General features: G+C 70.8%; 51 protein-coding genes and 2 tRNA genes (2 of these 53 only partly in view). 21 read left to right on the plus strand and 32 right to left on the minus strand.

The window, feature by feature from the left end; translation table 11 throughout:
- From obgE to rplU, 3 genes are all read right to left on the minus strand, one after another.
- Positions 1 to 352, minus strand: the 5' portion of a protein-coding gene (obgE, locus tag HQQ79_RS15845; protein WP_173035570.1) for a GTPase ObgE. It extends 1211 nt beyond the left edge of the window; only the first 352 of its 1563 coding nucleotides appear in the window; the start codon lies at positions 350 to 352; its stop codon lies beyond the left edge, outside the window.
- A gap of 104 nt (positions 353 to 456) precedes the next feature.
- The gene (gene rpmA / locus HQQ79_RS15850; RefSeq protein ID WP_017885976.1) at positions 457 to 708 is read right to left on the minus strand and encodes a 50S ribosomal protein L27; all 252 of its coding nucleotides are present in this window, start codon (positions 706 to 708) and stop codon (positions 457 to 459) included.
- Between the two features lie 12 nt (positions 709 to 720).
- Positions 721 to 1029, minus strand: a complete 309-nt coding sequence (rplU, locus tag HQQ79_RS15855) for a 50S ribosomal protein L21 (protein WP_027464715.1) — start codon at positions 1027 to 1029, stop codon at positions 721 to 723.
- A 179-nt stretch (positions 1030 to 1208) separates the two neighbouring features.
- On the opposite strand from rplU, the gene HQQ79_RS15860 reads away from it, so the two are divergent.
- Positions 1209 to 1481 carry a DUF4031 domain-containing protein gene (locus tag HQQ79_RS15860; protein WP_110859229.1) on the plus strand — a complete coding sequence of 91 codons (273 nt, stop codon included), beginning with the start codon at positions 1209 to 1211 and terminating at the stop codon, positions 1479 to 1481.
- Positions 1482 to 1678: 197 nt separating this feature from the next.
- Here HQQ79_RS15860 and HQQ79_RS15865 read toward each other — a convergent pair whose 3' ends face one another.
- Together HQQ79_RS15865 and HQQ79_RS15870 are read right to left on the minus strand one after the other, a co-directional pair.
- Positions 1679 to 2500, minus strand: coding sequence for a hypothetical protein (locus HQQ79_RS15865; protein WP_173035572.1), 822 nt, complete (start codon positions 2498 to 2500; stop codon positions 1679 to 1681).
- Position 2501: 1 nt separating this feature from the next.
- Entirely contained in the window at positions 2502 to 5516 is a 3015-nt protein-coding gene (locus HQQ79_RS15870; protein ID WP_173035574.1) for an Rne/Rng family ribonuclease, read from the minus strand.
- A gap of 347 nt (positions 5517 to 5863) precedes the next feature.
- Here HQQ79_RS15870 and HQQ79_RS15875 point away from each other — a divergent pair, with 347 nt between their 5' ends.
- Together HQQ79_RS15875 and HQQ79_RS15880 are read left to right on the plus strand one after the other, a co-directional pair.
- Positions 5864 to 6466: a vitamin K epoxide reductase family protein gene (locus HQQ79_RS15875; RefSeq protein WP_071245032.1), complete on the plus strand. Its 603-nt coding sequence runs from the start codon at positions 5864 to 5866 to the stop codon at positions 6464 to 6466.
- A 31-nt stretch (positions 6467 to 6497) separates the two neighbouring features.
- Positions 6498 to 7361, plus strand: coding sequence for a thioredoxin domain-containing protein (locus HQQ79_RS15880; RefSeq protein WP_173035576.1), 864 nt, complete (start codon positions 6498 to 6500; stop codon positions 7359 to 7361).
- Positions 7362 to 7430: 69 nt separating this feature from the next.
- On the opposite strand, the gene HQQ79_RS15885 is transcribed toward HQQ79_RS15880, so the two are convergent.
- From HQQ79_RS15885 to ileS, 5 genes are read right to left on the minus strand one after another with little or no spacing between them, the layout of a single operon-like run.
- A complete protein-coding gene (locus HQQ79_RS15885) occupies positions 7431 to 8279 on the minus strand; it encodes a thioredoxin domain-containing protein (protein ID WP_173035578.1) in 849 nt (282 codons plus the stop codon).
- A 14-nt stretch (positions 8280 to 8293) separates the two neighbouring features.
- A complete protein-coding gene (gene ndk, locus HQQ79_RS15890) occupies positions 8294 to 8713 on the minus strand; it encodes a nucleoside-diphosphate kinase (protein WP_017885984.1) in 420 nt (139 codons plus the stop codon).
- 35 nt (positions 8714 to 8748) lie between these two features.
- Complete coding sequence (locus HQQ79_RS15895) at positions 8749 to 9165, minus strand: DUF4233 domain-containing protein (RefSeq protein ID WP_173035580.1); 417 nt, start codon at positions 9163 to 9165, stop codon at positions 8749 to 8751.
- Entirely contained in the window at positions 9162 to 10655 is a 1494-nt protein-coding gene (locus tag HQQ79_RS15900) for a folylpolyglutamate synthase/dihydrofolate synthase family protein (protein ID WP_173035582.1), read from the minus strand. Before HQQ79_RS15900 ends, HQQ79_RS15895 begins: the two co-directional genes overlap by 4 nt.
- Positions 10652 to 13909, minus strand: coding sequence for an isoleucine--tRNA ligase (gene ileS / locus HQQ79_RS15905; protein WP_173035584.1), 3258 nt, complete (start codon positions 13907 to 13909; stop codon positions 10652 to 10654). The genes HQQ79_RS15900 and ileS overlap by 4 nt, the downstream gene beginning before the upstream one ends.
- 245 nt (positions 13910 to 14154) lie before the next feature.
- Between ileS and HQQ79_RS15910 the strand changes: the two genes are divergently transcribed.
- Positions 14155 to 15177, plus strand: a complete 1023-nt coding sequence (locus HQQ79_RS15910; protein ID WP_173035586.1) for a cation diffusion facilitator family transporter — start codon at positions 14155 to 14157, stop codon at positions 15175 to 15177.
- Between the two features lie 246 nt (positions 15178 to 15423).
- Here the strand turns inward: HQQ79_RS15910 and HQQ79_RS15915 are convergent, their stop codons facing one another.
- On the minus strand, positions 15424 to 16023 hold the full coding sequence (locus HQQ79_RS15915; protein ID WP_173035588.1) for a TetR family transcriptional regulator: 600 nt from the start codon (positions 16021 to 16023) through the stop codon (positions 15424 to 15426).
- A gap of 32 nt (positions 16024 to 16055) precedes the next feature.
- On the opposite strand from HQQ79_RS15915, the gene HQQ79_RS15920 reads away from it, so the two are divergent.
- From HQQ79_RS15920 to HQQ79_RS15935, 4 genes are read left to right on the plus strand one after another with little or no spacing between them, the layout of a single operon-like run.
- Positions 16056 to 17675 (plus strand): ABC transporter substrate-binding protein, encoded by a 1620-nt coding sequence (locus HQQ79_RS15920; RefSeq protein WP_027464706.1) that lies wholly within the window; start codon positions 16056 to 16058, stop codon positions 17673 to 17675.
- A gap of 5 nt (positions 17676 to 17680) precedes the next feature.
- Positions 17681 to 18676: an ABC transporter permease gene (locus HQQ79_RS15925; RefSeq protein ID WP_173035590.1), complete on the plus strand. Its 996-nt coding sequence runs from the start codon at positions 17681 to 17683 to the stop codon at positions 18674 to 18676.
- Entirely contained in the window at positions 18673 to 19572 is a 900-nt protein-coding gene (locus HQQ79_RS15930) for an ABC transporter permease (protein WP_173035592.1), read from the plus strand. Before HQQ79_RS15925 ends, HQQ79_RS15930 begins: the two co-directional genes overlap by 4 nt.
- Positions 19569 to 21269 (plus strand): ABC transporter ATP-binding protein, encoded by a 1701-nt coding sequence (locus tag HQQ79_RS15935; protein WP_173035594.1) that lies wholly within the window; start codon positions 19569 to 19571, stop codon positions 21267 to 21269. Before HQQ79_RS15930 ends, HQQ79_RS15935 begins: the two co-directional genes overlap by 4 nt.
- A gap of 150 nt (positions 21270 to 21419) precedes the next feature.
- Here the strand turns inward: HQQ79_RS15935 and proP are convergent, their stop codons facing one another.
- A complete protein-coding gene (gene proP, locus HQQ79_RS15940; RefSeq protein ID WP_232536609.1) occupies positions 21420 to 22985 on the minus strand; it encodes a glycine betaine/L-proline transporter ProP in 1566 nt (521 codons plus the stop codon).
- A 287-nt stretch (positions 22986 to 23272) separates the two neighbouring features.
- Here proP and valS point away from each other — a divergent pair, with 287 nt between their 5' ends.
- Both valS and HQQ79_RS15950 read left to right on the plus strand, forming a co-directional pair.
- Positions 23273 to 25867, plus strand: a complete 2595-nt coding sequence (gene valS, locus HQQ79_RS15945) for a valine--tRNA ligase (protein WP_254066332.1) — start codon at positions 23273 to 23275, stop codon at positions 25865 to 25867.
- Between the two features lie 64 nt (positions 25868 to 25931).
- Positions 25932 to 26183: a hypothetical protein gene (locus tag HQQ79_RS15950; protein WP_027464702.1), complete on the plus strand. Its 252-nt coding sequence runs from the start codon at positions 25932 to 25934 to the stop codon at positions 26181 to 26183.
- Between the two features lie 159 nt (positions 26184 to 26342).
- Here HQQ79_RS15950 and HQQ79_RS15955 read toward each other — a convergent pair whose 3' ends face one another.
- Entirely contained in the window at positions 26343 to 27182 is an 840-nt protein-coding gene (locus HQQ79_RS15955; RefSeq protein ID WP_027464701.1) for an alpha/beta fold hydrolase, read from the minus strand.
- 122 nt (positions 27183 to 27304) lie between these two features.
- On the opposite strand from HQQ79_RS15955, the gene HQQ79_RS15960 reads away from it, so the two are divergent.
- Entirely contained in the window at positions 27305 to 27886 is a 582-nt protein-coding gene (locus HQQ79_RS15960; protein ID WP_173035596.1) for a TetR/AcrR family transcriptional regulator, read from the plus strand.
- A 286-nt stretch (positions 27887 to 28172) separates the two neighbouring features.
- The gene (locus HQQ79_RS15965; RefSeq protein WP_173035598.1) at positions 28173 to 30197 is read left to right on the plus strand and encodes a M3 family metallopeptidase; all 2025 of its coding nucleotides are present in this window, start codon (positions 28173 to 28175) and stop codon (positions 30195 to 30197) included.
- Between the two features lie 259 nt (positions 30198 to 30456).
- Here the strand turns inward: HQQ79_RS15965 and clpX are convergent, their stop codons facing one another.
- Positions 30457 to 31737: an ATP-dependent Clp protease ATP-binding subunit ClpX gene (gene clpX, locus HQQ79_RS15970; RefSeq protein WP_017886000.1), complete on the minus strand. Its 1281-nt coding sequence runs from the start codon at positions 31735 to 31737 to the stop codon at positions 30457 to 30459.
- Between the two features lie 236 nt (positions 31738 to 31973).
- Here clpX and HQQ79_RS15975 point away from each other — a divergent pair, with 236 nt between their 5' ends.
- Together HQQ79_RS15975 and HQQ79_RS15980 are read left to right on the plus strand one after the other, a co-directional pair.
- The gene (locus tag HQQ79_RS15975) at positions 31974 to 32702 is read left to right on the plus strand and encodes a YcnI family protein (RefSeq protein WP_173035600.1); all 729 of its coding nucleotides are present in this window, start codon (positions 31974 to 31976) and stop codon (positions 32700 to 32702) included.
- Between the two features lie 50 nt (positions 32703 to 32752).
- On the plus strand, positions 32753 to 33361 hold the full coding sequence (locus HQQ79_RS15980) for a copper resistance CopC family protein (protein ID WP_173035602.1): 609 nt from the start codon (positions 32753 to 32755) through the stop codon (positions 33359 to 33361).
- 63 nt (positions 33362 to 33424) lie between these two features.
- On the opposite strand, the gene HQQ79_RS15985 is transcribed toward HQQ79_RS15980, so the two are convergent.
- The 5 genes from HQQ79_RS15985 to HQQ79_RS16005 form a co-directional block, all read right to left on the minus strand.
- A complete protein-coding gene (locus HQQ79_RS15985) occupies positions 33425 to 34084 on the minus strand; it encodes an ATP-dependent Clp protease proteolytic subunit (RefSeq protein WP_027464696.1) in 660 nt (219 codons plus the stop codon).
- Positions 34085 to 34110: 26 nt separating this feature from the next.
- Positions 34111 to 34740 (minus strand): ATP-dependent Clp protease proteolytic subunit, encoded by a 630-nt coding sequence (locus tag HQQ79_RS15990; RefSeq protein WP_035807635.1) that lies wholly within the window; start codon positions 34738 to 34740, stop codon positions 34111 to 34113.
- A 168-nt stretch (positions 34741 to 34908) separates the two neighbouring features.
- Positions 34909 to 36216 carry a trigger factor gene (tig, locus tag HQQ79_RS15995; RefSeq protein ID WP_027464695.1) on the minus strand — a complete coding sequence of 436 codons (1308 nt, stop codon included), beginning with the start codon at positions 36214 to 36216 and terminating at the stop codon, positions 34909 to 34911.
- A 53-nt stretch (positions 36217 to 36269) separates the two neighbouring features.
- A tRNA-Pro gene (locus HQQ79_RS16000) sits at positions 36270 to 36346 on the minus strand.
- 94 nt (positions 36347 to 36440) lie between these two features.
- A complete protein-coding gene (locus HQQ79_RS16005; RefSeq protein ID WP_111054863.1) occupies positions 36441 to 36716 on the minus strand; it encodes a hypothetical protein in 276 nt (91 codons plus the stop codon).
- A 54-nt stretch (positions 36717 to 36770) separates the two neighbouring features.
- Between HQQ79_RS16005 and HQQ79_RS16010 the strand changes: the two genes are divergently transcribed.
- Together HQQ79_RS16010 and HQQ79_RS16015 are read left to right on the plus strand one after the other, a co-directional pair.
- A tRNA-Gly gene (locus HQQ79_RS16010) sits at positions 36771 to 36844 on the plus strand.
- A 192-nt stretch (positions 36845 to 37036) separates the two neighbouring features.
- Positions 37037 to 37765, plus strand: a complete 729-nt coding sequence (locus tag HQQ79_RS16015; protein WP_367948116.1) for a DUF2511 domain-containing protein — start codon at positions 37037 to 37039, stop codon at positions 37763 to 37765.
- Positions 37766 to 37819: 54 nt separating this feature from the next.
- Here HQQ79_RS16015 and HQQ79_RS16020 read toward each other — a convergent pair whose 3' ends face one another.
- From HQQ79_RS16020 to HQQ79_RS16055, 8 genes are all read right to left on the minus strand, one after another.
- Positions 37820 to 38152 (minus strand): hypothetical protein, encoded by a 333-nt coding sequence (locus tag HQQ79_RS16020; protein ID WP_173035606.1) that lies wholly within the window; start codon positions 38150 to 38152, stop codon positions 37820 to 37822.
- A 348-nt stretch (positions 38153 to 38500) separates the two neighbouring features.
- Entirely contained in the window at positions 38501 to 38791 is a 291-nt protein-coding gene (locus HQQ79_RS16025; RefSeq protein WP_173035608.1) for a DUF1905 domain-containing protein, read from the minus strand.
- Between the two features lie 247 nt (positions 38792 to 39038).
- The gene (locus HQQ79_RS16030; protein ID WP_173035610.1) at positions 39039 to 40004 is read right to left on the minus strand and encodes an endo-beta-N-acetylglucosaminidase H; all 966 of its coding nucleotides are present in this window, start codon (positions 40002 to 40004) and stop codon (positions 39039 to 39041) included.
- 44 nt (positions 40005 to 40048) lie between these two features.
- On the minus strand, positions 40049 to 43075 hold the full coding sequence (locus HQQ79_RS16035) for a glycoside hydrolase family 38 C-terminal domain-containing protein (protein WP_173035612.1): 3027 nt from the start codon (positions 43073 to 43075) through the stop codon (positions 40049 to 40051).
- Positions 43076 to 43089: 14 nt separating this feature from the next.
- Positions 43090 to 44493, minus strand: coding sequence for a cellulase family glycosylhydrolase (locus tag HQQ79_RS16040; RefSeq protein WP_173035614.1), 1404 nt, complete (start codon positions 44491 to 44493; stop codon positions 43090 to 43092).
- A complete protein-coding gene (locus tag HQQ79_RS16045) occupies positions 44493 to 45470 on the minus strand; it encodes a carbohydrate ABC transporter permease (protein ID WP_196783367.1) in 978 nt (325 codons plus the stop codon). Before HQQ79_RS16045 ends, HQQ79_RS16040 begins: the two co-directional genes overlap by 1 nt.
- On the minus strand, positions 45467 to 46345 hold the full coding sequence (locus HQQ79_RS16050; protein ID WP_110859204.1) for a carbohydrate ABC transporter permease: 879 nt from the start codon (positions 46343 to 46345) through the stop codon (positions 45467 to 45469). Before HQQ79_RS16050 ends, HQQ79_RS16045 begins: the two co-directional genes overlap by 4 nt.
- 33 nt (positions 46346 to 46378) lie before the next feature.
- Positions 46379 to 47653, minus strand: a complete 1275-nt coding sequence (locus tag HQQ79_RS16055) for a sugar ABC transporter substrate-binding protein (RefSeq protein WP_173035616.1) — start codon at positions 47651 to 47653, stop codon at positions 46379 to 46381.
- A gap of 118 nt (positions 47654 to 47771) precedes the next feature.
- On the opposite strand from HQQ79_RS16055, the gene HQQ79_RS16060 reads away from it, so the two are divergent.
- The 4 genes from HQQ79_RS16060 to HQQ79_RS16075 all read left to right on the plus strand — a co-directional run bounded on the left by HQQ79_RS16060 (position 47772) and on the right by HQQ79_RS16075 (position 52193).
- On the plus strand, positions 47772 to 48803 hold the full coding sequence (locus tag HQQ79_RS16060; RefSeq protein WP_138802824.1) for a LacI family DNA-binding transcriptional regulator: 1032 nt from the start codon (positions 47772 to 47774) through the stop codon (positions 48801 to 48803).
- Between the two features lie 222 nt (positions 48804 to 49025).
- Complete coding sequence (locus HQQ79_RS16065) at positions 49026 to 50603, plus strand: sensor histidine kinase (protein WP_173035619.1); 1578 nt, start codon at positions 49026 to 49028, stop codon at positions 50601 to 50603.
- Positions 50604 to 50642: 39 nt separating this feature from the next.
- Positions 50643 to 51305 carry a response regulator transcription factor gene (locus HQQ79_RS16070; protein ID WP_027464682.1) on the plus strand — a complete coding sequence of 221 codons (663 nt, stop codon included), beginning with the start codon at positions 50643 to 50645 and terminating at the stop codon, positions 51303 to 51305.
- 30 nt (positions 51306 to 51335) lie between these two features.
- The gene (locus tag HQQ79_RS16075) at positions 51336 to 52193 is read left to right on the plus strand and encodes a DMT family transporter (protein WP_173035621.1); all 858 of its coding nucleotides are present in this window, start codon (positions 51336 to 51338) and stop codon (positions 52191 to 52193) included.
- Between the two features lie 67 nt (positions 52194 to 52260).
- Here the strand turns inward: HQQ79_RS16075 and HQQ79_RS16080 are convergent, their stop codons facing one another.
- The gene (locus HQQ79_RS16080; protein WP_017886018.1) at positions 52261 to 52413 is read right to left on the minus strand and encodes a hypothetical protein; all 153 of its coding nucleotides are present in this window, start codon (positions 52411 to 52413) and stop codon (positions 52261 to 52263) included.
- Between the two features lie 101 nt (positions 52414 to 52514).
- The gene (locus HQQ79_RS16085) at positions 52515 to 52844 is read right to left on the minus strand and encodes a hypothetical protein (protein WP_035807629.1); all 330 of its coding nucleotides are present in this window, start codon (positions 52842 to 52844) and stop codon (positions 52515 to 52517) included.
- 147 nt (positions 52845 to 52991) lie between these two features.
- On the opposite strand from HQQ79_RS16085, the gene HQQ79_RS16090 reads away from it, so the two are divergent.
- Entirely contained in the window at positions 52992 to 53573 is a 582-nt protein-coding gene (locus HQQ79_RS16090; RefSeq protein WP_173035623.1) for a hypothetical protein, read from the plus strand.
- 18 nt (positions 53574 to 53591) lie between these two features.
- Here HQQ79_RS16090 and HQQ79_RS16095 read toward each other — a convergent pair whose 3' ends face one another.
- The 3 genes in view from HQQ79_RS16095 to HQQ79_RS16105 are tightly spaced (each overlapping or abutting the next) and all read right to left on the minus strand, a layout consistent with a single transcriptional unit that may run on beyond the window.
- The gene (locus HQQ79_RS16095) at positions 53592 to 55253 is read right to left on the minus strand and encodes an ABC transporter ATP-binding protein (RefSeq protein WP_173035625.1); all 1662 of its coding nucleotides are present in this window, start codon (positions 55251 to 55253) and stop codon (positions 53592 to 53594) included.
- On the minus strand, positions 55250 to 55783 hold the full coding sequence (locus HQQ79_RS16100) for a GbsR/MarR family transcriptional regulator (RefSeq protein WP_231495614.1): 534 nt from the start codon (positions 55781 to 55783) through the stop codon (positions 55250 to 55252). Before HQQ79_RS16100 ends, HQQ79_RS16095 begins: the two co-directional genes overlap by 4 nt.
- Positions 55780 to 56560: the 3' portion of a serine hydrolase gene (locus HQQ79_RS16105; RefSeq protein WP_367948117.1), read on the minus strand. Its footprint extends 629 nt past the window's final position; the window shows 781 of its 1410 coding nt (coding positions 630–1410); its start codon lies beyond the right edge, outside the window; the stop codon is at positions 55780 to 55782. Before HQQ79_RS16105 ends, HQQ79_RS16100 begins: the two co-directional genes overlap by 4 nt.

Raw genomic sequence — 56560 nt, forward strand, 5'->3', positions numbered from 1 at the left:
CCACGACGACGCGCATGCCGGGCTCGGTGAGGTCGGCGATGACCTCGCCGGACTCGTCGTACACCACGGTGCCGACGGGCATCGGGAGTTCGAGGACCTCGCCGCTGACACCGCTGCGGTGGTCGCCCATGCCGGGCTGCCCGTTCTTCGACGAGCGGTGCGGGGAACGGTGGTAGCCGAGCAGCGTCGTCACCTGCGGGTCTGCGACGAGCACGATGTCGCCGCCGTCACCGCCGTTGCCGCCGTCGGGCCCGGCGAGGGGCTTGAACTTCTCACGGCGGACCGACACGCAGCCGTTGCCGCCGTGCCCCGCGCTGAGGTGCAGGGTCACGCGGTCGACGAAGGTCGCCATGGGTCCACTCCTGGTGTTTCGTTGTGCCGACGGGATCGTCGGCGGGAAAAGCGAAGGAGGGGCGGGCACTCGGCCCGCCCCTCCAGCTGCAGTCGTTCGAACGACTACGCGTTGACGATGTTGATGACCTTGCGGCCACCCTTGGTGCCGAACTCGACCGAACCGGACGAGAGGGCGAACAGCGTGTCGTCGCCACCGCGGCCGACGTTGGCGCCCGGGTGGAAGTGGGTCCCGCGCTGGCGGACGATGATCTCGCCGGCGTTGACGACCTCGCCACCGAAGCGCTTCACGCCGAGGCGCTGTGCGTTCGAGTCACGACCGTTGCGAGTGGAACTCGCACCCTTCTTGTGTGCCATGAGTTGACTCCCTTACGCGATCTTGGTGATCTTGACGCGGGTCAGCTCAGCGCGGAAACCCTGGCGCTTCTTGTACCCGGTCTTGTTCTTGAACTTCTGGATGATGACCTTGGGACCACGGAGGTCGTCGAGCACCTCGGCGGTGACGGTCACGTTCGCGAGCTCGGAAGCCGCCGACGTGATCTTGTCACCGTCCACGAGGAGCACGGGGGCGAGGTCGATGTTGCCCTTGTCGTCCGCCTTGGCACGGTCGATGGTCAGGATGGTGCCGACCTCGACCTTCTCCTGACGGCCGCCGGCGCGCACTACTGCGTAAACCACGTGGAAATCCTTACGTAACTCTGCTTGAGGGAAGTCTCGGGTGCCCACTTCTGCACGAGCGGCTCCCGGTAGGCCGGGCCCGATCGGCGACGCAGGCAGAACGGCCCGCTGACACCAGGGACCGAGAATACTCGATCACCCTGGGTCCGGTCAAACGGCGACACCCGTACGATTGCACGGTGACCGTGTTGATCGACCCACCGACGTGGCCCGCCCACGACACACTGTGGTCGCACCTCGTCAGTGATGAATCCTACGCGGAACTCCACGCGTTCGCTGCGCGGGCCGGTGTGCCGCGCCGTGCGTTCGACCACGATCACTACGACGTCCCGCTCGCGCGGTACGACGAACTGGTGGCCGCGGGCGCCTCGGCGGTGACCGGTCGCGAGCTCGTGCTGCGGTTGATCCGCAGTGGGCTGCGCGTGGCGCAGCGGGACAAGCGCGGCCTCTGACAGCGCGTCAGGGCAGCCGGGAGGCCCGGTGCCGGTCCGCCCCGCGCGGCACCTCGCACGGCGCGTCGCCGGCTCGCAGGGCCGCGGGCACGGTGCGAGGTTCCGTACCTCGTGCGACGCGGAGGCGGGCGCACCGAGTACGGAACCTCGCACGGGTCGGCGGGGGCCTCGCTACGTGCGAGGGGCCGCGGGCGGACTCAGCGGGGCGCTGGACCGCCCCAGGGGTTCGCCGGGGGCTGCTGCTGGGGCTGCTGCGGGATCGTCGACGGCGGCACCGCGTCGGCGGGTCGGACCGTGCCCGGCATGCCCGGGGTCGTCGACGGGCCTCGTCCGCGGCGCGGTCGACCGAGCCAGAGCCAGGCCGCCGTGGCGGTCGCCAGGAGCATCACCGTGAACGGCAGACCGTTCTGCAGCGGCCGCGTGACCACGTCGATGACGAGCTGGGAGGCGCCGGCGGTGGTCGCTCCGAGCGACCCGGTGAAGACCCCGACGAGCATCAGGGCCACCGTGCCAGCGGCGCCGGCGAGGACCACGCGGAGCAGGAGCCTCGGCAGCGGACTGCGACGGTCGATCGGCGTCAGGAACGCCAGGGCCAGGAAAGCCCCGACGTAGTACGGGAACGGCGCCACGAAGACCCCGGTCGTGAAGCTGCCGAGCAGGCTCGTGCCGGCGCCGTAGTGCCGGAACGGACTGACCACGAGCGAGGTGCCGAGCAGCCCGAAGAGCCCGGACACGAACTCGACGAGCACCAGCGCCACCACGGCGATGAGCGCACCGGCCGTGTTCGTCACCGAGGCCCCGGGCGCGAAGGCCCGACGCGGGTCTGCCGGGGCACGGGGCGGCCTCGGCGGGGCGTACGGCGCACCGGCACCGGGCTGACGCCCGTACTGCGGCACACCGCCCTGCTGCGGCGGCACGGGGCCACCGGGCTGCTGGGCACCCGGGCCGGGCGGTGCGGGCTGGGACCAGCCCGCACCGTAGTACCCACGCTGCTGCTGCGGGTCGCCCGGGTTCGTCACGTCAGTTCCCCAGGATCACTGCGCCGTCGGAGCCGTCGGCGTCGTCGGTCGGCTCCTCCGTCGGCGTGGCCGGAGCACTGATGCTCGGCGACGAGACCCGGCGGGAACGCGAGCGCCCCTGTCCGGGCTGCTTCGGCTCCGGGAGCGCCTGGAGCACCGAGTCGAGCAGGGACTCGGCGTCCGGGGCGACCGCGCGGGGCTCACGCTTGGGCGCCGCGGCGATCGGGATGTCCAGGATCGCGACGGTGTTGTCGGTCGGGGTCACGGTGGCGCTCGAGCTCACGCGACGGCGGGCCGGGGCCTTCGCCTTCGGTGCGGCAGCGGGCTCCGTGACGGCCGGAGCGTCGGCCTTCGGCGCGCGCGGATCGGCCTCGACGACCACGGCGGGCTCGGCGGTGGCCGAGGACTCCGGTGCGTCCGACTGCTCGGCAGCCTCGGTGGCCCCAGCCGGCACGGCAGCCTGCTGGTCACCGTTCTGCTGGTCGCCGTTCTGCTGGTCTCCCCCGCGGCTTCCACGGCCACGACGACGACGCTTCGAACCGGTCGGCTGTTCACCACCCGTGCTGTCCGTGCTGGTCGACGCGTCGGCCGACGACGGTGCCGTGGCCTCCGTCGCGGTCGCGGCAGCCGCTGCTGCCTCTTGCTCGTCGTGCGACAGGGTCGAGGCGGCGATCCGCGACAGCGCGTTCTTCACGTCGTCGGTGATCTGGTGCGCCTGGCTGGACGCGCCGTTCGACGACCCCGACGAACCGGAGTTCCCGTTGCCGTTGCCGCCGTTCCCGCCGTTGCCGGACCGGCCGTTCTCGTTGCCGTTCCCGCCACGGCCCTTGCGGCGACCCTTGCTCGGGCCCGGGTCGGCGTTGTTGTCGTTGATCTTGGCGTTGACCTCGTCGAGGGACTCGCGCAGGCCGACACCGATCTTCTTGCGGGTCATCTGCACGAGGCCGAGCGAGGTGATCTCGGCGACCTGGTGCTTCGTGCGGTCACGGCTCAGGCACTCCACCAGGCGGCGGAGCACGAGGTCGCGGTTCTCCTCGAGCACCATGTCGATGAAGTCGACGACGATGATGCCGCCGATGTCCCGCAGGCGGAGCTGCCGGACGATCTCCTCGGCGGCCTCGAGGTTGTTCTTCGTGACCGTCTCCTCGAGGTTGCCGCCGGAGCCGACGAACTTGCCCGTGTTGACGTCGACGACCGTCATGGCCTCAGTGCGGTCGATGACGAGCGAACCACCGGAGGGCAGCCACACCTTGCGGTCGAGCGCCTTGTCGATCTGCTCGTTGAGGCGGAACTCCTCGAAGGAGTCGGGGCCCTCGTACCGGACGACGCGGTCCTTGAGGTCCGGGGCGACGGCCGACAGGTACTCGTCGATGGTGCCGCCGGCGGCCTCGCCGTCGATGATCAGCTTCGTGAAGTCCTCGTTGAAGACGTCGCGGACGATCTTGATGAGCAGGTCGGGCTCGGAGTGCAGCATCACCGGGGCGTGGCCACCGGCGACCTTCTTCTGGATGGCCTCCCACTGGCTGGTCAGGCGCTGCACGTCGCGGGTGAGCTGCTCCTCGGTCGCACCCTCGGCAGCGGTGCGCACGATGACGCCCGCGTGCTCCGGCAGGACCTCCTTCAGGATCTTCTTCAGTCGGGCACGCTCGGTGTCCGGCAGCTTGCGCGAGATCCCGTTCATCGAGCCGTTCGGCACGTAGACCAGGTAGCGACCCGGCAGCGAGATCTGGCTGGTGAGGCGGGCACCCTTGTGGCCGACCGGGTCCTTCGTGACCTGCACGAGGACCTTGTCGCCCGGCTTGAGCGCTGCTTCGATGCGGCGACCGTGGTTGCCGGTCTCGACGGAGTTCCAGTCGACCTCACCGGCGTAGAGCACGGCGTTCCGGCCACGACCGATGTCGACGAACGCCGCCTCCATCGAGGGCAGGACGTTCTGCACCTTGCCGAGGTAGACGTTGCCGATGAGCGACACGTTCTCGGACTTGGTGATGTAGTGCTCGGCGAGGATGCCGTCCTCGAGCACGCCGATCTCGATCGTCGACGAGCTGGAGCGGACGATCATCTGGCGGTCGACGCTCTCGCGGCGGGCGAGGAACTCGTCCTCGCTGACCACCTGACGGCGGCGTCCGGCATCGCGGCCGTCACGACGGCGCTGCTTCTTCGCCTCGAGCCGGGTCGAGCCCTTGATGCGCTGCGGCTCGGTGATGAGCTCCGGCTCGCGGCGGCGCGGTTCCTGGTGGTCGCGCGGCTCGCGGGCCTCGCGGTCGGCGCTCGAACCACGGCGACGCGAGCGACGGCGCGAGCCGCCCTGGTCGTCGCGGTCGTCACGGTCGCGATCGCGGTCGAACCGGTCCTCGCGGTCGTAGCGGTCGTCCTCGTCACGGTCGCGGTCGCGGTCGCGGTCGCGGTCGCGGTCGCGGTCACGGTCACGGTCACGGTCGCGCTCGAACCGGGGCGCGCGCTGCGGCAGCTCCGGCAGCACCGGCGCGTGGAAGATCAGGCTGAGCGTGCTCGTGGCCTTCGGCACGAACGGCTCGTCAGCGGGTGCTGCGTCGTCGCTCGCCTCGGCCGTCGGTGCGGCATCGGCCGGACGGGAGGCGCGGTCCGCGTCCGCCCCGTCGGTCGCGGGCGCCGACTGGTCGCCCGTCACGACCGGCAGGTCACCGGTCAGCGTGCTCACGTCGTGCGGCTCGGCACCGCTGTCGGCGACGGCCTCGACCGCGACGGAGACCGCCCCGGTGTCGGTCGGCTCGACGGGCGACGCCGGCGAGGCCGGGGAGTCGGGCGAGTCCGGCGAATCGGGAGAGTCCGGCGAACCGGCCGACGCGACGCTGGCCGCGGGACGGGCGTCAGCGCCGCCCGTCAGCGCGAGGGTCTCGTCGGCGTGGGGTGCCTGCTCGGCGCTCCCACGGGCCTCCTGGCCGGACGACCGGGCGCGGCGACCGCCGAACAGGCGGCTCCGGCGCTTCGGCGCGTTCTCGTCGTTGGTCGTGTTGTCGTTGTTCTGCTCCACCATGGACTGGTGCACTCCTCGGCCCCACTCGCACCCTTTCAGGTGGCGGGAATTCTGTGTCGTGGCGGGCGGCGTCGACGCCCCCGCGCTCGCTGTCTCGTGATCGGTCCGCGTCAACTTCTCGTTGCGTCCGCGCCCGTTCCGGTCCGGGCACCCGGCCCGGTCCGGCTCGGCGTCGGAGTGACGCTGCCCGACCACAGTGCGCTCTCACCGCACCTGATCGTCCGGGTTCGGCCCGGTGGGGCGTCACTCGGAAAGCTCTCTTCGGTGTGCGGTTGGCCGCACGACCTCCAGGCATTATCGCATGCCGCACCCGGAAAGCACCGGAACCCGCATGCGATGATGACCGCGTGACCGCGTCTGCCCCTGCCCCCCGTCGTCCGATCGCGATGGCGGTCTTCCTGCTCGTCACCGGGATCGTCGGCCTGTTCGGCTCGTTCCGGCTCGTCCTCGACGAGTTCACGAAGTACCAGAACCCCAAGGCCGTCCTGAGCTGTGACGTGAACCCGTTCATCAACTGCTCCGACGTGATGGCCAGCTGGCAGGGGCACCTGTTCGGGTTCCCGAACCCGCTGCTCGGCGTCATGGGGTTCGTCGCCCCGATCGCCGTCGCGGTGCTGCTGCTCGCCGGGTTCCGGAACGGTTCGCGCTGGTTCTGGATCGTCTTCAACGCCGGTGTCTTCCTGGCATGGGTCTTCGTGACCTGGCTGTTCACGCAGACCGTCTTCGTCATCGGTGCCCTGTGCCCGTGGTGCATGCTCGTCTGGTCGATGACCATCCCGATGTTCTGGGTGTTCACGATCTGGAACACGGCGCAGGGCCGCTTCGGCGCCGGGGCGCAGCGCGTCGGGCGGTCGCTCCTGCCCTTCAGCTGGGCGTTCGCGCTGGCGAACTACCTGGTCATCATCGTCACGATCATCATCAAGTTCCCCGCGGTGCTCACCAGCTTCTGAGCCATCCCCGCTGCCCCTACGCTCGGGATCGATGAGCGAGAACGAGAGCAGCAGGGCGCGCCGGGACGCCGCACGTGACCGCGCGCGAGCGGCACGGGCGGCGGAGCAGTCGCGCCGACGCCGCCGCCGCACACTCGGCATCAGCGGGATCGTCGTCGGGAGCCTCGCGGTGGTCGCGGTCGTCGCCCTGGTGATCGCGAACTCCGTGCAGCCCGCCGGGCCGGGTCCGCGGAACGCGGCGAGCGACGGCGTCCTGCTCACCGGGGTGCACGGCAGGATCGTGCCCGTCGAGACCCGGGCGGTGCCCGATGGTGGGACCCCGACGCCGACCGAGCAGGACGGCTCCAAGGCCGCGATCACGATCTACGCGGACTACATGTGCCCGTACTGCAACCAGTTCGAGACGGCCCAGATGCCCCGGATCCGAAAGTGGGTCGAGGACGGCACCGCGACCCTCGAGCTGCATCCGCTCGGGCTGCTCGACCGCGTGTCGCTCGGATCGCGGTACTCCACCCGGTCGGCTGCGGCTGCCGCTTGTGTGGCGGACCACGACCCGGACGCGTTCCTGGCGTTCAACAGCTCGCTCTACGAACACCAGCCCTCGGAGAGCACGCGGGGACTCACGAACGACGAGCTGGCGTCCCTCGCGCGCCAGGCCGGGGCGACGGATCCGGCCGTGGCGCCGTGCATCACCCGGCAGGACTTCGCCGGGTGGGTCGCCGACGCCACGAACCGGGCGATGAACGACCCGGTGCCGAACTCGTCGCTCGACGGGATCACGAGCACGCCGACGATCATCGTCGACGGCGAGCAGTACAACGCGGACGGCGCGGCGTCCCTCGCCGACGTCGACGCGTTCGCGGCCTTCGTCCGGAAGCACAGCAGGGAGTCCTAGCCTTCCCCGCTCACGACGAACGGCCCCCGCTCCCGGATGGGAGCGAGGGCCGTCGGTCGTTCGGGAGTGCTACTTCGCCGCGGCGTCGATCGCGGTGATGACGGTGCTCAGGTCGTCCAGGCGCTTGCCGTCGACGACGATCGTCGGCGTGCCGAAGCCCTGCGTGCCCGCGAGCGCCTCGTTCGTGGTGACGGCCTGCGTGGACTTCGTCACCCAGCCCTTGAACTGCTCGGACGACAGGCACTCGGACAGGTCCGAACCGGTCGCGCCGCCCGCCTTGACGAGCTTCGCGATCTCGGAGTTCGTCAGGCCCTTGGTGCCCTCGGCCGGCTGGTTCTCGAAGAACTGCGTCTGCACGTCGAGGAACTTGTCCGGCGCGTAGTTCGCCACGCACATGGCGGCGTTCGCGGCACGGCTGGCGTAGCGGGAGCCCGCGTAGCTGCGGTCGAGGATCGACACCGGCTGGATCGCCAGGGTCGCGTCGCCCGACTTCACCTTGTCGAGGATCTGGTCGGAGTAGGCCGCCTCGAACTGCTTGCAGACCGGGCAGGCCCAGTCGACGTACTCGGTGACCGTCACGGCGCCGTCGCTGTTCGCCGTCGGGACCGGCGAGGCCGAACCCGTCGCGGAGACGGCCGGCGTGGTCACCGGGGTGACCTTGCCGTCCTGGCCGGTGAACTGGATCGCGCCGGTGGCCATGTTCTTCGGCCCCGCTGCGGACACCACGGGGGCGTTGTTCACGTTCACCACGACGATCGCGATGATCGCTGCGATCGCCACGATGCCCAGGCCGATGCCGCCCTGCAGGAACCACTTGTTGCGGCGCTTGCGGCGCTTCTCGGCGTCGGCGCGCTGGCGTGCGACCTCGCGGGCGTGCTGACGCCGCTCGTTCTTGCTGGGTCGGTCGTTGTTCGTCACGTCGTCCCCGTCGCTCAGGCGAACCAGAGCGCGAGCTCGCGCGCGGCCGACTCGGGGCTGTCCGAACCGTGGACCAGGTTCTGCTGCACCTTGAGGCCCCAGTCGCGGCCGAGGTCACCACGGATGGTGCCGGGCGCGGCGGAGGTCGGGTCGGTGGTGCCGGCGAGCGAGCGGAAGCCCGCGATCGCACCGTTGCCGGCGACGCGCACGGCGACGACGGGACCGGACTGCATGAACTCGACGAGCGGCTCGAAGAACGGCTTGCCCTGGTGCTCCTCGTAGTGCGCGTCGAGCAGGTCGCGCGGTGCGGTGAGCATCTTCAGGTCGACGAGCTCGTAGCCCTTCGCCTCGATCCGGCGGAGGATCTCACCGGTCAGCTGGCGGGCGACGCCGTCGGGCTTGACGAGGACGAGGGTCTCTTCGAAGTCGGACACGCAGTACTCCCTGTGTTCGGGGTCGAATGTGGTGGTCAGTCCTCGCCCATGGCCGCTCGGCGCGCGGCGTTCTGACGGTCCAGTTGACCGCCCTTGACGAAGCAGAAGACCCACAGCGCCAGGAACACCACGGCGACCGCGAACATGAACGGTTCGATGAACCCGGTGGCGAGGATGGCCGCCTGCAGCAGCCACCCGAACCATACACCGGCCCGGTTGCCCGTCAGACGTGAGGCAGCTGCGAGGACGATGATCGCGCCGATGCCGCCACCGAAGGCCGCGGCGGGCGGCAGCGTGCCCTTGCCGAAGACGACGAGCATGGGGAAGAAGAACATGATCGCCTCGAGCACCAGCGTGATCGAGAGCAGGCTCTCCTGCGCCCCGCGTTCGCGGCGCGGCTTCCGGGTGCGCGGTGCGCGGTCCGGCCGGGAGGCCCGTGGTGCGTCCGTCACTTCGCCTCGCCTTCGCGGTGCACGAGGTCCATGACCGCGCCCACCATCACGATGGAGCCAGCGACGAGCACGAGGGCGTCCTCGGCGTCCGCCTCGTCGGCCAGGCTGCGCGCTTCCTGCAGTGCGGAGGCCAGGGACGGCTCGACGACGACGCGGTCCTCGCCGACCTCGTCGACGACGACACGGGCGAACTCGTCCGCGTCGAGCGCTCGCTCCCCCGGCGGCTGCGTCACGACGAACGTCGCGACGGTGTCCTTGAGCGCGCGGACGAACCCGCGGGCGTCCTTGTCGCCGAGGATCCCGACGACGCCGACGACGTGCTCGGACGGGAACGCCACCGGCAGCGCCTCGGCCAGGGCCTTCGCACCGTGCGGGTTGTGCGCGGCGTCGACGACGACGGTCGGGTCGGTCGCGATGGGCTGCAGGCGACCGGGGCTGGTCGTGCCGGCGATGCCCTCGGACAGGACGTCCTCGTCGAGGGCCTGGGCCCCGCGGCCGAGGAACGACTCGACCGCCGCGATCGCCACGGCGGCGTTCTCGGCCTGGTGCCGGCCGAACAGCGGCAGGAACAGGTCGTCGTAGCGGCCGGCGATGCCCTGCACGGTGATGAGCTGTCCGCCCACGGCCGGGGTGACGTCGACGACACTGAAGCCGGTGCCCTCGACGGCCAGGGTGGACTCGGTGAGCTCGGCGGCGCGCTCGAGTTCGGCGAGGGCCTCGGGGACCTGTCGGCTCGACACCACGGCGGACGACGGCTTGACGATGCCCGACTTGGTGCGGGCGATCTCGGCCACGGTGGCACCGAGCTGCTTCGCGTGGTCGATCGCGATCGGCGTGAACACCGACACCTGGCTCTGCACGACGTTGGTGGAGTCCCACTCGCCGCCCATCCCGACCTCGATCACGGCGACGTCCACCGGCGCCTCGGCGAAGCACGCCAGGGCGAGCACGGTGAGCGCCTCGAAGAAGGTCAGCGGGAGTTCGCCCTTGTCGGCGAGCTCGCGGTCGGTGATCTCGAGCACCGGGGCGATGTCGTCCCAGTTCTCGACGAAGCGGTCCGCCGCGATCGGCTGGCCGTCGACCACGATGCGTTCCCGGATCGACACCAGGTGCGGGCTCGTCATCAGACCGGTGCGCAGACCGTGTGCCCGGACGATGCTCTCGATGGTGCGCGCGGTCGAGGTCTTGCCGTTCGTGCCCGTCACGTGGATCACCGGGTACGCCAGGTGCGGGTCGCCGAGCAGCTCGACGGCGCGGCGGGTGGCGGTCAGCCGGCGCTCGGGGGCCTGTTCGCCGATGCGGGCGTACAGGGCGGCCTCGACGCGGCGGACCTCGTCGTCGTCTCCGCCGTAGGGCACGGCGTCGGCTGGAGCGTCTCCGGAGGGGCCGACCGGGATCCGGATGCCGTCCTCGTCGCGACCGTCGAACTCGTCGTGTCCGACGAACTCCTCGTTCGCCTCGTGGTCGTCGTACTGGTCGTCGTCACTCATGCGCGTGCTACCTCCACGGATACCTTCGCACCGTCACCGACGTCGGTGGTGGTGTCGTCCGCCCCGAGGGGCTCGATCTCGACGCTCGTCGCCAGGGTCTCCCCCGCGATGAGCTCCTGGTGCGTGCGGACCGCGCCGTCGGCCGTGTCGTCCACCCGGAGGGTCAGGGCGATGCGGTCGCTGACGTCGAGGTCGGCGTCGCGGCGGGCCTGCTGGACGGCGCGGACGACGTCACGGGCGAGCCCCTCGGCCTCGAGCTCGGGCGTGGTCACGGTGTCGAGCACGACGAAGCCGCCCTCGTCGAGGAACGCCACGGCCACCGAGGCGTCGGCCACGGTGAGGTCGAGCGAGTACTCGCCCTCGATCAGGTCGACGCCGCCGACGGTCACGCCGGAGTCGGTCGCGGTCCAGTCGCCCTTCTTGGCGGCCGGGATCACCTGCTGCACCTGCTTGCCGATGCGGGGGCCGGCGACGCGGGCGTTCACGGTGAGCTTCCGCTCGATCCCGTACTGCGCCAGCGACTCCTCGGCCTGGGCTTCGAGCACCACGCGCTTGACGTTGAGCTCGTCGCGCAGGATGTCGGCGAACGGTTCGACCGCGGCCTGGTCCGGCACCACCAGGGTCAGGGTGGCCAGGGGCAGGCGGACGCGCTTGCCGGTGGCCTTGCGGAGCGCCAGGCCCTTCGAGGCGACGTCACGCACGCGGTCCATCGCGTCGACGAGGGCGTCGTCGGCGGGGAACTCCTCGGGGTCCGGGAAGTCCGTCAGGTGGACGCTGCGCCCGCCGGTCAGGCCCTTCCAGATCTCCTCGGTGACGAGCGGCGCGAGCGGGGCGGCGACCCGGGTCAGGGTCTCGAGCACGGTGTACAGCGTGTCGAACGCCGCACGGGTCTCGGCGCCGGCATCCGCGTCGGCCCCGGTCCAGAACTTGTCGCGCGAGCGGCGGACGTACCAGTTCGTCAGCACGTCGGCGAAGTCGCGGACGGCCTGGGCCGCGAGCGGGGTGTCGAGCGCGTCGAGGTGCGTCCGGACGTCGGTGACGAGGACCCGGGTCTTCGCGAGCAGGTACCGGTCGAGCACGTCGGTCGAGTCGGTCCGGCGCTGGGCCCGGTAGCCGTCGGGACCCGAGGCGTTCGCGTAGAGGGTGAAGAAGTAGTACGTCGACCACAGCGGCAGCATGAACTCGCGGACCCCCTGGCGGATGCCCTCTTCGGTGACGACGAGGTTGCCGCCGCGGATCACCGACGAGGACATCAGGAACCAGCGCATGGCGTCGGCGCCGTCGCGGTCGAAGACCTCGGAGACGTCCGGGTAGTTCCGGAGCGACTTCGACATCTTCTGGCCGTCCGAGCCGAGGACGATGCCGTGGCTGATGACGTTCTGGAACGCCGGCCGGTCGAACAGCGCGGTGGAGAGCACGTGCATGACGTAGAACCAGCCGCGCGTCTGCCCGATGTACTCGACGATGAAGTCGGCCGGGCTGTGCGACTCGAACCATTCGCGGTTCTCGAACGGGTAGTGCACCTGGGCGTACGGCATCGACCCGGAGTCGAACCACACGTCGAACACGTCGGTGATCCGGCGCATCGTCGAGTTGCCGGTGGGGTCGTCGGGGTTCGGCCGCGTCAGGTCGTCGATGAACGGCCGGTGCAGGTCCACTTCACCCTCGGCGTTCACCGGCAGGCGACCGAAGTCGCGCTCGATGTCGGCGAGCGAGCCGTACACGTCGGTGCGCGGGTACTCGGGGTCGTCGGACTGCCACACCGGGATCGGCGTGCCGAAGTAGCGGTTGCGCGAGACCGACCAGTCGATGGCGTTGCCCACCCACTTGCCGAACTGGCCGTCCTTGACGTTGTCCGGCACCCAGTTGATGTCCTGGTTGAGCTGACCCATGCGGTCGCGGAGCTCGGTGACGCGGACGAACCACGACGAGACGGCCTTGTAGATGAGGGGCTTCCGGCAGCGCCAGCAGTGCGGGTAGCTGTGCTCGTAGGACGCCTGGCGGAGCAGTCGCCCGGCGTCGCGGACGGCCTTCGTCAGCGGCTTGTTCGCGTCCGACCAGAGCATGCCGGCGACCTCGCCGAACTGCGACGTGAAGACGCCGCCCTCGTCGAGGGACAGCACCACGGGGATGCCGGCGGCGGCGCAGACCTCTTGGTCGTCGGCACCGTAGGCCGGGGCCTGGTGCACGATGCCGGTGCCCTCACCGGTCTCGACGTACTCGGCAACCAGGATGCGCCAGGCGTGCTCGTAGCCCTCGGCGTCGGTCAGGAAGTCGAACAGACGCTCGTACTCGACGCCGTCGAGCTCGGCGCCCGTCAGGGTGCGCGCGACGGCGGCGAGCGCCTCGTCACCCGAGGCGTAGCCGAGCTCCTTCGCGTGCGCGGCCACGGTGTCCGAAGCCAGCAGGTAGGAGACGGAACCGGCGTCGGCACCGTCAGCCGCGCCTCCAGGCCCTGCCGGGACGACCGCGTACGCGATGTCCGGGCCGACCGCGAGGGCGGCGTTCGTCGGGAGGGTCCAGGGGGTCGTCGTCCAGGCGAGCGCACGCACACCGGTCAGGTCGAGCGCGTCCGCGCGCGGGCCGTGCAGCGGGAACGAGACGGTGACGGACTGGTCCTGGCGCATCTTGTAGACGTCGTCGTCCATGCGCAGCTCGTGGTTGGACAGCGGCGTCTGGTCGTTCCAGCAGTACGGCAGGACCCGGAAGCCCTCGTACGCCAGGCCCTTGTCCCAGAGCTGCTTCCACGCCCAGAGCACGCTCTCCATGAAGGTGACGTCGAGGGTCTTGTAGTCGTCCTCGAAGTCGACCCAGCGCGCCTGGCGGGTGACGTACTCCTGCCACTCGTCGGTGTACTGCAGCACGGACTTCTTGGCGGCGGCGTTGAAGACGTCGATGCCCATGGCGTCGATCTCGTGCTTCTCGGTGATGCCGAGCTGCCGCATCGCCTCGAGCTCGGCGGGCAGGCCGTGGGTGTCCCAGCCGAAGCGGCGATGAACCTGCTTGCCGCGCATGGTCTGGTAGCGCGGGAAGACGTCCTTGGCGTACCCGGTCAGCAGGTGCCCGTAGTGCGGCAGGCCGTTGGCGAACGGCGGGCCGTCGTAGAAGGTCCACTCCGGGCAGCCCTGTCGCGCGTCGATGGACGCCTGGAACGTGTCGTCGCGCTTCCAGAAGGCGAGGATGCCCCGCTCGACGGCGGGGAAGCTCGGCGAGGGGACGACACCATCGGCATCGGCGTTCAACGGGTACGGCACCGGGACTCCTTGTGGGTTCGCTCGATCTCCACGAGGACGGAAAACAGGTTCCGCGGTACCACCTCGTTTGCCGCCCAACGTGCGCTGTGCGACCACTCTGTGTCGGGGGTGGTGACGGTCCCGAACCCGCCCGGTTCTACTGACGGAGGCGCTGGTGCGCTCCGCGTTCTTCCGGAAGCTCCCCGGTGATGGCCGGATCGACGCTCTTGGAACACGACTTTACCGGACGGGAGCATGCTTGAGTGATGCCCGCAGAAGAACGCCCCGAGTCACTCGTCACCGTCCTGATCGCGTTCGGGGCGAACCTGCTCGTCGCGATCGCGAAGACGATCGCCTCGCTCGTCTCGGGATCGGCCTCGATGGTGGCCGAGGCAGCGCACTCCTGGGCGGACACCGGCAACGAGGTGTTCCTGCTCGTCGCGGAACGACGGGGCGGCAAGAAGCGGGACACCGCGCACCCACTCGGGTACGGACGTGAGACGTACATCTGGTCGATGTTCGCCGCGTTCGGCCTGTTCACGGCCGGCGCGATCGTGTCGATCTACCACGGCATCTCGGAGTTCGGGGACACCGGGCCGGCCGAGGACGTCGTGCTCAACTACGTCGTGCTCGGGGTCGCGTTCCTGCTCGAGGGCACGAGCTTCCTGCAGGCCTACCGGCAGGCGCACGGTGCCGCGACCAAGCGCAAGGTTCCGGTGCTGCGGCACGTGCTGCAGTCGTCGAACCCGACGCTCCGTGCGGTGTTCGCCGAGGACGCGGCGGCGCTGATCGGCCTGGTCGTGGCGTTCCTCGGGGTGTTCCTGCACCAGGTCACCGGGCTGGCGGTCTTCGACGCGCTCGGCTCCATCGCGATCGGTGTGCTGCTCGGGGTCGTCGCGATCGTCCTGATCGACCGCAACCGCCGGTTCCTGCTCGGTCAGAGCACGTCCCCCGAACTCGAGAACGCGGTGCTCGTCGAGCTGTTGGGCCGGTCGCAGGTCGAGCGGGTCACCTACCTGCACCTGGAGTTCGTGGGGCCGTCGCGGGTGTACCTCGTCGCGGCCGTCGACCTGACGGGCAACGAGACCGAGGAGCACGTGGCGGTGCGGTTGCGCGACGTGGAGAAGTCGCTCGAGGACAGCCAGTACATCGAGGAGGCCGTCCTCACCCTGAGCTACCCGGGCGACGAGTCGCTGGTGCCGACCGACGGCGACGTGCCCGAGGTGGTCCGGGACGGCACGGCTTCGGACGTCGCGTCCGGTGGGGCGGGGACCCTGCGCACGGAGTGAGCGTCAGCGGGCGGGTGTCGGGCTGGTGTCGCAGGACGCCGGCGTGTCCGCCCGACGCCGCCACGTGCTCGAGACGCCGCCGAATCCGGCGGCGTCTCGCCGTCGAGGCGGCGTCCCGCGAAGACGACGGCGTGTTCTGTGAGCGACCGACCGGCGGACGGGAGGCGCGGTGCCAGACCGCCACGAGCCTCCAGACCGACGGTCGGTCACGACCACCGCCCCGGGCACGACCGCAGGACGATGGCGTCAGCGGGCGTCGAGGCCCGCGACCACCGGGGTGAGCGCCGCCGCGACGTACTCGATGAGCGCACGGCGACCGACCCCGTCGGTGACCCACACCCCGAACGCCGCGGCGGCGGCACCGAGCATCGCGCCGGACACCGTCTGCGGCCAGAGCGAGCGCGGCTGCTCCCCCGTGCGGCCCGCGACGAAGGCGGCGACGGCCTCGTGCTGCGCCGTCACCCGGACCGCGACGCCCGCCACCAGTTCGGGCCCGATGCCCATCACCTCGGCCTGCGCGACGGCCCACGGCACCCGCTCGGGGTCGTGGGCACGGGCTGCGGCGAGGAGCGCCTGCTCGACGGCCCGGACGACGCTCGGCTCGGTCGACGCGGCGAGGTACCCGGGCAGCCCGGCGACGGCGGCGTCGAGTTCGAGCCACATCACGTCGGCCTTCGCCGGGAAGTAGTTGAAGAACGTCGCGCGGCTGACCCCGGCGCGGGCGGCGATCTGGTCGACCGTGGTGCGTCCGTACCCCTGCTCGAGGAAGAGCTCGGCGGCGGCGTCCGCGAGCACCTCGGCGCTCGAGCGTCGGGGGCGGCCACCGCGGCGGATCGGTTCGTCCATGGGCCCCAGTAAACCGCTAGACTCGGTCAGCCATGATCTTGGACTCAGTACAGAAAACCCTCACCGCCGTCGCGGGCGCCTCGGCGGTCCTGCTCGTCCTGGCTGCCTGCAGCGGACCGGGCACGAGCACCGGGAGCAGCACCCCGGTCGCGGGCGGCACGCTCACCTACGCCTCCGGCGACGCCGAACCGACCTGCCTCGACCCGCACGTCGGCGGCAACTACCCGCAGGCGCTCCTGGCGACGCAGTACATCGAGGAGCTCGTCGGGCTCGAGGACGGCAAGCCCACGCCGGAACTCGCGACGAAGTGGACCACGAGCGACGACGGGAAGACCCTGGCGTTCACCCTGCGCGACGACGTCTCCTTCACCGACGGCACCCCGTTCGACGCCGCCGCGGTCGTGGCGAACATCGAGCACGTGCAGGACCCGGCCACCGCCTCGAGCACCGGCTACCTGGCGCTGCAGTCCATCACGAAGGCGACCGCCACGGACGAGCACACCGTCACGCTGACGCTGAGCCGCCCGGACAGCGCGCTGCTCGAGTCCTTCTCGCAGCCCTGGGTGGGCATGGAGTCCCCGAAGGCACTCGAGCGCGAGCAGGCGACGAACTGCGAGTCCCCCGTCGGCACCGGCCCGTTCCGGGTCACCGGCTGGAAGCACGGCGACCGCGTCACCCTGACGAAGAACACCGACTACTGGGGCGCGACGAAGCCGCGCCTGTCCGGCATCACGTGGCGGTTCCTGCCGGACTCGACCTCGCGCTACGCCGCGCTGCAGTCCGGCCAGGTCGACGTGATCGACAACGCCCAGCCCGACCAGCTCAAGGCCGCGTCGGCGAAGGGCGCGATCCGCGATCTCGACGCCCCACGCCCTGGTGCCTCGAACCGGCTCGAGCTGAACTCCGGTCACGGGGTGTTCCGCGACGAGGCGGTGCGCCAGGCCTTCATCGCGGGCGCCGAGATCGACCCCGGCCTGCAGTCGCTGTTCCTCGGCACCGCGAAGCGCTCGTACTCGGTGCTCTCGAGCGCCGAGCCGCTCGCGTACTCGGAGAAGAGCCGGTTCGACTACTCCCCCACCAAGGCGAAGCAGCTCCTCGACGACGCCGGGTGGAAGGTCGGGTCGGACGGCATCCGCGAGAAGGACGGCCAGCAGCTCACCGTGACGTTCCCCGTCTCGACGAACCAGTCGGTGCCGGCCGAGCGCAGCCTGTTCCAGCAGATCCAGGCGTCCGAGAAGGCCGTCGGGTTCAAGGTCGTCCTCGACGAACTCGACCTGTCCAGCTGGTACGCCGCCCTCGCCGCGAACGAGTACGACGTCGTCAGCGCCCCGTACACGAAGGTCGGCCCCGACGTCCTGCGCATCCTGTACGACAGCGCGAGCATCGAACCGGCACCGTCCGGCTACTTCGCGAACCTCGCCCAGCTCGACGACCCCGCGCTCGACCGGCTGCTCGAGCGGGCCGCCCGCACCTCGGACGCCGACGAGCGCGCCGACCTGTACGAGCAGGCCCAGAAGGCGATCCTGGCGAGCGACACCGTGCTCCCCCTGTACGACCAGCAGAACCACTTCCTGGTGCGCTCGGCCGTGCACGGCATCCGGACCACCCCGGTCTCGACGCCCTGGTTCGGCACCGCCTGGATCGACCGCTGACCCGGATGCGATGGGTCTGGTGGGCCGTCCGGCGGCTCGCCGGGGGCATCGGCGTGCTCTGGGCCGTCGCGACGATCGTCTTCGTCGCGATCCGGCTCATCCCCGGTGACCCGGCGCTCGCGATCCTCGGCGGACCGGGCTCGCAGGCCTCGGCCGAGGCCGTCGCCCAGGTCCGCCACGAGTACGGCCTCGACCAGCCGGTCCTGGTGCAGTACGCGGTGTTCCTCGGACGCCTGGCGACCGGGCAGCTCGGCGACTCGTACGCCTTCCGCACCCCGGTCGCGACGCTCCTCGCCCAGCAGCTGCCCGTCACGCTGACGCTCGCGGTCGCCGGTCTCGTCGTCGCCTGGGTGCTGGCGATCATCGCCGCCTGGGCCTCGACGCAGCGCGGCCGGATCGCCGCCGGGCTCACCAGCGCCCTGAGCGTCACCGCGAGCGTGATGCCGCACTTCTGGCTCGGCAGCGTGCTCATCGTGGTGTTCGCCACCTCCCTGGGATGGGTGCCGGCGGTCAGTGACGGCACCGCGCGCGGGTGGGTGCTCCCGGTGCTGACCGTGGCCGTGCCGGTCGCCGGGTACCTGGCCGAGACCGTGCGGGACGGCGTGGTCGACGCGCAGCGATCCGCCTTCGCACTCGCCGCCCGGGGCCGGGGTGAGACCCGCCTCGGACTGTTCGGGCGGCACCTGCTCCGGCACGCGGCCCTGCCCGGGATCGCGCTGTCCGCGTGGGCCTTCGGGTCGCTCGTCTCCGGAGCCGTGGTCGTCGAGTCCGTGTTCGCCCTGCCCGGCATCGGCCGTGCCCTGGTCACCGCCGTCACCCAGCGGGACATGCCGCTCGTCGCCGGCATCGCGATGGTGTCGGCCGCCGCGTACGTCGTCGTGCTGGCCGTGGCCGACCTGGTCGAACGTGCCGTCGACCCGCGCAGCACCGCACGGAACGCGGCCCTGCGCCCCAGTGGTGCGCGACGCCGTGGAGCCGGCCGTCCGGCGGGCGCGCGGTGAGCGGGATCGCCGACCCGGGCCTCCAGACCGGAGCACCCGGCCACCAGACCGCCGCCGGCACCGAGCGCGTCCGTGGGGGGACGCTCGGCGCCGGCGGCATCGCCGCGGGGGTGGTCGTCCTGGTCGCCGTCGTGGCGGCGGCGTGGCCCGCCCTGCTCGGCGGCGGGGACCCACTCGCGGTGCACCCCGCAGATGCCCTGACTGCGCCGAGCGGCGCGCACCCGTTCGGCACCGACGAGTCCGGCCGCGACGTCCTGGCACGGGTGGTCGCGGGGACCCGGGCATCGCTCGTCGTCGGCGTCGCCGCGACCCTGATCGGCGGCGGCGTGGGCGTCCTGCTCGGCGTCGTGGCCGGACTCGGTGCCGGGGCCGGACGACCCGGACGTCTGCTCGACGCCGTCATCGGCCGCGTCACCGAGGTCGCGTTCGCCCTGCCGCTGCTGCTCGTCGCCCTGGTCGTCATCGCCGTGACCGGTCCGGGTCCGGTGCCGGCGGTGCTCGCGGTCGGGTTCGCGACCGCTCCCGGCTACGCCCGGATCGTGCGTGGCCTGGTCCGGGCCGCCCGGAGTTCGCAGGTGGTCGAGACGGCGGTGCTGCTCGGCCGCTCCCCCGCCCGCACCGTGGTCCGGCACGTGCTGCCGACGGCGCTCTGGCCCGTCGTCGCCGTCGCCACGCTCGGGGTCGGGCAGGCGGTCGTGTGGGCCTCGGCGCTGAGCTACCTCGGCGTCGGTACGCCCCCGCCCGCGCCGGAGTGGGGCGCGATGCTCGCCGACGGTCGCACCTACCTGCAGACCGCGCCGTGGATGAGCACCTTCCCCGGACTCGCGATCGTGGTGCTCGCGACCGCCGTCACCGTGCTCGGCCGCGCGATCCGACGGACCGGGGCCGCGCGGTGAGCGCCGTCCTCGACGTCCGCGGGCTCACCGTCGCCATCGGCGGCACCCCGATCGTGCACGGTGTCGACCTGCGCGTCAACGCCGGCGAGTGCGTCGCCCTGGTCGGGGCGTCCGGTTCCGGCAAGACCGTCACCGCCCGAGCCGTGCTCGGCCTGTCCGCGCCCGGCGCCGCCGTGCACGCCGACGTGTTCGCGGTCGACGGCGTCGACGTCGGCGGGTACACGGACCGGCGGTGGCGCCGGCTGCGGGGATCGCGGGTCGGCTACGTCGGCCAGGAGGCCCTGGGCGCGTTGGACCCGCTGCGCCCCGTCGGGCGCGAGGTCGCCGACAGCCTCCGCCTGCACACCGAGATGCGTGCGGCCGAGCGCGTGGACGCCGTGCGCGACGCCCTGGCCGCGGTGGGCCTCGACCCGGACACCGCGACCGACGGCCGGCTCGCCGGAACACTGTCGGGTGGGATGCGACAGCGGGCCCTCATCGCCGCGGCGACCGTCGGGTCCCCCGCGCTGCTGGTCGCCGACGAACCGACGACGGCGCTCGACGCCGGGGTCGCCGTCACCGTGATGGAACAGCTGCGGGCGGCGCAGACCCGGGGTGCCGGACTGCTCGTCATCACGCACGACCTGGGGCTCGTCGCGGGGTGGGCCGACCGGGTCGCCGTCGTGCACGAGGGCCGCATCGTCGAGCAGGGCGCGGTCGCCGAGGTCTTCGCGGCCCCGACGCACCCCGCGACCCGGGCGCTGGTGCGCGCGGCCGGTGCTGCCGCGTCGCCGGGTGCCGCGTCGCCCGCTGCCGCGTCGCCCGCTGCCGTTCGGTGCGAGGTTCCGGATGCCGTGCGAGGCGTCGAGGCTCGCACGGGAGCCGGATCCTCGCACGGTTCGAAGCCGACCTCGCACGGTGCGAGGGGGGTGCTCGCGGCGCAGGGGCTCTCGCGGGAGTACGACGGGATGCTCGCGGTGGACGACGTGTCGTTCGGGCTCGTGCGCGGCCGGGTGCTCGGGGTGATCGGCGCCTCGGGCTCGGGCAAGACGACGCTGGCGCGGATGCTCCTCGGGCTCGAGACGCCCGACGCCGGCACGGTCACGCTCGACGACGAACCCTGGGTCCCGCTGCCCGAGCGCGAGCGACGCCCCCGACGGCACCGGGTCGCGGCCGTCGTGCAGGACCCCGGCGCGACGTTCGACGAACGTTGGAACGTCGAGCGGGTCCTCGCCGACGCGTTCTCGCGCGGTGACGAACGGCGGGCACGCGGTGCGCTCGGCGAACGGGTCGACGCGGCACTGCGGCAGGTCGACCTCGACCCCGTGCTGCGGTCCCGCTCCCCCCGCACCCTGTCCGGCGGGCAACGACAGCGGCTCGCGATCGCCCGTGCGCTGGCGACCGAGCCCGAGGTGATCGTGCTCGACGAACCGGTGACCGCCCTCGACGCCACGGTGCAGGACGCCGTGCTGCGGCTGCTCGAACGGCTCCGCGACGAGACCGGGGTGGCGATGGTGTTCGTGTCGCACGACCTGCGGGCGGTCCGGCGGATGGCCGACGACGTGCTCGTGGTGCACCGCGGCGCGGTCGTCGAGCACGGCCCCGCCGCCGAGGTCTTCGCGCGCCCGGCGCACCCCGTGACCGCGCGGCTGCTGCACGCCGCGGAGCGGCTGGCAGCAGGCCCCGCCGCGGGGACCGCAGCCGGCCTCACGGGCTGAGCGACACTCCACGCGCGCTCGCACCCGTGGACTGTCGCTGCGCGCGTGACGTCACCGACGGCCCTGGAACGGCCAGGAGGCCCGGGGCGCGTTCCGAGACGGAACGTGCCCCGGGCCTCCTGGCCGGGTTGCCGCGGGGCGGCCCCGTGGTCAGGAACCGGAGGGTTCCTTCTGCGCTGCGTCGGCCGAGATGATCGGGATCTCGCTCGTCGAGAAGTCCTTCGCCCAGTCGGACTGCGCGAGCTCCGACGTCGGGTCGTTGTAGTCCTCGATGACGCCGGCGATCTCGTCCTCGGAGCCGACCGTCGGGCCGGAGCCCATGAGCGGGCTCGCGGCGGTCTCCTTGGTGAAGTACACCGCGACCAGGCCGATCACGGCGGCGAGCATCAGGTAGAACGCGGGGATGTCCTCGGCCCAGCCGTACCCGGCGTCCTTCGCGGCGTTGATGAGCGCGGCGGTCGCGAGCGGGGTGGTCCCGCCGAAGAGCGACACCGACACGTTGAACGCGATCGCCAGGGCGCCGTAGCGGATGATCGTCGGGAACAGCGCGGGCAGCGTCGACGGCATGGTCGAGGTGAACGTGACCAGCACGACGCCGAGGATCAGCAGGCCGGCGAAGACGCCGACGCCGGTGCCGGTCTGGACCAGCTTGAGGGCCGGCCAGGACAGCAGGATGAAGCCGATGCAGCCGGCGGCGAGCACCGGACGGCGCCCGAACCTGTCGGACAACCGACCGCCGAAGGTGATGACGACCATCATGAGCAGCATCACGATGACGATGAGGATCAGGCCGAACGTGGCGTTCTGGCCGAGGTTCTGCTCGAGGTAGGTGGGCATGTAGGACAGCAGCATGTAGTCGGTCACGTTGAAGACCAGGACCAGGCCGATGCAGATGATGAGCGAGCGCCAGTTCTCGGCGAAGAGCTTGAGGAACGGGGTCTTCTGGCCCTCGCGCTCGGCGGCCTGCTCCTGCTGCTTCTGGAACGCCGGGGTCTCCTCGAGCTTGAGGCGCAGGTAGAGGCCGATCAGCCCGAGGGGGCCCGCGACGATGAACGGGATGCGCCAGCCCCAGCTGAGCAGGGCGTCCTCGGACAGGCCGAACTGCAGGCCGGTGACGATCGAGGCGCCGAGCACGTAGCCGGCGAGGGTGCCGAACTCGAGCCACGAGCCCATGAAGCCGCGGCGCTTGTCGGGCGAGTACTCGGCGATGAAGGTCGCGGCACCGCCGTACTCACCACCGGTCGAGAAGCCCTGCACGAAGCGGGCGACGAGCAGGAGGACCGGGGCCCAGAAGCCGATCGTGTCGTACGACGGGATCAGGCCGATCATGAGCGTGCCGGCGGCCATCAGGATCATCGTCAGCGCGAGGACCTTCTGGCGGCCGATCTTGTCGCCGATCGGGCCGAACACGGCACCACCGATCGGGCGCACGATGAACGCGGCGGCGAAGAAGCCGAACGTGGCGACGATGTTCGCGGCCGGGTCGCCCTGCGGCAGGAACACCTGCGAGATGGTGACCGTCAGGTACGCGAAGATGCCGAAGTCGAACCACTCCATCGCGTTGCCGAGCGCGGCAGCCGCGACGGCACGCTTGAGCAGCGACTCCTCGACGACGGTGACGTCGTCCTTCGTCAGATCGCGACGAGCGCGCTTCGCGGCGCCCTTCGTGCGCAACGGCCGATCGCCGTGCGGGTGGGGTGCGTTGTTCGGTGCCAAGTCGTTCCTCCGGGGTGCGGTGCTTCCTTCGGGCGTCCGGCGGACGGCGACGTTGCAGCTCCTGCGAACCCTGCGCTCGCCGGACAAACCCAGGAAGACTAGCAGGCTCCGGGCGTGTCCGACAGTTCGGTGTGCTACGCGCTGATCAGCGATGGCCGCGTCCGACCGGTCGTCCGCCTGCGCGCACGTGCGTGGCCGCTACGATTGGGGCACCGCGCGTCAGGCGCGGAACACTCAGGCACCTCATCACGGACTCGGTGCCGCACACACGTACGGAAGGCACACCCATGACCAAGCCCATGCCCGAGAAGCCGAGCGTCGACGGACTGGAGCAGGTCTGGGGGCCCGTCTGGGAACAGGACGGCACCTACCGCTTCGACCGCGACGCCGCCGGTCACCGCGACGCCGTCTGGTCGATCGACACCCCGCCGCCCACCGCCTCCGGCTCGCTGCACATCGGGCACGTGTTCTCGTACACGCACACCGACCTCAAGGCCCGGTTCGAGCGCATGCGCGGCAAGCACGTGTTCTACCCGATGGGCTGGGACGACAACGGTCTGCCCACCGAGCGCCGTGTGCAGAACTACTACGGCGTCCGCTGCGACCCGACCCTGCCGTACGACCCCGACTTCACGCCGCCGTTCGAGGGCGGGGACGGCAAGTCCTCGAAGGCCGCCGACCAGCTGCCGGTGTCGCGCCGCAACTTCATCGAGCTGTGCGAGCGCCTGACCGTGCAGGACGAGCAGCAGTTCGAGGAGCTCTTCCGCACCCTCGGCCTGTCGGTCGACTGGACCCAGTCGTACCGCACCATCGACGACACCTCGCGGGCCAGCGCCCAGCGCGCGTTCCTGCGCAACCTCGAGCGCGGCGAGGCCTACCAGGCCGACGCCCCGACCCTGTGGGACGTCACGTTCCGCACCGCGGTCGCGCAGGCCGAGCTCGAGGACAGGGAGATGCCCGGCGCGTACCACGGCATCGCCTTCCACCGCACCGACGGCGGCGACGACGTCGTCATCCAGACCACCCGCCCCGAGCTCCTGCCGGCCTGCGTCGCCCTGGTGGCTCACCCGGACGACGAGCGGTTCCAGGACCTCTTCGGCACCACGGTCCGCTCCCCCCTGTTCGACGTCGAGGTCCCGGTGCTCGCACACCACCTGGCGCAGAAGGACAAGGGTGCCGGCATCGCGATGGTCTGCACCTTCGGTGACACCACCGACGTCGTGTGGTGGCGCGAGCTGCAGCTGCCGAACCGCGCGATCATCGGCTTCGACGGCCGCGTGCGTTCCGACGAGCCCGCCTGGATCGAGTCGGCGACGGGCCGGGAGCTCTACGCCGAGATGGCCGGCAAGACCGTGTTCTCGGCCAAGAAGGTCGTCGTCGACGCCCTGACCGAGTCCGGCGAGCTGATCGGTGACGTCAAGACCATCCAGCACCCGGTGAAGTTCTTCGAGAAGGGCGACAAGCCCCTCGAGATCGTGTCGACCCGCCAGTGGTACATCGTCAACGGCGCGCGCGACGAGCAGCTGAAGAGCACGCTCCGCCAGCGCGGCGAGGAGATCGCGTTCCACCCGGACTTCATGCGCGTCCGCTACGACAACTGGGTCGGTGGCCTGTCCGGCGACTGGCTCATCTCGCGCCAGCGCTTCTTCGGCGTGCCGCTGCCCGTCTGGTACCCGCTCGACGCCGACGGCAACCCGGTGTTCGACCAGCCGATCGTACCGACCGAGGCACAGCTGCCCGTCGACCCGGCCTCCGAGCCCGCCCCCGGCTTCACCGAGGACCAGCGCGGCGTGCCCGGCGGGTTCCAGGGCGAACTCGACGTCATGGACACCTGGGCCACCTCGTCGCTGACCCCGCAGCTCGCGGGCAAGTGGGAGACCGACCCGGCGCTCTACGACCTGGTGTACCCGTACGACGTCCGCCCGCAGGCGCAGGACATCATCCGCACCTGGCTGTTCACGACCGTGCTCCGCAGCCAGCTCGAGGCCGACGTGGTGCCGTGGAAGCACGCCTCCATCTCCGGCTTCATCGTCGACCCCGACCGCAAGAAGATGTCGAAGTCGAAGGGCAACGTCGTCACGCCGCTGTCGATCCTCGAGCAGCACGGCGCCGACGCGGTCCGCTACTGGGCGGCCTCGTCCAAGCTCGGCACCGACGCGGCCTTCGACCCGCAGAACCCGAAGCAGATCAAGGTCGGCCGTCGTCTGGCGATCAAGGTGCTCAACGCGGCGAAGTTCGTCTACGGCTTCCCGCTGCCCGAGGGCGCCACGAGCGTCACCGAGGCCCTCGACGTCGACATGCTCGCCGAGCTCGGTGCCGTCGTCGAGCAGGCCACCGCGGCGTTCGACGGGTTCGACCACGCCCGTGCCCTCGAGATCACCGAGCGGTTCTTCTGGACGTTCTGCGACGACTACCTCGAGCTCGTGAAGGAGCGCGCGTACGGCACCGCGTCCGACGCGACGCACGAGACGCAGGCGAGCGCGGTCCTGGCGCTGCGCGGCGCGATCGACGTGCTGCTCCGACTGCTGGCACCGTTCCTCCCGTACGCGACGGAAGAGGTGTGGGCCTGGACCCACGAGACCAGCGTGCACCGGGCCTCCTGGCCGACCGCTGCCGACCTGCCGACCGACGCGGCCCCCACCGGGCTGCTCGCGGCCGTCGGGCAGGCGCTCATCGGGATCCGCGGGGCGAAGACGGCGGCGAAGGCCTCGCAGAAGACGCCCGTGACGCGTGCCGTCGTCGCGGCGCCCGCCGAGACGCGGGTGCTCATCGAGCGCGCGGCGGTCGACCTGGCGGCCGTCGGCCGCATCGAGAACCTGTCGTTCGTCGACGGCGACGAGCTCGCCGTCACCGAGATCGAGCTCGCGGAGCAGCAGGCGTAACGTCGCTCCCCGGGCCGGGTCGCATCGGCGACCCGGCCCGTCAACCACCGGATCGGAGGCACGGATGCAGTTGGGCACACGCTGGAACGTGGGTGGGGAGCCGCCTGCGCGACTGCCCGAGACCATGGTCGTCGCCGTGCGCGGGGTCGAGGACGAGCTCGCGGCGGAGTCCGTCGACACGGCGACGTGGGGCTGGACCCTGACCTTCCTGGAGGGCAAGCCGATCGTCGAGCTCGACGACGGCACCTCGATCCACCTCGACGCGCTCGGGCACGCCCAGGTGACGAACCCCGACGACGCGGGCGAAGAGGACTAGCGCGCGGCGCGGTTCGCGACGCGCGCGGCGCGGTTCGCGGCGCGCGCGGCGCGGTTTGCTTGGAGTGCAGAAATGGTCGGGTCCCCGGTGGGGACCCGACCATTTCTGCTCACGATGCGGGCGCCCCAGCCGGGGAGCGCCCGCGTGATCGCCGAGGGATCAGGACTCGGCGAGCCAGGTGCCGAGGACCTCGTTCACCTCGGCGGTGTGCGTGGTGAGCAGGCCGTGCGGGGCGCCCTCGATCTCGACGTACTTCGCCGCGGGCAGTGCCTGGGTGAAGCGTCGGCCGGTGGCGTCGATGGGCAGGATGTTGTCCGACGTGCCGTGTACGATCAGGGCGGGGACGGTGACCTTCGGGATGTCCTGGCGGAAGTCGGTCGGCCAGGTCAGGGGTGCGGCCGCGGACGCGATGGAGCCGGAGCCGGCCGCGATGTTCCAGGCGTTGCGGACCTGCTCCTCGGAGATGCGGGTGCCGAGGTTCTCCGACAGGTTGAAGAAGTCCTGGTAGAAGTTCGTGAAGTACGCGTAGCGGTCCTTCGCCACGTCGGCGGCGATGCCCTCGAAGAACGACATCGGGCCGGCGCCGTCGGGGTTGTCGTCGGTGATGGCGAGGAACGGCTCGAGCGAGGCGAGGAACGCGACCTTCGCGATCCGGTCCTCACCGTGGCGGCCGATGTAGCGAGCGATCTCGCCGGTGCCCATCGAGAAGCCGACGAGGATCACGTCGCGCAGGTCGAGGGTCTCGAGGACCGTGTGCAGGTCGTCGGCGAAGGTGTCGTAGTCGTAGCCGGTGGACGGCTGCGAGGACTGGCCGAAGCCGCGGCGGTCGTACGTGATGACGCGGTAGCCGGCCTCGAGGAGCATCGGGACCTGCCCCTCCCACGAGTTGCCGTCGAGGGGGAAGCCGTGGATCAGCACGATCGGCTGCCCCTGGCCCTTGTCCTCGTAGTGGAGTTCGATGTCGACGCTGTTCTCGGTTCCGACGGTGATGGCACCCATGATCGTTCCTTCCCTGAGTATCGCGGAGAACGATCGTTCTCCGCCGATGTGGACTACAGTAGAGAACGCCCGTTCCCGGCGCAAGTCGAGAACGGTGAACACTCAGGGAACGGGGTACACACATGGCCACCAGCACCGTCGAGCCGGACGTCCGAGCACACATCGTCGAGGTCGCGGACCAGCTGTTCTACACGCGCGGGATCCAGTCCGTGGGGATGGACGAGATCCGCACGGGCGCAGGGGTCTCCCTCAAGAAGCTGTACGCGGCGTTCCCCGGCAAGGAGCAGCTCATCGCCGCGGTGCTCGCCGGCCGCCACGACATGTGGGAGCAGGGTGTCCACGGCGCGGTCGAGGCTGCGGCCAGCCCGCGTGACAAGCTCCTGGCGGTCTACGACTTCCTCGAGTCGTGGTTCGGCGACGACACGTTCCGCGGCTGCGGGTTCATCAACGCGTTCGGCGAGCTCGGCGCGACCTCGCCCGCGGTCGCCGAGATCGCGCGCGAGCACAAGGACTCGTTCCAGCAGTTCGTGCAGCGGCTCACCGCCGAGGTCGTCGCCGACCCCGATAACGCCGAGGAACTCGCCGCGCAGCTCGCACTGCTCGCCGAGGGCGCGCAGACCACCGCGGCCATCGCCGGCACCACGGCGCCGGCCGCGCATGCGCGCCGTGCCGCGGTGACCCTGATCGACGCCGCGATGCGCTGACACGCGACGCGGGGCGGTCTGGGCCCACGCCGCCGGTCCCGGTGCGACGCGCCAGCGGCGTGACGGCCGTGCCGGTGGGGGGAGGCCCGTGGCGGCGCCGCCACGGGCCTCCAGTCCGTCCGCTGGTCGCGCCGGGCGCGGGGGCGCTCGCCGGGCCGTTCCGGGCATACCTGGTCGTTCCGGGCGTACCGGGTCGGTTCTTTCGACCAGGTACGCCCGATTCCGCTTCCCAGTCCGGGTGTCATGGGAAGGAACGGACTCCAGCACCCGTGCATAGGGTGGGCAGATGGCAACCCCGTTCGACGTCCCGAGCACCCTCCCCTACGCCCTGCCGCCCTTCGGCGACGTGCGACTCGAGCACTACCGACCGGCGTTCGAGGCCGGCATGGCCGAGCAGCGCGCCGAGGTCGAGGCCATCGCCACCGACCCGCACGCCCCGACGGTCGAGAACACCCTGGTCGCACTCGAGCGATCCGGGCAGCTGCTGACCCGCGTCAGCCACGTGTTCTTCACGCTGTCGTCGGCCGACTCGACCCCGGAGCTGCACGACCTCGAGGCCGAGGTCTCCCCGCTCCTCGCCGCCCACCGCGACGCGATCACGCTCGACTCCCGCCTGTACGCCCGCGTGCAGGAGGTGCTCGGCGGCGCCGAGGCCGCCGGGCTGACCGGTGAGGCGCTGCGCCTGGTCGAGCGGACCCACGCCGAGATGACCCTGGCGGGCGCAGGCCTCGACGACGCGGGCAAGGAGCGCCTGACCGCGATCAACCAGGAGCTCTCGACCCTCACGACGACCTTCGAGCGGAACCTGCTCGAGGACACCAACGACTCCGCCGTGCACGTGACGAACGAGGACGAGCTCGAGGGGCTCGACGACGGGGCGAAGTCCGCCGCGGCCGCTGCTGCTGCCGACCGGGGCCTGGACGGCTGGCTCATCACGCTGCCGCTCTACACCGGACACCCGTGGCTGTCGTCACTGGCGAACCGTGACCTGCGCGAGCGGATCATGCGCGCCTCGCTCGCCCGCGGTCGTCGCGGCAACGAGTACGACAACCGCGACGTGCTGCTCCGCATCGTCCGGCTCCGCGCCGAGCGCGCCGAGCTGCTCGGGTTCCCGAACCACGCCGCCGTGGTCACCGCCGACGAGACGGCGAAGACCCCCGAGGCCGTCGACGGGCTGCTGTCTTCACTCGTCGGCGCCGCGGCACGGAACGCCGACGACGAGCGCGCGGTCCGGTCGCGCACGGTCGGGTTCGACATCGAGTCGTGGGACTGGGCGTACGCCACCGAGATCCTACGCGGCGAGCAGTTCGCCGCGGACAGCACCGCGCTCCGCCCGTACTTCGAGGCCGACCGGGTCCTGCACGACGGGGTCTTCCACGCCGCCGGCGCCCTGTACGGTCTGACCTTCTCCGAGCGCCCCGACCTGCGCGGCTACAACGACGAGGTCCGGGTCTTCGAGGTCACCGGCGACGACGGTGAGCCGGTGGGGCTGTACCTGCTCGACCTCTACACGCGTGACGGCAAGCGTGGCGGTGCGTGGATGAACCCGGTCGTCGAGCAGTCCGAGCTGCTCGGCACCCTGCCCGTCGTGGTCAACAACCTCAACGTCGCGAAGCCGTCCGCCGGCTCCCCCACCCTGCTCATCCAGGACGAGGTCGAGACGCTCTTCCACGAGTTCGGCCACGCCCTGCACGGTCTCATCGCCCGCACCACCTACCCGCGGTTCTCCGGCACGAACGTCGAGCGGGACTTCGTCGAGTTCCCGAGCCAGGTGAACGAGATGTGGCTGTCGTGGCCGTCCGTGCTGGCGAACTACGCGAAGCACCACGAGACCGGAGCACCCCTGCCGCCCGAGCTCGTCCTGGGGCTCAGCGAGTCCGAGGGGTTCAACGAGGGCTTCGGCACGACGGAGTACCTCGCCGCCGCACTGCTCGACCAGGCGTGGCACCGGCTCTCGGCAGCCGACGCCGCAGCGGTGACGTCCGTCGAAGACTTCGAGCGTTCGGCGTTGGAGTCCGCCGGCATCGCCGTCGAGGCCGTGCCGCCGCGCTACTCGTCGACGTACTTCGCGCACACGTTCTCGGGCGGGTACGACGCCGGGTACTACGGGTACATCTGGTCCGAGGTGCTCGACGCCGACACCGTGGAGTGGTTCCGCGACAACGGCGGGCTGGACCGTGCTGCTGGTCGACGCTTCGCGGAACGCCTGCTCGGGGTCGGCGGGGCGAAGGACCCGCTCGAGGCGTACCGGGACTTCCGCGGCCGCGACGCCGAGGTCGGCCCGCTGCTGCGGCGCCGCGGGCTGGAGTAGGCGCGGCGGCGCCACCGCGGCCGCGGCCGCGGGCACCGTACGCACAACCAAAGTCACCCCGAACCGCGCAACCGCGTTGTTCGGGGTGACTTTGGTTGTGCGCAGCGCTCCCGCGCCGGATCGCGCGACAACGCGCCTACGAAGACGGGCCCGCACGAGTCCGCGGGCCCGCCGGCACGGCAGCGCACGGCACCGCACGAACGACGAAGGCCCGCACCGATCACGGTGCGGGCCTTCGCGCTGAGGACGACGAAGCGGGCTACGCCGACTTCTCGACGCGCTTGGCCCGCGGCCGCGGCACGATCGTCGGCGCCGCGTTCTCGAGCACGGACTCGCGGGTGATCACCACGCGGGCGACGTCGTCGTCGGACGGGACGTCGAACATCACCGGGCCGAGGACCTCTTCGAGGATCGCACGGAGCCCGCGGGCACCCGTCTGGCGCAGCACCGCGAGGTCGGCGATGGCCTCGAGCGCACCCTGGTCGAACTCGAGCTCGACGCCGTCGATCTGGAACATCCGCTGGTACTGCTTCACCAGCGCGTTCTTCGGCTCGGTCAGGATCTGCATGAGCGCCGCCTGGTCGAGCTGCGACACCGTGGTGACGACGGGCAGACGACCGATGAACTCGGGGATCAGACCGAACTTGTGCAGGTCTTCCGGCAGCACCTCGGAGTACAAGTCCTGGTGGTCGGTCGCACTGTGCAGGGGTGCCCCGAAGCCGATCCCGCGCTTGCCGACGCGCGAGGACACGATGTCCTCGAGCCCGGCGAACGCACCCGCCACGATGAACAGCACGTTCGTCGTGTCGATCTGGATGAACTCCTGGTGCGGGTGCTTGCGGCCGCCCTGCGGCGGGACCGAGGCGACCGTGCCCTCGAGGATCTTGAGCAGCGCCTGCTGCACGCCTTCGCCCGAGACGTCGCGGGTGATCGACGGGTTCTCGGCCTTGCGGGCGATCTTGTCGACCTCGTCGATGTAGATGATGCCGGTCTCGGCGCGCTTCACGTCGTAGTCGGCGGCCTGGATGAGCTTGAGGAGGATGTTCTCGACGTCCTCGCCGACGTAGCCGGCCTCGGTCAGGGCGGTGGCGTCCGCGACGGCGAACGGCACGTTGAGACGCTTGGCCAGCGTCTGCGCCAGGTACGTCTTGCCGCAGCCGGTCGGACCGATGAGCAGGATGTTCGACTTGGCGATCTCGATGTCGTCGCGGTCTTCGGCGGCGGTGATCTGCCCCTGCGCCCGGATGCGCTTGTAGTGGTTGTAGACGGCCACGGCGAGGGCGCGCTTCGCCGGGTCCTGCCCGATGACGTACTCCTGCAGGAAGTCGAAGATCTCCCGCGGCTTGGGCAGTTCGAAGTCCCCGCTCGAGGTGTCCTCGCCGGCTTCGGCCAGACGTTCCTCGATGATCTCGTTGCAGAGCTCGACGCACTCGTCGCAGATGTAGACGCCCGGTCCGGCGATGAGCTGCTGGACCTGCTTCTGGCTCTTGCCGCAGAACGAGCACTTGAGGAGATCGCCGCTCTCTCCGATGCGTGCCATTCCCGTGCCTCCCTGATTGGACATGCCGGCCGCGCTGTCGCACCACCGCTGGTGCACCGCTGCTGGTGGGCACCTCGTCGTGGACACGAGCCTAACCGCAACCGGTGACACCGACCGCGATGCCCCTCCGGAATCCGCCCGCGCGTTCGCCCAGGGCGTGCGAGCCTGCTACGGTGATCCGGACTTCTCTACATCTTGTAGAACAGCAGGTGCAGAACCACCCCGGAAGGAACCCCATGCAGAAGCGTCTCGCCGCCGGCGGCGCCGTCACCCTCGGTGTCGCAGCCGTCATCGTTCTCGGCAGCGCCACGGCGGCCAGCGCACACGTGTCCGCCACGGCCACGTCGACGGCAGCGAACTCGTACACCACGGCGACCTTCTCGGTCCCGCACGGCTGCGACGGCTCCCCCACGACGAAGATCCAGTTCCAGGTGCCGGAGTCCGTCATCGAGGTCACGCCGACCGTGAACCCGAACTGGACGATCACGAAGGCGACCGAGCCCTACACCGACTCGTCGGCCTCGGCATCGGACGAGGACCACGCCGAGACGGCCGCCGAGCGCGTCACCAGCGTCACGTACACCGCGAAGACCCCCCTGCCCGCCGACGAGCGCGACACCTTCGCGCTCTCGTTCTCGCTGCCGGACGGCAAGGCCGGTGACCTCGTCGAGTTCCCCGCGATCCAGACCTGCGAGAAGGGCAGCGTCGAGTGGAACCAGGAGCAGAAGGCCGGCGAAGCCGAGCCCGAGCACCCGGCCCCCTCGATCACGCTGACCGCCGCCGAGGCGACGGACGACGACGGTGACCCGATCGCCGCGACCCCGACGGCCGAGGCCGCCAGCTCGACCGCCTCGAGCGACCCCGACCTGGTCGGTCGCTTCCTCGGCCTCGGCGGCCTGGTGCTCGGCGCCGTCGCCCTGGTCGTCGCCGTCGTCGGCACGCGTCGTCGGAGCTCCGCCAAGTGACGCAGCGCGGCTCGCGTCGGCCCCGGCCTCGGTCCTCTGCCTGGAGGCTCGTGGCCGGGACCGCCGCGGCCGTCGCGATCGCCGGTGGTGCGGTCCTCGGGCTCGCCGGTCCGGCCAGCGCGCACAACTACCTGATCTCGTCCGACCCGGAGGTCGGCGGCACCCTGACCGAGCTGCCGAAGACGTTCGACATCACGACGAACGACAGGCTGCTCGACATCGGCGACTCGGGGTCGGGCTTCGCGTTCCGCATCGTCGGCCCCGACGGCAGGTACTACGAGGACGGCTGCGTCGACGTCGAGGGGCCGTCGATGACCACGACCGCCGCACTCGGCGACTCGGGCAAGTACACCGTCGAGTGGCAGATCGTCTCCGCCGACGGGCACACCGTCTCCGACGAGTACCCCTTCACCTGGAAGGCGCCGTCGGGCTTCACCCCGGCCTCGGGTGCTGCGAAGCCCCCGACCTGCGCCACCGCTGGTGACGACGACGCCGGCTCGGACACCACCACCGGCACCGCCTCGGGATCGAGCGACTCGGCGGCGTCCGACGCGATCTGGATCGGCGCCGGTGGCGTCGTGCTGGTCGGCGTGGTCGTCGCGGTGCTGCTGCTCCTGCGCCGCAAGCCGGCCCCGGAGTCCGACGACACCGAGGACTGACCACCGCGCAACGACGAAGGCCCCGCACCGATCGGTGCGGGGCCTTCGTCGTTCCTGCTGGTGCTACTTGACGAGCGCCGGCAGGTTCTTGCGGCTGGTGAGGACCTGGTCGATCAGGCCGTACTCCACGGCTTCCTGCGCGGACATGATCTTGTCGCGCTCGATGTCGTGGTTGATCTCCTCCGGCGTCTTGTTGGAGTGCTTCGACAGCGTCTCCTCGAGCCAGGTACGCATGCGGAGGATCTCCGCCGCCTGGATCTCGATGTCCGACGCCTGACCGCCACCCTGCTGGGTCGCGGGCTGGTGGATCAGCACACGGGCGTTCGGCAGCGCGAGGCGCTTGCCGGGGGTACCACCGGCGAGCAGCACCGACGCGGCCGAGGCAGCCTGGCCGAGGCAGACCGTCTGGATCTGCGGACGGATGTACTGCATCGTGTCGTAGATCGCCGTCATCGCGGTGAACGAGCCACCGGGCGAGTTGATGTACATCACGATGTCGCGGTCGGGGTCCATCGACTCGAGCACGAGCAGCTGGGCCATGACGTCGTCAGCCGACGCGTCGTCGACCTGCACGCCGAGGAACACGATGCGGTCCTCGAACAGCTTGGCGTACGGGTCCTGGCGCTTGTAGCCGTAGGCCGTGCGCTCTTCGAAGCTCGGCAGGATGTACCGATTGGACGGAGCCGGGACGTTCTGCGCGCCACCGAGCATGGGGAGATGCATTCTCGTTTCCTTTTCTTCGGTGGTGATCAGGACTGGGCGTCGGGCTCGGCTGCGCTGGTGGGCGTCTCGCCGTCGCCGACGGTGCCACCACCGCCGATGACCTCAGCACTCGAGGCGCGGAGGTGGTCGACGAAGCCGTACTCGAGCGCTTCCTGCGCCGTGAACCAGTTGTCGCGGTCGTTGTCCTTGAGGATCTGCTCGACCGACTTGCCGGTCTGCTCGGCCGTGAGCTCCGCCATGCGCTGCTTCATGTCGAGGATGACCTTGGCCTGCGTCTGGATGTCGGCAGCGGTACCGCCGAAGCCACCGGACGGCTGGTGGAGCAGCACGCGCGCGTTCGGCGTGATGTAGCGCTTGCCGGGCGTGCCGGAGGACAGCAGGAACTGTCCCATCGACGCGGCGAGGCCGATGCCCACGGTGACGATGTCGTTCGGGACGAACTGCATCGTGTCGTAGATCGCCATGCCGGCGGTGATCGAACCACCGGGCGAGTTGATGTAGAGGTAGATGTCCTTCTCAGGGTCCTCGGCGGCGAGCAGCAGCAGCTTGGCTGCGATCTCGTTCGAGTTGTCGTCGCGGACCTCGGAGCCGAGCCACACGATCCGGTCTCTCAGAAGGCGGTCAAAAACACTGGGGTTCAGTGTTGCTTCGGCCATGGAAAAGCTCCCGTTCAGTTGTCGCTTGTTGTCGAACTTATCGGGTGCAACGCACCAGTTCTCGTCTGTTCGCTGTCGGCAATGCGAAGGTGCGGAAACGACGGACGGGAGGCGCGGTGCCAGCTGGCAACGCGCCTCCCGTCTTGCATGCTGGTGGCGTCGAGATCGTTACTCGGCGTCCCCTGCCGGCTCCTGCGCGACCCCCGCCGTGAAGGCGGACAGGTCGACGGCGTCGCCGTTGGTGTCCTTGACGGTCACCTTGGACAGGACGGTCGCGACCGCCTTCGAACGGGCGACCTCGCCGACCATGCCGGGGATCTGGCCGTTCTGGTCGATGACCTTAATGAACTCGGCCGGCTCCATGCCGTACTGCGCGGCGGCCTGGATGAGGTACTGGGTCAGTTCCTCCTGCGAGACCTGGATCTCTTCCTTCTCGGCGATCGCGTCGAGGAGGATCTGCGAGCGGAAGGCGGTCTCGCTGGACTCGGAGACCTCCTTGCGGTGCTCCTCGTCCTCGAGGCGGTTCTCCTGCTCGAGGTGACGGTGCACCTCGTCGGCGATGAGCTGCTCCGAGATCGGGATGTTGACGTCCTCGGTGAGCTTCTCGACGAGCTTGTCGCGAGCCGCGGCGCCCTGACCGAAGGTCTTGGACTTCGCGATCTGCTCCTTGAGGTCAGCCTTGAGCTCGTCGATGGTGTCGAACTGGCTGGCGATCTGGGCGAACTCGTCGTCGGCCTCGGGGAGCTCGCGCTCCTTGACGGCGGTGACGGTGACGGCGATCTGGGCGGTCTCGCCCTCGCGGTCGCCACCGACGAGCTTCGACTCGAAGGTCGTCGACTCACCGGCGGTCAGGGACTCGAGCGCCTCGTCGATGCCCTCGAGCAGGTCGCCGGAGCCGATCTCGTAGGAGACGCCGGTGGCCGAGTCGACCTCGTCGTCGCCGATGCTGGCGGTGAGGTCGATCTGCGCGAAGTCGCCGGTCTTCGCCGGACGGTCGACCGTCACGAGCGTGCCGAAGCGGGTGCGGAGGTTCTGCAGTTCCTCTTCGATCTCGTCGTCGGACACCTCGACGGCGTCGACGGTGAGCTCGTACGAGGAGTAGTCCGGCAGGTCGAACTCGGGGCGGACGTCGACCTCGAAGGTGAGGACGAGGTCGCCGGTGAAGTCCGCGACGTTCGGCAGTTCGGCGACGTCGGCCTCGGCACGGCCGAGGATGCGCAGCTCCTGCTCTTCGACCGCCTGGCGGTAGAAGTTGTCGATGGCGTCACCGACGGCGTGGTTCAGGACCTCGCCGCGGCCGACGCGCTGGTCGACGATCGCCGGCGGGACCTTGCCCTTGCGGAAGCCGGGGATGTTGATCTGCTCGGCGATGTGCTTGTAGGCGTGGTCGATGCTCGGCTTGAGATCGTCCGGCGTCACGTTCACGGTGAGCTTGACGCGGGTGTCGCTCACCTTGTCGACGGTGCTGGTGGCCAAGGGATGTTCTCCTGTTGGTTGACGTTCGTGTGGTCGGTGGTGCTCGGAGGACCTGGTCGGGGCGACAGGATTTGAACCTGCGACCTCCCGCTCCCAAAGCGGGCGCTCTACCAAGCTGAGCTACGCCCCGTTGCTTCGTGCCAGGGATCAGCCGCGCACGCCGAGGGGCGCATGCGACCCCGGTGAGTCTAGCGGTCCGACGGCGCGCTGTTCCCGGGGGTTGCTCAGTCGTCCTCCGCGGCGCGTCGCAGACCCCGCCGCCACCGGATCCCGACGGCCACCTGGACCCCGAGGGCGGCCACCGCGAGCAACAGTCCGACGACGATCCGCCAGACGTGCAGCAGTGCGTGCGCGGGCTGCGACTGCGGGTCGCCGAACAGGTCGGGGCGCAGGGACAGGACCGCGGCGGCGAGGACCACCAGCACGTACGAGACCACCCGCGACCAGCGGATGGTGCGCTCCGCACCGGCGTCCGGCTTCGGGATGACGCGCGTCGGCATGTCGGTGCTCGTTCGTCCGCTACGATGGTCGGGCTGCGCCTGGTGCGCAGGCGCGGGGATGTAGCTCAATGGTAGAGCCCCAGTCTTCCAAACTGGCTACGCGGGTTCGATTCCCGTCATCCCCTCCACAACCTTTCCGTCAGGGGTCGGCGAATTCCAGGGTGATCTGCGAGGTACCCGCCGTCCTTCGGGAACAGCGACGTCGCCCACGGCACCGAGCCGATCGCCACTCGTGCCGGGATCGCACCCCGGCGCTATGGGTGCCGAGACCCGCGGACGAGGGCTATCGGGAGCCGACTCTGAGCCATACTCTCGCTCGCGTGAACAAGCACCTCTCCTTCGCCGTCATGGCGCTCGCGGCTGTCAGCATCGTCGCGAGCACGGCAGCACTGCCGGCGGGCGCGGCGTCCGCTGCCCCTACCCGGACCACCGCGACCGGCGAACCGACGCCCACGGCGACCGTGAAGAAGTCGAAGCGAATCAAGAAGGCCGAGAAGCGGGTCCTCGCTGAACTGCCCGATGCGCCGATCTGGGAGGGCCTGACGGTCAACGGGGTCAAGGTCAGCAAGCGTGTGATCTGCGTAGACCGCGCGTGGGCTCCGGGCGGCGGACCGGACGACAAGGGCGGCAACGCCGGGTACGTCGTGGTCAAGTTCCCCAAGAAGAAGAGCGGCAAGGTGAAGCTCGGCGACCCGCAAGACGGGTTCTGCGCCGACTACGCGCCCCCTGCTCCGGCGGCCAAGGTCCACGTTCCGAAGAAGCTCGAGAAGAAGAAGGGCCTGCTGGTCAGCACCAAGTTCGGAGACGAGTGGCCGCTGACGGTGCCCTACGCGGTCGTGCGCTGCAAGAACATCACCGCGGGCGGCATGGATTTGAACGTCGTGACACTCAAGGCTCCCGACGGCACCCGCTACGCGGTCAACGGCACCGCACAGGACCACACGTCGTACCCGGAAATCGACCCCATCTGGGCACCGAATCCTGACGTCGACGGGTTGAGGATCGACATCTCGCCCGTGCTCGAAGCGGGTCTGAAGCTCTGCAAGTAGCACGGGACCGATCCGTCTGCACGGTGTGACTCCGGCGACGGATGCCCGCCAGCCTCAGAGCGCTCCGAGCGGCGCTTCTCCGACTTCCTTCCGCAGCATCCGGTACTGCTGCTCCCAACCGGGAGTGCCGCGTCCAGCGACGTGCAGCGCGGTCCGGACGGCTCCGAGCGCACGGTCGAGTGCACCGGGCTCGTCGTCCGCGTCGACACCGATCGAGAAGGTGAGCGTGCCGGTCGACAGGTCAGCGGTCAGGTCCTGGTCGTGGACGTCGTCGAGGTCGAAGAGTGCGTCCGCGATGGCGTCGAAGTCCGCTGCGAGGGCTGCGCGCGGATCGTCCGCTGCCCCGAGTTGCGCCACGCACTCGAGCCGCACGAGGTAGTTCGTCATCACGTTCTCCTGTCCTCACAGCCCGTTCGCGCGAGCCGATACTTCAGATGCACAACGTACCAGGGGTTCGACGGCGTCAAGTGGACCGTGTGCAGGTGTTCGCCGCACGGGCAGTACGCCTTGTAGTACTTCCTCCCCTTCGCGAAGCGCCATCCCCGTGCCTCTGCCCCGCGCATGACCAGTTCGATGTCCTTCTTGGGATGTCGTGGTCGTTCGACCATCGCCACCTCCCCTCCACACCTTCGACGGTAGGGAGCAGGACCGCGACACCGGGGCCCACCGTCGATGCCTGTGGGGAGCATCGCGATCGACGGACCTGTGGAGGAGTGATGGTCGGTGGCACGCGCGTCAGGGGCCGGCGAACTCCAGGGTGATCTCCGGGGAGTCGCCGAGATCCACCCGGGCACGCTTCCGCTCCGCCGCACGCAACGGCACGAGGTAGCCGCCGTCCTTCGGGAACAGCGACGTCGTCCACGTCACCGCGCCGATCGTCACGCGTGCCGGGATCACACCCCACCCGTAGGTGAGCACCGGCGCGAGGTCAGCGATGACCTCGGCGGCGTCCGGCGGCACGACGGCGAAGAAGAACGGTGACGGGCCGCGCCACTCGATCACCTCGCCGCGGAACTCGAGCTCCATGCGGCGATCGTACGGCCGCGGACCTCGCACGGTGCGAGGGGCGCCGAACTCCGTGCGAGGTTCCGCACTCGGTGCGACGGGCGCGGGCTCGCACCGAGTGCACAACCTCGCACCAGGCGAACCCTGGGCCCGCCCTCGCACCACGCCGCGGGAGCCGGGCTTGCGGGACCCGGACGACGGACGCGCCCCGCGCCTCCAGGCCGGAGCCGGGGAGCACGGGGCGCGAGCCGCCGTCAGGACGGACGCGTCAGCGGTACGACGCGGCCTGTCCGTAGAGCACCTTGGTGAAGGAGGAGACGTAGGCGGACTCGTCGCCTCCCGGCAGGTTGTACGTCATGAAGACGCCGTACCCGTCGGCCTTCGTGCGCTGTGCGAGCGACACCGCCGTCGCCTGCGGGGTGTTCTGGATGTCGACCGCAGCGGCGGAGACCTTCGACTTCGGCAGGCCCGGGATCGTCGGCGCCGTGTAGGTGCCGTAGTACGGGTTCCAGGCGTAGTCGAGCTTGCCGCCGATCGACGGGCTCGCGGTCTTCAGGGCGTCGGACGACGGGCCGATGTCGTAGAACGAGATGATCTTGCCCGGCATGTCCGCCCGCAGGGCACTGATGAGCCAGCCGATGGACTGCTGGTTCGGCTGCGGGGTGCCGTTCACGCCGTAGTCCGAGTACTCGTCGTCCAGGTCCACGCCGTCGAGTCCGTACTTCTTGACCGTTGCCGAGACCTGCGCCGCGAAGTCCCGCGCCGCGGCCTTCGTCGGGAAGTTCGCGAGGCCGGCTCCCTGGTGGTTGCCGAGCACCGAGAGCGTGACCTTGATGCCCTTGGCCTGCAACGGGCGGATCTGCGTGGCGGCCTGGTCGAGGGTCCGCTGCACGTTCTCGTTCTTGTACAGGACCGCCTTGCCGTCCTCGTAGTTGATGTTCGCGGCGAAGATGATCGCCACGTCGAACGCGTTCGCGCCGTTCGCCAGCGTGTACCGACCGACGTTGGCGAGCTCGTCGTTGTTCACCTCGACGTAGGCGATGCTCGTCGGCCCCGACTTGGCGGGCGCAGCGTGGTGACCGTGACCCTGCCCACCACCGTGGGACGCACCGTGCCCGTGCCCGTGGCTGGACCCGGACGAGGAGGGCGCCGCGGATGCCGCGGCGGGCACCAGTGGTGCCGCGAGCATGGCGACCAGTGCGGTCGCGATGCTGAACTTCGTGGACTGCTTCATGTGGTTCCTCCTTGGGTGGGACGGTCGGTCAGTCGGTCGGTCGGTCAGTTGCGCGGGAACCGGAAGGTGCGGACCTCGTAGGCGTCGACGGCGAACGAGGACGCGGCCGCGTCGGACGACGCCCCGGCGTCACCGAGCGGTTCCTCGAGCAGGGTCACCTCGACGGCAGCGCCGAAGGTCGCCTCGTCGGCCGAGACCGCGATGGCCCCGGTCCCCCGCTGCCCGGACGGCTCGTAGACGCGCACGACCATGTCGCCCGACCGGTCGTCGGCGAGCTTGACACTCGACAGCACGACGTCGCCGGACACCTGCACCAGCGGCTCGAAGCCGTGCGCCCCGGTGATGGTCCGCGCGCCCGCGTTCATCCGCACGCCGGCCGACGTGGCTCCGAGCTGGTCGGTGCCGATGACGATGCCGTACCGGTGCGTCTGCACGCCCTGGTCGGTCTCGGGGTCCGGGAACCGCGGTGCCCGCAGCAGCGACAGCCGCACGGTGGTGGTGACGTGCCCGTCGACGGCGTCGCGCGTGGTGTCGAAGCCGTGGATCGAGTCGTTCACGAGCGCGACACCGAAGCCGGGCTCGGCCACCAGCACGTAGCGGTGCATCGAGGTCTCAAACTTCGCGGCCTCCCACGAGGTGTTCGTGTGCGTCACCCGCTTCTGCGCGCCGAACTGCGTCTCGGCGACGGTCTGCTCGGCGCGGACGTCGAGCGGGAACGCCACCTTGAGGAACTTCTCGGTCTCGTGCCAGTCGGTCACCTGGTCGAACTCCAGGGTGCGGGATCCCGGCGCCAGGACGATCTCCTGCGTCACCGTCGAGTCACCGAACGCCCGGGACACGACGACCCGTGCGACCCCGGACTCGTCGACCGACGCGGTCAGCCCGGTGGTCGACACGAGGTCCTCGGCGCGGTTGCGGTAGTACCGGTCGACGTCCCACGCGTCCCACATGTTCGGGAAGTCCTGGTGCAGCTGCAGCAGGTTCGCCGCCTGGCCGGCCGTGATCGCCTCGCGCCCGCTCGCCAGGTCGACGGCGCTCGTCACGAGCCCCCGCGCGTCGACGACGACCCGCACCAGGTCGTTCGCCAGCACGTACCCGCCGTCCCGCTCGGTCAGGGACACGACGGTCGCCGCCGCCACGTCGGTCGCCAGGACGGCACCCTGCGCGGGTGCACCGGCCTGGAGGAACGGGGCCGGGTTCACGACGACGGCCGCGTCCCCGGTGCCGGCGAGCGCCGAGAGCGCCTGGTCGATGATCGTGGTCAGCGCCGCGGCCGTCTCGGCGTACCGCTCGACCGCTTCGCGGTGCACCCACGCGATCGAGGTGCCCGGCAGGATGTCGTGGAACTGCTGGAGCAGGACCTGCTGCCACAGGGCGTCGAGCTCGTCGTACGGGTAGGCGAAGTCGGTGCGGGCGGCGGCGGTCGCGGCCCAGAGCTCGGCCTCGATGAGCAGCTGCTCGCACCGGCGGTTGCCCTGCTTCGTGCCGTGCTGCGACGTGAGCGTGGCCCGGTGCAGCTCGAGGTACAGCTCCCCCACCCACACTGGCGGATCGGTCAGCTCGGACTTCGCCCGGTCGAAGAACGTGTCCGGGTGCTCCCAGCGGACCTTCGCGCTGCCCTCGAGGTCCGCCAACCGTGCGGCGGTGCCGGTCATCTCGCGGGTGGTGCCACCGCCGCCGTCGCCCCAGCCGACCGGGGCGATCGAGCCCGTCGCGAGTCGGTTCTCGCGGAACTGGCGGGAGGCCTTCGCGACCTCGCTGCCGGACAACCGCGAGTTGTAGGTGTCCATCGACGGGAAGTGCGAGAACACCCGCGACCCGTCGATGCCCTCCCACAGGAACGTGTGGTGCGGGAACTTGTTGACCTGGTTCCACGAGATCTTCTGCGTGAAGAACCACTCGAAGCCCGCACGGCGCATGAGCTGCGGCAGCGCCGGCGAGTACCCGAAGCTGTCCGGCAGCCAGACGCCCTTGGGTCGGATGCCGAACTCGCGCTCGAAGAACCGCTGGCCCTGCGAGAACTGCCGGACGATGCTCTCGCCGGTCGGCATCACGGTGTCGGACTCGACCCACATGCCGCCGATCGGCAGGAACCGGCCGGCCTCGACCGCGGCCGTGACCCGGGCGTAGACCTCGGGGCGGTGCTCCTTGATCCACGCGTACTGCTGCGCGCTCGACATGCCGTACAGGAAGTCGTCGGTCTGGTCGATGAGCTCGGTCATGGTCGACGTGGTGCGGGCGACCTTGCGGATGGTCTCGCGCACGGGCCACAGCCAGGCGGAGTCGATGTGGGCGTGCCCGACGGCCGAGATCGTGTGCGCCGAGGCCTCGGCGGGAGCGGCCAGCACCTCGGCGAGCGCCGCACGGGCGTCTCCGGCGGTCTCCGGGATGTGCTGCAGGTCGAGCGCGTCGAGGGCGTCGTCGAGGGCCTGCAGGATCCGCATGCGTCGGGGTCCGGCGGGCAGTTCGGCCTGCAGTTCGAGCAGGACGTCGATGTCGAGGGCGAGTTCGTGCACCTCGGACTCGAAGACGGCGAGCTCCATCCGGCGGGTGGCGTAGAGGCGCTTCGAGGACGAGGTCTGCACGTCGCCCTCCTGCGTCGGCAGGAAGGGGTGGTAGTCGAGCAGGACGGGGTTCGACGCGGCCTCGACGAACAGTTCGACGGTCTCGCTGCCTTCGGCCCGCTCGGTGACCAGGACCCACTGGTTGCGCGGGTTGATCGACTTCACGGGGGTGCCGTCGGCCAGGTACACGAGTCCCTCGCACTGGAACCCGGGCATGTTCTTGTCGAAGCCGAGGTCGATCACGGCCTCCACCCGGCGTCCGGACCACTCGGTCGGCACGGTCCCGGTCAACCGGAACCACGTCGTGCCCCAGGCCGCACCCCACGGAGTGCCGACCTCGTAGGGCTCGAACGTGAGCGCGAGCCCCTCGGTCGGCGGGACCGGCTCCCCCGGCAGCTCGTGCCAGGCGACCTGGAGGGCCGTCGTGGTCGCGTGCACCGCGGGGGTGATCCGCTCGTCGAGCACCCGTCGGGCGCGTCCGGTGGTGAGGGGGATGTCGTCGTGCATGGGGCCTTCCGGGGTCAGGGCGTGGTCGCCGGGTGGGCGACGTGGACGGTGGTGGTGTCGAGGTCGGAGGGCACGTCGACGCAGCGGTCGATGCCGCGGGCGGCCAGCAGCGCGGTGTCCGAGCGTCGGGAGCGCAGGACGACCTGCGGGCCGCGGCCGTCCGGTGCGGCCTCGGCCAGGGCGAGCCAGGCGGCGGCGAACCGACCGCCGGGGGCGCAGTCGGCGCGGGTGCCGTGCCGGTCGGTGCCGTCGGACAGCACGTCGTCGAGGACGAGCGCGGTGGCCGACGGTGCGGCGCGGGCGTCGCGGGTGTGCTCGGCGTGGGCGAGGGCGGCGAACGCCTCGCCGGCGGGCTTCAGTCGTCCGTCGTTCGTGAACAGCCCGAGGTCGTACTCGAGCTCCGGGAAGTCCGCGAGCGACCGGGCGACGTCGTGGGAGCACCACCACGTCACGCCGAGCACCTGCTGCGCGTCGAGGACGTGCCGGATGGTCTGCTCGGTGAACGCGGCGGCGTCGGCGGGGTCGACGACGTTGGTGGGGGCGCCGACCTCCTGCAGCCAGTTCGGCCGGGCGGCGTCGCGGTTCCAGGCGGCGGCGAGCTGGAGCAGGTACTCCCCGTGCCGCACCGACCCGGCTCCGAGGGCGCCGTGCAGGGCCGCCGAGCCGTTGAACACCCACGAGTGCGTGACCGTGGCGTCACCGTGGTCCGCCGCGTGCTCGGGGCCGAAGGGCTGGGCGTCGTCGTACCAGGCCGCGTCGTACTGCGCGACGGTGACCAGTGGCCCGGGGCGCGACCCGGTGGCGGGCGGGACCGACGAGGCGGGGTCGAGCCGCGCCTCCAGGCCGACCGACACGGACGACGCGGCCGACGCCGACGCCGACGACCCGTCCGACAGCCCCGCCCGCGCCGCCGCGACCATCGCCGCCGCCCACGCGTGGCCCTGCTCCGCCGTGATCGCGTGCGGTGCGGGGTGCGGCGCGTGTGCGAACTGGTTGACCTCGTTGCCGATGGTGATGCCGAGCAGGTTGGGCTTGTCGGCGACCGCTCCGGCGAGCGCCCGGACGTACGCGGCGGTCGACGCGACCACGTCCGGGTCGGTGAACATGTTGCGGCGGTGCCAGCTGTCCAGCCAGGACGGCACGAAGTCGAAGCTCGACAGGTGCCCCTGCAGGGCGTCCACGTTGACGTCGAGCCCGAACGAGCCGGCGAGGTCGACGACCGTCGCGACGTCGTCGAGGGCCTGCTGCCGGATGAGCGTCCGGTTCGGCTGGACGACCGGCCAGAGCGGGAAGATCCGCACGTGGTCGGCGCCGATCGACGCGATGGCCTCGAGGTCCCTGGCGGTGTCCGACCGCGAGAAGTCGAGCCACGAGTGGAACCAGCCGACCGAGGGCGTGTAGTTGACCCCGAAGCGCATCAGCCCTTCACACCGCCCTCTTCGACGCCCTTGAAGAAGAAGCGCTGCAGGACGGCGAAGATCACGGCGATCGGGATGAAGGCGATCATGGTGCCGGCCGCGATCATCCGCTGGTCGGTGGCGAACGTGCCCTGCAGGTACTGCAACCCGACGGTCAGGGTGAGGTTCTCCGGCGACTGCAGCACGATGAGCGGCCAGAGGAAGTCGTCCCACGCACCGATGAACGAGAAGATCGCGATGACCGCGATGGTCCCCTGCACGGCGGGCAGCGAGATGTAGCGCAGACGCTGCAGGGCGTTCGCACCGTCCATCACCGCGGCCTGGTCGATCTCCTCGGGGATCTGCCGGAACGCGTTGAACATCAGCAGGACGTTGAGCGCCGCGATCATGCCGGGCAGGGCGACGCCGACCAGGTTGTCGGCGAGGCCGAGGTCCTTCACGGTGACGAACTGCGAGATGATCGTCGCCTCGCCGGGCAGCACGAGGGTGCCGAGGAACAGGCCGAGCACGAGCTTCCGGTGCCGCCACTGCAGACGGGCGAGGGCGAAGCCGGCCAGGGTCGCGAACACGATGTTGCCGAGCACGTCGATCGCGGCGACGAGCAGTGAGTTGCCGATGTACCGCCACACCGGGATCGCGGCGGCGACCTTCAGGTAGTTCTCGATGGTCGGTTCGGACGGGATGAACGACGGGTTCGCCGTGTAGATGTCCTCACCGGCGCCCTTGAGCGACGTGGACAGCTGCCACAGGAACGGGCCGATCGTGATGAAGAGCACCACGATGAGCAGGACGTAGCGGACGACCTTCTCGCGGGTGGACATGACGCCCCAGACCGCGCGGCGCCGCTTGCGTCCGTCGCGTCCGTTCTGCCTGGAGGCCCGTCCCGCGCCCGTCGCGCCGGTCACGTCCGGTGTCGGGCTGGCTGCGCCCTGCGCGCCGCCGATGACGGGTTCGGTCGTGCTGGTCGTGTTCGTCACTTGTCCGCCTTGCTGTTCATCCGGGCGAGGGCGAGCATCGGCACGAGCGTCACGACGAAGAGCAGGAGGCTCAGGGCGGACGCGTAGCCGAGGTTGCCGGTGAAGCCGCGGGCGTACTGCTGGATGAGCATGACGAGCGAGTTGTCCTGCCCGCCGGGCCCGCCGGTGCCGTTCGTGAGGATGTAGAGCTCGCTGAACACCCGGAGCGCGGAGACGCACACCAGGATCCCGACGAGCGTCATGGTGCCGCGGACCCCGGGCATCGTGACCGACCAGAAGCGCCGGACCGCGCCGGCGCCGTCGAGCGCGGCGGCCTCGTGCAGGTCCTTGCCGACGTTCCCGAGGGCGGCCAGGAAGATGATCATGTAGTAGCCGAGCCCCTTCCACACCGTCAGGCTGATGGCGCTGAGGAGCAGCAGCCACCGGTCGGTCAGGAACGGGACGCTGCCCTGCACGACGCCGAGGGCCTGCGCCATCTCGTTGATGACGCCGCGGTCGTCGAGGATCCACGTCCAGATGAGCCCGACGACCACCGCGGACGCGATGACCGGCGTGTAGAACGCGGTGCGGAAGAACGCGATCCCGGGCAGCTTCTGCTGCACGAGCACCGCGATGAGGAGCGGGAGGACCGTCAGCAGCGGCAGGCACACCGCCATGTAGATGACGCTGTTGAGCAGCGCCTCCCACACCTGCGGATCGGCGAGCAGGGTCTCGAAGTTCTCGACCCCGACCCACTGGCTGACGCCGCCGAGCGGGCTGGCGTTCGTGAACGACAACCGGACTGTGTTGATCGAGGGCCACAGGCTGAACGCGACGAGCCAGATCAGTGCCGGCAGGACGAGCAACCAGGGCGTGTACCAGCGGTTCGCACGCATGACGATCCTCCCTCTTCCTTCTCCGGGGCCGGATCAGCCGTTGGCCAGCAGGCTGTTCATCTTGGTCTGGGCGGTCTGCAGCGCCTTCTCGGGCGCGACCTGGCCCTTCATCGCGAGGGCGATCTGCTGGTCGAGGAAGTCCGTCATCGCGGAGTTCGCCTCGACCGGGTTGATGACCTTCGCCGTCTTCAGGGCCTCGTTCGCCAGGACCCGGGCCTCGCCGTTCACGGTGCCGTCGTCCTTCGAGAAGTACGGGTCGGACTGCGACGACGTGGTGGACGGGAAGATGTTGACCTTGTGGGCGAACGCCTCCTGGTTCTTCGCGTTCGTCATGAACTTCGCGAAGGCCTCGGCGGTGGCGAGGTGCTTCGACTTGCTCGAGACCGACAGCCCCTGCACGTAGAGCGGCGGGGTGTCGAGTGCGGGGCTGACGGTGACCTTGCCCTTGAGCGACGGGTTGTTCTTCTCGAAGTCGGCGAGCGAGGTGGCCCCACCGGTGGTCCAGGCGACCTTGGCCTGCGTGAACAGGGTGGAGTTGCCGAGGTAGTCGCTGTTCAGCACGTTGGAGGGCATGTAGCCGTCCTGGTACGCGTCCTTGTAGCGGTCGATCAGGTCGGCGGCCTTCGACGAGTCGGCGAAGGTGAACTTCGTGCCGTCGGCGTTGAGCACCTTGACGCCGGCGAGTGTGAAGTCACCGAGGCCGGGCTTCCGGCTCATCAGGTAGTCGGTCGGGCAGTTGTCGTGCATGGTCTTCGCCTGCGTGAACAGCTCGTCGGTGGTCTTCGGCGGGTTCTTCGCGTCGAGGCCGCACTTGGCGAACATCGTCGAGTTCCAGTAGTTCACGTCGGTGTTGAGGTACCAGGGGTACCCGAACGTGCCGTCCACTCCCTTGTACTTGTAAGAGTCCAACGCGCCGGCGACGTACGTGCTGGCGAGCTTCGAGTCGTCCTTCGCGACGTCCTGCAGGAACCCGCGCTTCGCGAGCGGCAGGGCGATGTCCGGCGGCAGGTTGATCACGTCGGGCAGGCTGTTCGACGAGGCCTGGCTGAGCACCTTGTCGGCGTACCCGTCGCCGGGCTGGTCCTGCAGCTTGACCTTCGCGTCCGGGTGGGCCTGCTCGAAGTCCTCGATGACCCCGTTGAGGTACCCCGTGTAGGTCGGCGTGAGCGCCCAGGTCTGCAGGGTGATGGTGCCGCTGATCTCGCCGCCGCCGTTGTCGGCCGCGTTCCCGCCGCTCGAGCAGCCGGTCAGGACGAGCGCCGTGGCGGCGGCCGTCGCGAGCAGCGCGGTGGCGCGGCCCCTCGTCATGCGTGTGGTGGTCCTCATGGCGTCTGACTCCCTCGTCATAGCTGAACCGGTTCAGCAGCAGTCACCGAACCCGTGTGTGGCAGCCACTGTGAATGACTAAAGCGCTATAGTCAACCCCGTGGCCACCAAGCGTCGAACGACGATCGCCGACATCGCCGCGCGGGCCGGTGTGTCCATCAGCGCGGTGTCGTTCGCGTTGAACGACCGCCCCGGTGTCTCCGACGAGACCCGTCGCCGCGTGCGCGAGATCGCCCGCGAGCTGGACTGGCAGCCACACACCGCGGCCCGGGCACTCGGCGGCGCGAAGGCCGGTTCCATCGGGTTCGTGCTGAACCGCCCGGCCCGGACCCTGGGCACGGAGTCGTTCTTCGGCGACCTGATCTCCGGCATCCAGCTCGGGCTCGCCGGCACCCACGTCGGCATGAACCTGCTCGTCGCGCGTGATGCCGAGGAAGAACTCGAGACCTACCGGGACTGGTGGCGCGGACACCGTGTCGACGGCGTGATCGTGATCGACCCCCGTCGCGACGACGCCCGGCTCGCCCTGCTCGCCGACCTCGGCATGCCGACCGTCGTCGTCGGCTCGCACCCCTCCCCCGAAGGCGCAGCACCCACGGTCTGGATCGACGACTCGGACGCCACCGACACCGTCCTGCGGTACCTGCACGCCCTCGGGCACCGCCGCATCGCGCACGTCGCCGGGCGGCCCGAGTTCGAGCACACCGCCATGCGCATGGACCGGCTCCGGGCGTTCGCTGCCGACGAGGGGCTCGACGACGCGGTCTCGGTACCGACGGACTACTCGGCCGAGGCCGGCGCGAGCGCCACCCGCACCCTGCTGTCCCGGAGCGTCCGGCCGACCGCGATCGTCTACGACAACGACGTGCTCGCCGTCGCCGGGCTGGGCGTGGCGAGCGAGATGGGCGTCGCAGTGCCCGGTGACGTCTCGATCGTGTCCTTCGACGACTCGGCGATGATCCGGCTCGTCCGGCCGGCGATCACCTCGCTCACCCGCGACACGGTCGAGCTCGGACAGCGTGCGGCGACCCTGCTGCGCGCGCAGATCGACGCCAGCGCCCCGCTCCCCTCACGCCCGGGCCCCTCGCTGACCCTGAGCGTCCGCGAGTCCACCGGCCGCGCCCCCGCCTGACCCTGCTGCCCCGGCTGCCCCGCGTGACACGGTGCGAGGTTCCGGATACCGTGCAGCGGCTCCTGCCCGGCACCGACTCCGGAACCTCGCACGGGACAGTGATCCACGGGCGGGTGCGCGTGGGCGTGGATCGGGTGGCCTGTGGAAGAGGGGGGATAACCCCACCCGGGGTGGGGAGAGGGCAGGATGGGGGAACGGCTCCGCGATCGCGAGGCTGGATGCATGACCGACACCGACCGCCTCGACCAGGCGCGAACCGTCCCGCTGGACGACGTCACGCCTTCGCCCGACCAGGCCCAGACCGTCCCGCTGGGCGACTCCGTGCCCCCTGGAGCCACCAAGCCGATGCCCCAGTACCCGCGCCAGCACCACCAGCACCACCAGGACCCCCAGGACGCCCCGCAGTCCCCGCCGGCGTCGTGGAGCGCCACCCCGCGGGTCGGGTCCGGCCCGGTCGGTGGTTCCGGTCGCGGGTCCGGTATGACCGCCGGGCAGTTCTACCGCGACGCGTGGAAGCGCCTGCCGCGTGACTTCGGCTACATGGCGCTCACCGCCGTGCTGCTCTGCACGCTGTACTTCGCGTTCCCGACGGCGATCTTCGGTGGCGGGTTCCGAGACCTGTTCAACCCCTTCGTCCTGCTCATGTTCTTCATCGCGCTGTTCGTGGCGCGGTGGCTCGGACAGTTCGAGAAGCTCCGCATGAGCTGGGCCGACCCGAGGCCGATCCGCCCGGTGGACTGGACGCCCCGCTGGCAGCAGAACTGGTGGACCCGCACGGGCTCGGCCGTCGCCAACCCGCACTACTGGCTCTACCTGCTGCACGCCGCGGTCGTGTACCCGCTCGTCGCGGTCTTCACCGTGGGTGCCGGAGCCCTGCTGTTCGTCGGCTTCCTCTGGCCCGTCGGGCTCGCGGTGGTGGCGTTCGCCAACGGCCTGAGCGCGCAGTACTTCGGTTGGGACACGACGGCCGTCGTCGGGTTCGGCGCCCTCGGGCTGCTGTCGATGGCCGCCTCGGTCGTGCTCTTCCCGCTCTGGGCCCGCGGGTCCGTCCTGGCGCACTACTGGGTCGACTTCGGCCTGCTGGGCGGCTTCCGGGCCGAGCAACTCGAGCAGCGCGTCGCCGGCCTGCAGGCCTCCCGTGCCGGTGCCGTCACCGCCGAGGGGCAGGCACTCCGCCAGATCGAGCGCGACCTGCACGACGGCCCGCAGCAGCGGCTGGTGCGACTCCGCATGGACCTGTCCGCCGCCGAGCGCGCCTTCGAGAAGGACCCCGAGAAGGCCAAGCAGCTCATCGGTGAGGCATCCGAGCACGCCCAGGACGCCCTCGACGAACTGCGCGCACTGTCACGCGGCTTCGCTCCGCCGATCCTGCTCGACCGCGGACTCGTCGCGGCGCTCGAGGCACTGGTCGCCCGCACCCCGATCCCGGTGGGCCTGGACGTCCGGCTGCCCGAGGGCCTGGAGCTCGCCACGGAGATCCAGCGCAACGTGTACTTCACGGTGAGCGAGCTCCTGACGAACACCATGAAGCACGCCGGCGCCACCACCGCCGGGGTGTACCTCGGCCTGGTCGTCGACGCCTCGGGCCTCTGGTACCTGACGGTCAGCGTCACCGACGACGGCCGGGGTGGTGCCCGACCGCAGCAGGGCCACGGGATCGAGGGCCTGATCGGCCGCATGCGGGCCCTCGACGGCGACCTGGTCGTCTCGAGCCCCGAGGGCGGCCCGACCGAGGCCACCGCCCGGATCCCCCTCGGCGCCCTGAACGGCGTCCCGACGGCGGCGAACCAGCGGTCGTGACCCCGCGGGAGCGTCCGCGCTCCCACTAGGCTGGTCGGCATGACAGACGGCCCGGATGCAGCACGCATCCGGGCCGTCGTCGTCGACGACGCCGTCCTGCTGCGCGAGGGCCTGGCCCGCGTGCTCGACGAGGCCGGCATCGACGTCATCGGGCAGTACTCCGACGCCCGGGCCTTCCTGGCGACCCTGCCCGAGGGTGCACCCGACGTCGTGGTGATGGACGTGCGGATGCCGCCGACCTTCACCGACGAAGGCGTCCGCGCCGCCGTCGAGACCCGCCGGATCGCCCCGCGGACGGGCGTGCTCCTGCTCTCCCAGTACGTCGAGGCCACCTACGCCGAGGACGTCCTGGCCGCCGGCGCGACCGGCATCGGCTACCTGCTCAAGGACCGCGTCACCCGGCTCGAGGAGATCGACGACGCCGTCCGCCGCATCGCCGCCGGCGGCACCGTGCTCGACCCCGAGGTCGTCACGCAGCTGATGAGCCGCCGCCGCGACCCGCTCGCAGCCCTGACCCCGCGCGAGCGTGACGTGCTCGGGCTGATGGCCGAGGGCCGCACGAACGCCGCGATCGCCCGCGCCCTGGTGATCGGCACCGGTGCCGTCGAGAAGCACGTGTCGAGCATCTTCGGCAAGCTCGCGCTCGAGGACACCGGAGAGGACCACCGCCGTGTCCTCGCCGTCCTCGCCTACCTCGGATGAGCCGAGCCCGAGGATGAGCCGAGCCCGCGGATGAACCGGGTCCCCGCGCCCCTGCTGGCCCTCACCGCGATGGTGTCCGTCCAGCTCGGCGCCGCGATCGCGAAGACCCACTTCGACGACGTCGGCGCGGTCGGGGCCGCCACGCTGCGGCTCGTCATCGGCGCCGTCGTGCTCGCCCTGGTGGTCCGTCCCCGCGTCCGGCACTGGACGCGGGCGCAGTGGCTCGGTGCGGTCGGGCTCGGCCTGGCGCTCGGCGGCATGAACGTCTTCATCTACCTGTCGTTCGCGAGCATCCCGATCGGGGTCGCCGTGACGATCGAGTTCCTCGGGCCGCTCGCCCTGTCGCTCGTGCACACCCGACGCTGGCGCGATGCACTGTGGGCGGTGCTGGCGCTCGCCGGGGTCGTGCTGCTCGGCGTCGGCCCGACGGCGGTGACCGAGGTGGGTGGGGTCGTCTGGGCGGTCCTGGCCGCCGGGTGCTGGGCGGGCTACATCGTGATGAACCGGCACGTCGGCGCCGCGATCCCCGGCGTCGACGGGCTCGTCGTGTCGATGGTGGTCGCGATGCTCGTGTCGTTGCCGTTCGGGCTCCGGTCCGCGGTCGACGGCGTCCTGCGCGAACCGACGCTCCTGATCGTCTTCGGTGCCGTCGCCGTGCTGTCCAGCGTGCTGCCGTACGCGCTCGAGATGCTCGCGCTCCGCCGGATGCCGACGCGGGTGTTCGGCGTGCTGCAGAGCCTCGGCCCGGCGATCGCTGCCCTGGCCGGCCTGGTGGTGCTGGCCGAGGGGCTGCCGGTGCTCGAGACGGTCGCCCTGGCGTGCGTCACCGCGGCGAGCGTCGGCGTGACGCTGTCGGCGCGTCGCCGACGCGGCGGACCGGTGGGGTGAACGAAGAGGAGGCCCGGATCACGTCCGCCGGGAGCGGTGCGTGATCCGGGCCTCCGGAGAAGACCGTCTACTCGTCGCGCAGGAAGTCTGCGTACGTGGGTTCCGACTGCTCGCCCGACAGCAGGGCCGGATCGTTGATCCGACGCTCGACGTAGGCGCTGATGACCTCGGGCGGGGTGAGCACGTGGGCGACCCAGGACGGCACCGCTGCGTTCTTCATGGTGCCTCCTTCTGGGACAGGGGTCCGGACCGAATGCCTCGATCAGTGAGTTACTTGCTGACCCCGTGTTCGCTAAACCATCCTCGGGGTGCGGGCGGAAGTCAACGCAGTGCGTTCTGCGGACTCCGGTTCGCGCTGTCCCGGTCGGCACGGAGCGTGCGGTGCTTCACCGCGGAGCGCCACACCCACGCCTCGGCCTGCTGCCCGAACTGCGCCCACTCCACCAGCACGGCATCGCGGGTCCAGCTCTTCGCGAAGGCCTTCACCCGGACGTGGAAGGTCGGGAACTGGATCCACGCCCAGACCGGCTTCGGGGTGACGGCGTGGCAGACGTCGCCGCCGCGGGCGTCCTCGGACAGGGAGTACGCGCGCGGACGCTCGACCTCCGGGTGTTCCGGGGGCTGCCACCGGTTCTCGCGACGCCGTCCCACGACGGTATTCGAACGTGTGTTCGAACGACAGTCAAGTCGACCGCGTCGTGTGGACGAGCACCCGGGGCCGGACGGGCGTGTCGCAAGGGGCGCCGAACGGTGGGGAGCGTGTTCCGCTGGCGGGGTCCCGGGGCATAGGGTGCGGGCATGCAGAGCAGCACGGGGGTACGGGTGGTGTCGGCGGCCGCGGTGGTGGCGGCGCTGGTGGTCGGAGCGGCCGGACTGGTCGGGACGGTCTGGTTGGCGCCCTGGGACCTGCCCCGCGGGTTGCTCCTCGGCGCCACGGTCGTCGCCGGCATCGCCGCAGTCGTCGTGCTCGCCGCCGCGGTGCGCGCCCGGGACCGCCGGGCGCTCACGTTCGCGGTGTCCGTGCTCGCGTTCGCGCTCGTGTCACTGGTTCCCGGACTGTTGATCGACGTGTTCCTCGTCGTCGCGCAGGCGGCGCTCGTGGCCTTCGGTGTCGTCACCGTCCGGAGTGGACCGGGTGTGCAGCGGGCCTTCGGGTGGATCGTCACGGTGGCGGCCGCGGCGTGGTTCGTCACCGCACTGCTGTCGGAGACCGTGCTCCTCACGGCGCTCCCGCAGGAGTCGCTCGGCGTGGCCATCGCGGTCCCGGGGCTGCTGCAGACCGTCGCGTACCTGGCCGCGGCGGTGCTCGTCGCGGTGCCGCTGCTGCGCCCGGTGGGCCGCGGTGTCGGCGTGCTGTGGGCCTCGGCCGAGGTGCGCTGACCCGGACGCCCGCCCGCCTCAGCCCGCACGGGCCGCCAGTCGCTCGGAGCGTCGGCGTGCCTGCTCCCCGGGATCCGGCACCGGGGCGGCCTGGATGAGCCGTCGTGTGTACGGGTCCTGCGGCGAGCGCAGGATGGCGTCGCGCGTCCCGTGTTCGGCGACCCGGCCGCCGTGCAGCACGACGACCCGGTCGCACAGGGTGTCGACCACGGCGAGGTCGTGCGTGACGAACAGGCACGCGAACCCCAGGCGCTCCTGCAGCTCGCGGAACACGTCGAGCACGCGGGCCTGCACCGACACGTCGAGCGCACTCGTCGGCTCGTCGGCGATCAGGAGCGCGGGGTCGAGGGCCACCGCGCGGGCGATCGCGACCCGTTGCCGTTGGCCGCCGGAGAGTTCGTGCGGGTAGCGCTCGGCGTACCCGCCGTCGAGACCGACGTCGGCGAGGAGCCGCTCGACACGCTCCTCGACCTGCACCGCCGGCAGCCGGAGGATCTGGCGGAGCGGCTCGGCGACGGTCTGCCCGACCGTGTACCGGGGGTTGAGCGACCGGAGCGGGTTCTGGAACACCACGCCGACGTGCTGGCGCATCTGCCGGCGGGCGGCTCGTCGTGCGCCGGCGACGTCGGTGCCGTCGACGACCACCGAGCCGGAGGTGATCGGCGCGAGGCCGACCGCGGCCCGGCCGATGGTCGTCTTGCCGCTGCCGGACTCCCCCACCAGGCCGACGATCTCGCCACGGCCGACGGTGAACGACACGTCGTCGACGGCGCGGAAGCGTCCGCGCAGGGCGCCGCCGTACTCGACCACGAGGTGCCGGACGTCCAACACGGCGGCCGGTGGCTCCGTGGCGGAGCCGAGCCGGGCCTCCTGGCCGGACCCGGTGCCCATCCGCGGGACCGCAGCGAGGAGTTCCCGCGTGTAGTCGGCGGACGGTGCGGCGAAGACCGCCTGGGCGGTGCCGGTCTCGACGACGCGTCCGCGGCGCATCACGACCACGCGGTCGGCGAGGTCCGCGACGACGCCCATGTCGTGGGTGATGAGCAGGATCGCGGTGCCGGTGCGCTCGCGCAGCGCGCGGAGGACGTCGAGCACCTCGGCCTGCACGGTGACGTCGAGGGCGGTCGTCGGCTCGTCCGCGATGAGCAGGTCCGGGTCGGCGGCGAGCGCCATCGCGATCATCACGCGCTGGGCCTGTCCGCCGGAGAGTTCGTGCGGGTACTGGCCCAGGCGGCGTTCGGGTTCGGGGACCTCCACGGCGCGGAGCAGCTCGAGCGAGCGCTCCCGGACGGCGGCGCGGTCGTGCGGGCCGTCGGTGCGTCGGACGGCCTCGGCGAGCTGGAACCCGATGGTGAACACCGGGTTCAGCGCCGCGGACGGGTCCTGGAAGATCATCGACACGCTGCGGCCCCGGACCGACCGGAGGGTGCGCTCGTCGGTGCCGATGACCTCGAGGTCGCCGAGCCGGATGCTCCCCGAGGCGCGCGCACCGTCGGGGGCGATGCCCATCGCGGTCATCGCGGTCATGCTCTTGCCGGAGCCAGACTCCCCCACGACCGCGACGACCTCGCCCCGGGCGACGGTGAACGAGGCGTCGTCGACTGCGCGGACGACCTCGCCGTCGACGTCGAAGGTGACGGTGAGGTGCTCGACGGTCAGGACGTCGGTGGTGCCGCTCATGGGGTCTCCGGGGGGTCGGTGTCGTCGCGGGCGGCCTTGAAGGCTTCCCACTCCTCGAGCATCTTGCGGTGGTAGCCCTGCAGCCACTGCATGTAGTCGCGGCCGTTGAGCAGGCGCTCGCGGACCTCGGCGTCCACGTCGCCCGTGCCGGTGCGACCGGCACCCTCGACGACGGCGAGCCCGCGGCCGATGATGTCGCGCTGCCGGTCGAGGTACTTCCGTTCGCTCGCGAGCCAGGAGCCCCAGACGTCGGCCTCGGCACGGAAGTAGTGACTGCGCTCGCCGGGGACGATGTGGCGCTTCACGAACCCGGAGTCGACGAGCCGCCGGGTGGCCATCGACACCGACCCCGAGCTGGCACCGAGCGCTGCCTGCAGGTCGGACGACGACGAGTGCGGTGCGCGGGTCATCATCAGGTAGCCGAGCACCCGGGCGTCGGTGAGGGGCATGCCCGCGCCGTCGTTGAGCATCAGGGCGAACTCCTCGACGAACGCCTGGCGCTCCGGTCCGAGCAGCCGGTCGTCGGTCACGAGGCCAGCCCGGCGGCCACCTCGGGTCGCTCGTCCGGGATCGACCACGGCTCCTGCGACATGCCGCCACCGCCGCGGATCGCCCGCACGGCGCCGTCCTCGTCGCGCGTGTAGGTGATGTCCTCGTCGACCGAGCCGAAGCGGTTGCCGTGGGTCATCCGCAGGGTGTCGGCGTCGACCACCTCGAGCCGCGTGGGGGTGTCCATCGGTTCGGGGCCGGACGGGTCGACCTCGACGAGCCGGTCACCGATCCGGGCGACGTCGGTGACGCCCCACGGGTTGGCGAAGCGTCCGGTGAACGTGGCGGTGTCGACGTCGTCGGGCACCGGGGTCCCCGGGGCGTCGGCGTCGGCCGCTGCGTCGAGCATGGCGATGACCGCGGTGGCGATGAGCGTGGCGGGTCCGGCGGCGGCACTGGTGAGCACGGACACGACGAGCCCGGACGCCGGGTCGAACATCGACTGGGTGATGTGGCCGGGGAACCCGCCCGAGTGCCCGCGGATCTCCCGTCCGCCGATCCGGTCGACGATGAACCCGGCGCCGTAGCCGCGGGCCGCTGGGTCGTCGGTGGCGCTCCAGGCCTTCCGCTGCGCGAGGCGCTTGGAGTGGTCGTCGAGCAGGGTGCCCTGCCCGATCACGTGCTGCGAGAAGTAGCGGACCAGGTCGGACGCGGTGCCGTGGAAGCCGGTGGCGGCGGCCATCGCGCGGGTGTCGACGTGGTCGATGCGCTGCCGGTGCCTGGCGGTGTGGAAGCCGGTGTACCCGACCACGAAGTCG

Origin of the sequence: Curtobacterium sp. VKM Ac-2852 (genome assembly GCF_013205045.1) — a bacterium.
GTDB lineage: Bacteria > Actinomycetota > Actinomycetes > Actinomycetales > Microbacteriaceae > Curtobacterium > Curtobacterium flaccumfaciens.

What these genes read in the sequence shown, in the direction of transcription:
- HQQ79_RS15920 (WP_027464706.1), top strand. Translation starts at nt 16,056, where the DNA reads ATGATCTTGGACTCAGTACAGAAAACCCTCACCGCCGTCGCGGGCGCC.
- rpmA (WP_017885976.1), bottom strand. Translation starts at nt 708, where the DNA reads ATGGCACACAAGAAGGGTGCGAGTTCCACTCGCAACGGTCGTGACTCG.
- HQQ79_RS16055 (WP_173035616.1), bottom strand. Translation starts at nt 47,653, where the DNA reads ATGACGAGGGGCCGCGCCACCGCGCTGCTCGCGACGGCCGCCGCCACG.
- HQQ79_RS16050 (WP_110859204.1), bottom strand. Translation starts at nt 46,345, where the DNA reads ATGCGTGCGAACCGCTGGTACACGCCCTGGTTGCTCGTCCTGCCGGCA.
- HQQ79_RS15960 (WP_173035596.1), top strand. Translation starts at nt 27,305, where the DNA reads ATGGCCACCAGCACCGTCGAGCCGGACGTCCGAGCACACATCGTCGAG.
- HQQ79_RS15925 (WP_173035590.1), top strand. Translation starts at nt 17,681, where the DNA reads ATGCGATGGGTCTGGTGGGCCGTCCGGCGGCTCGCCGGGGGCATCGGC.
- HQQ79_RS15870 (WP_173035574.1), bottom strand. Translation starts at nt 5,516, where the DNA reads ATGGTGGAGCAGAACAACGACAACACGACCAACGACGAGAACGCGCCG.
- HQQ79_RS16035 (WP_173035612.1), bottom strand. Translation starts at nt 43,075, where the DNA reads ATGCACGACGACATCCCCCTCACCACCGGACGCGCCCGACGGGTGCTC.
- HQQ79_RS16005 (WP_111054863.1), bottom strand. Translation starts at nt 36,716, where the DNA reads ATGCCGACGCGCGTCATCCCGAAGCCGGACGCCGGTGCGGAGCGCACC.
- HQQ79_RS15880 (WP_173035576.1), top strand. Translation starts at nt 6,498, where the DNA reads ATGAGCGAGAACGAGAGCAGCAGGGCGCGCCGGGACGCCGCACGTGAC.
- HQQ79_RS16080 (WP_017886018.1), bottom strand. Translation starts at nt 52,413, where the DNA reads ATGAAGAACGCAGCGGTGCCGTCCTGGGTCGCCCACGTGCTCACCCCG.
- HQQ79_RS16075 (WP_173035621.1), top strand. Translation starts at nt 51,336, where the DNA reads ATGAACCGGGTCCCCGCGCCCCTGCTGGCCCTCACCGCGATGGTGTCC.
- HQQ79_RS15985 (WP_027464696.1), bottom strand. Translation starts at nt 34,084, where the DNA reads ATGCATCTCCCCATGCTCGGTGGCGCGCAGAACGTCCCGGCTCCGTCC.
- HQQ79_RS16090 (WP_173035623.1), top strand. Translation starts at nt 52,992, where the DNA reads ATGCAGAGCAGCACGGGGGTACGGGTGGTGTCGGCGGCCGCGGTGGTG.
- HQQ79_RS16095 (WP_173035625.1), bottom strand. Translation starts at nt 55,253, where the DNA reads ATGAGCGGCACCACCGACGTCCTGACCGTCGAGCACCTCACCGTCACC.
- HQQ79_RS16040 (WP_173035614.1), bottom strand. Translation starts at nt 44,493, where the DNA reads ATGCGCTTCGGGGTCAACTACACGCCCTCGGTCGGCTGGTTCCACTCG.
- HQQ79_RS16020 (WP_173035606.1), bottom strand. Translation starts at nt 38,152, where the DNA reads ATGACGAACTACCTCGTGCGGCTCGAGTGCGTGGCGCAACTCGGGGCA.
- HQQ79_RS15955 (WP_027464701.1), bottom strand. Translation starts at nt 27,182, where the DNA reads ATGGGTGCCATCACCGTCGGAACCGAGAACAGCGTCGACATCGAACTC.
- HQQ79_RS15965 (WP_173035598.1), top strand. Translation starts at nt 28,173, where the DNA reads ATGGCAACCCCGTTCGACGTCCCGAGCACCCTCCCCTACGCCCTGCCG.
- HQQ79_RS15915 (WP_173035588.1), bottom strand. Translation starts at nt 16,023, where the DNA reads ATGGACGAACCGATCCGCCGCGGTGGCCGCCCCCGACGCTCGAGCGCC.
- HQQ79_RS15990 (WP_035807635.1), bottom strand. Translation starts at nt 34,740, where the DNA reads ATGGCCGAAGCAACACTGAACCCCAGTGTTTTTGACCGCCTTCTGAGA.
- HQQ79_RS16030 (WP_173035610.1), bottom strand. Translation starts at nt 40,004, where the DNA reads ATGAAGCAGTCCACGAAGTTCAGCATCGCGACCGCACTGGTCGCCATG.
- valS (WP_254066332.1), top strand. Translation starts at nt 23,273, where the DNA reads ATGACCAAGCCCATGCCCGAGAAGCCGAGCGTCGACGGACTGGAGCAG.
- HQQ79_RS15900 (WP_173035582.1), bottom strand. Translation starts at nt 10,655, where the DNA reads ATGAGTGACGACGACCAGTACGACGACCACGAGGCGAACGAGGAGTTC.
- HQQ79_RS16065 (WP_173035619.1), top strand. Translation starts at nt 49,026, where the DNA reads ATGACCGACACCGACCGCCTCGACCAGGCGCGAACCGTCCCGCTGGAC.
- HQQ79_RS15975 (WP_173035600.1), top strand. Translation starts at nt 31,974, where the DNA reads ATGCAGAAGCGTCTCGCCGCCGGCGGCGCCGTCACCCTCGGTGTCGCA.
- HQQ79_RS16025 (WP_173035608.1), bottom strand. Translation starts at nt 38,791, where the DNA reads ATGGAGCTCGAGTTCCGCGGCGAGGTGATCGAGTGGCGCGGCCCGTCA.
- HQQ79_RS15950 (WP_027464702.1), top strand. Translation starts at nt 25,932, where the DNA reads ATGCAGTTGGGCACACGCTGGAACGTGGGTGGGGAGCCGCCTGCGCGA.
- HQQ79_RS16070 (WP_027464682.1), top strand. Translation starts at nt 50,643, where the DNA reads ATGACAGACGGCCCGGATGCAGCACGCATCCGGGCCGTCGTCGTCGAC.
- HQQ79_RS15910 (WP_173035586.1), top strand. Translation starts at nt 14,155, where the DNA reads ATGCCCGCAGAAGAACGCCCCGAGTCACTCGTCACCGTCCTGATCGCG.
- clpX (WP_017886000.1), bottom strand. Translation starts at nt 31,737, where the DNA reads ATGGCACGCATCGGAGAGAGCGGCGATCTCCTCAAGTGCTCGTTCTGC.